The organism is Paenibacillus sp. CAU 1782 (genome assembly GCF_054551715.1).
On record NZ_JBTOLL010000007.1, the window covers coordinates 1 to 57,671 of the forward strand.

Annotated in this window: 50 protein-coding genes and 1 riboswitch; of the genes, 9 read left to right on the forward strand and 41 right to left on the reverse strand. The window is 49.4% G+C overall.

Features of this window, described 5'->3' with window-relative positions; translation table 11 throughout:
- Positions 1 to 338 precede the first annotated feature (338 nt).
- On the reverse strand, positions 339 to 944 hold the full coding sequence (locus ACX93W_RS15935) for a hypothetical protein (protein ID WP_459393361.1): 606 nt from the start codon (positions 942 to 944) through the stop codon (positions 339 to 341).
- A 207-nt stretch (positions 945 to 1,151) separates the two neighbouring features.
- On the opposite strand from ACX93W_RS15935, the gene glsA reads away from it, so the two are divergent.
- On the forward strand, positions 1,152 to 2,108 hold the full coding sequence (glsA, locus tag ACX93W_RS15940) for a glutaminase A (protein ID WP_459393362.1): 957 nt from the start codon (positions 1,152 to 1,154) through the stop codon (positions 2,106 to 2,108).
- Positions 2,109 to 2,116: 8 nt separating this feature from the next.
- On the opposite strand, the gene ACX93W_RS15945 is transcribed toward glsA, so the two are convergent.
- The 3 genes from ACX93W_RS15945 to ACX93W_RS15955 all read right to left on the reverse strand — a co-directional run bounded on the left by ACX93W_RS15945 (position 2,117) and on the right by ACX93W_RS15955 (position 6,800).
- Entirely contained in the window at positions 2,117 to 3,955 is a 1,839-nt protein-coding gene (locus ACX93W_RS15945; RefSeq protein ID WP_459393363.1) for an ABC transporter ATP-binding protein, read from the reverse strand.
- Complete coding sequence (locus ACX93W_RS15950) at positions 3,948 to 5,795, reverse strand: ABC transporter ATP-binding protein (RefSeq protein ID WP_459393364.1); 1,848 nt, start codon at positions 5,793 to 5,795, stop codon at positions 3,948 to 3,950. The genes ACX93W_RS15945 and ACX93W_RS15950 overlap by 8 nt, the downstream gene beginning before the upstream one ends.
- Positions 5,796 to 5,894: 99 nt before the next feature.
- Complete coding sequence (locus ACX93W_RS15955; protein ID WP_459393365.1) at positions 5,895 to 6,800, reverse strand: ArsR/SmtB family transcription factor; 906 nt, start codon at positions 6,798 to 6,800, stop codon at positions 5,895 to 5,897.
- A gap of 210 nt (positions 6,801 to 7,010) precedes the next feature.
- Between ACX93W_RS15955 and ACX93W_RS15960 the strand changes: the two genes are divergently transcribed.
- Both ACX93W_RS15960 and ACX93W_RS15965 read left to right on the forward strand, forming a co-directional pair.
- The gene (locus ACX93W_RS15960; protein WP_459393366.1) at positions 7,011 to 7,934 is read left to right on the forward strand and encodes a GGDEF domain-containing protein; all 924 of its coding nucleotides are present in this window, start codon (positions 7,011 to 7,013) and stop codon (positions 7,932 to 7,934) included.
- Between the two features lie 118 nt (positions 7,935 to 8,052).
- Positions 8,053 to 9,480, forward strand: coding sequence for a SpoVR family protein (locus ACX93W_RS15965; RefSeq protein ID WP_459393367.1), 1,428 nt, complete (start codon positions 8,053 to 8,055; stop codon positions 9,478 to 9,480).
- A gap of 69 nt (positions 9,481 to 9,549) precedes the next feature.
- Here ACX93W_RS15965 and ACX93W_RS15970 read toward each other — a convergent pair whose 3' ends face one another.
- The gene (locus tag ACX93W_RS15970; protein ID WP_459393368.1) at positions 9,550 to 10,398 is read right to left on the reverse strand and encodes a hypothetical protein; all 849 of its coding nucleotides are present in this window, start codon (positions 10,396 to 10,398) and stop codon (positions 9,550 to 9,552) included.
- Between the two features lie 339 nt (positions 10,399 to 10,737).
- On the reverse strand, positions 10,738 to 11,349 hold the full coding sequence (locus ACX93W_RS15975) for a hypothetical protein (protein ID WP_459393369.1): 612 nt from the start codon (positions 11,347 to 11,349) through the stop codon (positions 10,738 to 10,740).
- 379 nt (positions 11,350 to 11,728) lie between these two features.
- Between ACX93W_RS15975 and ACX93W_RS15980 the strand changes: the two genes are divergently transcribed.
- Positions 11,729 to 12,172 (forward strand): WGxxGxxG family protein, encoded by a 444-nt coding sequence (locus tag ACX93W_RS15980; protein ID WP_459393370.1) that lies wholly within the window; start codon positions 11,729 to 11,731, stop codon positions 12,170 to 12,172.
- Between the two features lie 155 nt (positions 12,173 to 12,327).
- Here ACX93W_RS15980 and ACX93W_RS15985 read toward each other — a convergent pair whose 3' ends face one another.
- From ACX93W_RS15985 to ACX93W_RS16005, 5 genes are all read right to left on the reverse strand, one after another.
- The gene (locus ACX93W_RS15985) at positions 12,328 to 12,954 is read right to left on the reverse strand and encodes a YhcN/YlaJ family sporulation lipoprotein (RefSeq protein WP_459393371.1); all 627 of its coding nucleotides are present in this window, start codon (positions 12,952 to 12,954) and stop codon (positions 12,328 to 12,330) included.
- 57 nt (positions 12,955 to 13,011) lie between these two features.
- A complete protein-coding gene (locus ACX93W_RS15990; RefSeq protein WP_459393372.1) occupies positions 13,012 to 13,908 on the reverse strand; it encodes a transglutaminase family protein in 897 nt (298 codons plus the stop codon).
- On the reverse strand, positions 13,905 to 14,897 hold the full coding sequence (locus ACX93W_RS15995; RefSeq protein WP_459393373.1) for an alpha-E domain-containing protein: 993 nt from the start codon (positions 14,895 to 14,897) through the stop codon (positions 13,905 to 13,907). Before ACX93W_RS15995 ends, ACX93W_RS15990 begins: the two co-directional genes overlap by 4 nt.
- 17 nt (positions 14,898 to 14,914) lie before the next feature.
- Entirely contained in the window at positions 14,915 to 16,372 is a 1,458-nt protein-coding gene (locus tag ACX93W_RS16000) for a circularly permuted type 2 ATP-grasp protein (RefSeq protein ID WP_459393374.1), read from the reverse strand.
- A 233-nt stretch (positions 16,373 to 16,605) separates the two neighbouring features.
- A complete protein-coding gene (locus tag ACX93W_RS16005; RefSeq protein WP_459393375.1) occupies positions 16,606 to 18,501 on the reverse strand; it encodes a PrkA family serine protein kinase in 1,896 nt (631 codons plus the stop codon).
- A 406-nt stretch (positions 18,502 to 18,907) separates the two neighbouring features.
- On the opposite strand from ACX93W_RS16005, the gene ACX93W_RS16010 reads away from it, so the two are divergent.
- Positions 18,908 to 19,627: a DUF2161 family putative PD-(D/E)XK-type phosphodiesterase gene (locus tag ACX93W_RS16010; RefSeq protein WP_459393551.1), complete on the forward strand. Its 720-nt coding sequence runs from the start codon at positions 18,908 to 18,910 to the stop codon at positions 19,625 to 19,627.
- Here the strand turns inward: ACX93W_RS16010 and ACX93W_RS16015 are convergent.
- From ACX93W_RS16015 to trmL, 3 genes are all read right to left on the reverse strand, one after another.
- Positions 19,611 to 20,807: an aminotransferase-like domain-containing protein gene (locus ACX93W_RS16015; RefSeq protein ID WP_459393376.1), complete on the reverse strand. Its 1,197-nt coding sequence runs from the start codon at positions 20,805 to 20,807 to the stop codon at positions 19,611 to 19,613. The two genes, ACX93W_RS16010 and ACX93W_RS16015, sit on opposite strands and share 17 nt — an antisense overlap.
- Before the next feature lie 419 nt (positions 20,808 to 21,226).
- Entirely contained in the window at positions 21,227 to 21,475 is a 249-nt protein-coding gene (locus tag ACX93W_RS16020) for an AbrB/MazE/SpoVT family DNA-binding domain-containing protein (RefSeq protein WP_459393377.1), read from the reverse strand.
- Between the two features lie 123 nt (positions 21,476 to 21,598).
- On the reverse strand, positions 21,599 to 22,063 hold the full coding sequence (trmL, locus tag ACX93W_RS16025) for a tRNA (uridine(34)/cytosine(34)/5-carboxymethylaminomethyluridine(34)-2'-O)-methyltransferase TrmL (protein ID WP_459393378.1): 465 nt from the start codon (positions 22,061 to 22,063) through the stop codon (positions 21,599 to 21,601).
- A 91-nt stretch (positions 22,064 to 22,154) separates the two neighbouring features.
- Between trmL and ACX93W_RS16030 the strand changes: the two genes are divergently transcribed.
- Positions 22,155 to 22,880: a response regulator transcription factor gene (locus ACX93W_RS16030; protein ID WP_459393379.1), complete on the forward strand. Its 726-nt coding sequence runs from the start codon at positions 22,155 to 22,157 to the stop codon at positions 22,878 to 22,880.
- A gap of 123 nt (positions 22,881 to 23,003) precedes the next feature.
- Here ACX93W_RS16030 and serC read toward each other — a convergent pair whose 3' ends face one another.
- The 27 genes from serC to metA all read right to left on the reverse strand — a co-directional run bounded on the left by serC (position 23,004) and on the right by metA (position 53,674).
- The gene (gene serC, locus ACX93W_RS16035; RefSeq protein WP_459393380.1) at positions 23,004 to 24,089 is read right to left on the reverse strand and encodes a 3-phosphoserine/phosphohydroxythreonine transaminase; all 1,086 of its coding nucleotides are present in this window, start codon (positions 24,087 to 24,089) and stop codon (positions 23,004 to 23,006) included.
- A gap of 255 nt (positions 24,090 to 24,344) precedes the next feature.
- Complete coding sequence (gene glnA / locus ACX93W_RS16040; protein WP_459393381.1) at positions 24,345 to 25,769, reverse strand: type I glutamate--ammonia ligase; 1,425 nt, start codon at positions 25,767 to 25,769, stop codon at positions 24,345 to 24,347.
- Between the two features lie 360 nt (positions 25,770 to 26,129).
- On the reverse strand, positions 26,130 to 27,191 hold the full coding sequence (gene aroF, locus ACX93W_RS16045; RefSeq protein WP_459393382.1) for a 3-deoxy-7-phosphoheptulonate synthase: 1,062 nt from the start codon (positions 27,189 to 27,191) through the stop codon (positions 26,130 to 26,132).
- 188 nt (positions 27,192 to 27,379) lie between these two features.
- Positions 27,380 to 28,375, reverse strand: coding sequence for a 4-hydroxy-3-methylbut-2-enyl diphosphate reductase (locus tag ACX93W_RS16050; RefSeq protein WP_459393383.1), 996 nt, complete (start codon positions 28,373 to 28,375; stop codon positions 27,380 to 27,382).
- 36 nt (positions 28,376 to 28,411) lie between these two features.
- A complete protein-coding gene (locus ACX93W_RS16055; RefSeq protein WP_459393384.1) occupies positions 28,412 to 29,923 on the reverse strand; it encodes a sensor histidine kinase in 1,512 nt (503 codons plus the stop codon).
- Between the two features lie 2 nt (positions 29,924 to 29,925).
- Positions 29,926 to 30,618: a response regulator transcription factor gene (locus ACX93W_RS16060; RefSeq protein WP_459393385.1), complete on the reverse strand. Its 693-nt coding sequence runs from the start codon at positions 30,616 to 30,618 to the stop codon at positions 29,926 to 29,928.
- 270 nt (positions 30,619 to 30,888) lie between these two features.
- Positions 30,889 to 32,544, reverse strand: a complete 1,656-nt coding sequence (locus ACX93W_RS16065; RefSeq protein WP_459393386.1) for a S1C family serine protease — start codon at positions 32,542 to 32,544, stop codon at positions 30,889 to 30,891.
- Positions 32,545 to 32,783: 239 nt separating this feature from the next.
- The gene (locus ACX93W_RS16070) at positions 32,784 to 33,323 is read right to left on the reverse strand and encodes a YugN-like family protein (RefSeq protein WP_459393387.1); all 540 of its coding nucleotides are present in this window, start codon (positions 33,321 to 33,323) and stop codon (positions 32,784 to 32,786) included.
- 85 nt (positions 33,324 to 33,408) lie between these two features.
- Positions 33,409 to 34,068 (reverse strand): response regulator, encoded by a 660-nt coding sequence (locus tag ACX93W_RS16075; RefSeq protein WP_459393388.1) that lies wholly within the window; start codon positions 34,066 to 34,068, stop codon positions 33,409 to 33,411.
- Positions 34,065 to 35,099 carry a sensor histidine kinase gene (locus ACX93W_RS16080; protein WP_459393389.1) on the reverse strand — a complete coding sequence of 345 codons (1,035 nt, stop codon included), beginning with the start codon at positions 35,097 to 35,099 and terminating at the stop codon, positions 34,065 to 34,067. The genes ACX93W_RS16075 and ACX93W_RS16080 overlap by 4 nt, the downstream gene beginning before the upstream one ends.
- An 8-nt stretch (positions 35,100 to 35,107) precedes the next feature.
- The gene (gene liaF / locus ACX93W_RS16085) at positions 35,108 to 36,181 is read right to left on the reverse strand and encodes a cell wall-active antibiotics response protein LiaF (RefSeq protein ID WP_459393390.1); all 1,074 of its coding nucleotides are present in this window, start codon (positions 36,179 to 36,181) and stop codon (positions 35,108 to 35,110) included.
- 184 nt (positions 36,182 to 36,365) lie between these two features.
- Positions 36,366 to 37,766, reverse strand: coding sequence for a methyl-accepting chemotaxis protein (locus ACX93W_RS16090; RefSeq protein WP_459393391.1), 1,401 nt, complete (start codon positions 37,764 to 37,766; stop codon positions 36,366 to 36,368).
- Positions 37,767 to 37,923: 157 nt separating this feature from the next.
- Entirely contained in the window at positions 37,924 to 38,073 is a 150-nt protein-coding gene (locus tag ACX93W_RS16095; RefSeq protein ID WP_459393392.1) for a hypothetical protein, read from the reverse strand.
- 63 nt (positions 38,074 to 38,136) lie between these two features.
- Complete coding sequence (locus tag ACX93W_RS16100) at positions 38,137 to 38,739, reverse strand: 3D domain-containing protein (protein ID WP_459393393.1); 603 nt, start codon at positions 38,737 to 38,739, stop codon at positions 38,137 to 38,139.
- Positions 38,740 to 38,801: 62 nt separating this feature from the next.
- The gene (gene thrS / locus ACX93W_RS16105) at positions 38,802 to 40,730 is read right to left on the reverse strand and encodes a threonine--tRNA ligase (protein WP_459393394.1); all 1,929 of its coding nucleotides are present in this window, start codon (positions 40,728 to 40,730) and stop codon (positions 38,802 to 38,804) included.
- A gap of 506 nt (positions 40,731 to 41,236) precedes the next feature.
- Positions 41,237 to 41,785, reverse strand: coding sequence for a carboxymuconolactone decarboxylase family protein (locus ACX93W_RS16110; protein WP_459393395.1), 549 nt, complete (start codon positions 41,783 to 41,785; stop codon positions 41,237 to 41,239).
- A gap of 28 nt (positions 41,786 to 41,813) precedes the next feature.
- Complete coding sequence (locus ACX93W_RS16115) at positions 41,814 to 42,602, reverse strand: ABC transporter ATP-binding protein (protein ID WP_459393396.1); 789 nt, start codon at positions 42,600 to 42,602, stop codon at positions 41,814 to 41,816.
- A complete protein-coding gene (locus ACX93W_RS16120) occupies positions 42,577 to 43,419 on the reverse strand; it encodes an ABC transporter ATP-binding protein (RefSeq protein ID WP_459393397.1) in 843 nt (280 codons plus the stop codon). The genes ACX93W_RS16115 and ACX93W_RS16120 overlap by 26 nt, the downstream gene beginning before the upstream one ends.
- Positions 43,420 to 43,448: 29 nt before the next feature.
- Positions 43,449 to 44,459, reverse strand: a complete 1,011-nt coding sequence (locus ACX93W_RS16125; protein ID WP_459393398.1) for a hypothetical protein — start codon at positions 44,457 to 44,459, stop codon at positions 43,449 to 43,451.
- Between the two features lie 16 nt (positions 44,460 to 44,475).
- Positions 44,476 to 45,327 carry an ABC transporter permease gene (locus tag ACX93W_RS16130; RefSeq protein WP_459393399.1) on the reverse strand — a complete coding sequence of 284 codons (852 nt, stop codon included), beginning with the start codon at positions 45,325 to 45,327 and terminating at the stop codon, positions 44,476 to 44,478.
- On the reverse strand, positions 45,328 to 46,245 hold the full coding sequence (locus ACX93W_RS16135; protein ID WP_459393400.1) for an ABC transporter permease: 918 nt from the start codon (positions 46,243 to 46,245) through the stop codon (positions 45,328 to 45,330). It abuts the gene before it with no gap.
- Positions 46,246 to 46,294: 49 nt separating this feature from the next.
- On the reverse strand, positions 46,295 to 47,839 hold the full coding sequence (locus ACX93W_RS16140) for an ABC transporter substrate-binding protein (RefSeq protein WP_459393401.1): 1,545 nt from the start codon (positions 47,837 to 47,839) through the stop codon (positions 46,295 to 46,297).
- A gap of 30 nt (positions 47,840 to 47,869) precedes the next feature.
- Positions 47,870 to 48,862 carry a M14 family metallopeptidase gene (locus tag ACX93W_RS16145; protein ID WP_459393402.1) on the reverse strand — a complete coding sequence of 331 codons (993 nt, stop codon included), beginning with the start codon at positions 48,860 to 48,862 and terminating at the stop codon, positions 47,870 to 47,872.
- 203 nt (positions 48,863 to 49,065) lie between these two features.
- Positions 49,066 to 50,004 (reverse strand): putative sporulation protein YtxC, encoded by a 939-nt coding sequence (locus tag ACX93W_RS16150; protein WP_459393403.1) that lies wholly within the window; start codon positions 50,002 to 50,004, stop codon positions 49,066 to 49,068.
- 196 nt (positions 50,005 to 50,200) lie between these two features.
- Entirely contained in the window at positions 50,201 to 51,337 is a 1,137-nt protein-coding gene (gene mqnC, locus ACX93W_RS16155; RefSeq protein WP_459393404.1) for a cyclic dehypoxanthinyl futalosine synthase, read from the reverse strand.
- 198 nt (positions 51,338 to 51,535) lie between these two features.
- Positions 51,536 to 52,696 (reverse strand): PLP-dependent transferase, encoded by a 1,161-nt coding sequence (locus ACX93W_RS16160; RefSeq protein WP_459393405.1) that lies wholly within the window; start codon positions 52,694 to 52,696, stop codon positions 51,536 to 51,538.
- A 60-nt stretch (positions 52,697 to 52,756) separates the two neighbouring features.
- Entirely contained in the window at positions 52,757 to 53,674 is a 918-nt protein-coding gene (gene metA / locus ACX93W_RS16165; protein WP_459393406.1) for a homoserine O-acetyltransferase MetA, read from the reverse strand.
- A gap of 116 nt (positions 53,675 to 53,790) precedes the next feature.
- Positions 53,791 to 53,895: riboswitch (SAM riboswitch) on the reverse strand.
- Positions 53,896 to 54,527: 632 nt separating this feature from the next.
- Here metA and corA point away from each other — a divergent pair.
- The 3 genes from corA to ACX93W_RS16180 all read left to right on the forward strand — a co-directional run bounded on the left by corA (position 54,528) and on the right by ACX93W_RS16180 (position 57,285).
- The gene (corA, locus tag ACX93W_RS16170) at positions 54,528 to 55,463 is read left to right on the forward strand and encodes a magnesium/cobalt transporter CorA (RefSeq protein WP_459393407.1); all 936 of its coding nucleotides are present in this window, start codon (positions 54,528 to 54,530) and stop codon (positions 55,461 to 55,463) included.
- Positions 55,464 to 55,559: 96 nt separating this feature from the next.
- On the forward strand, positions 55,560 to 56,462 hold the full coding sequence (locus tag ACX93W_RS16175) for a LysR family transcriptional regulator (protein ID WP_459393408.1): 903 nt from the start codon (positions 55,560 to 55,562) through the stop codon (positions 56,460 to 56,462).
- A 13-nt stretch (positions 56,463 to 56,475) separates the two neighbouring features.
- A complete protein-coding gene (locus ACX93W_RS16180) occupies positions 56,476 to 57,285 on the forward strand; it encodes a histidinol-phosphatase (protein WP_459393409.1) in 810 nt (269 codons plus the stop codon).
- Positions 57,286 to 57,671 lie beyond the last annotated feature (386 nt).

Genomic DNA, 57,671 nt, shown 5'->3' on the forward strand with positions numbered 1-57,671 from the left:
CCATAAAAGTGTTTGACTTGCTCATTACGTGTTGCTTTATCCATTTGATCCCTTGAAGCATTGCTGCTTCTCAAGGAGATTAAACAGGGCAGTTTCACTCGTTGTTCAGTTTTCAAAGAACAATTATTTTCACAACGTTTGTTATCCTACCATATTTACCACCAAGGCGCAAGTCCTTTTTTAAAAGAAAGTTTTGAGCCCGGTTTGTTTCAGCGGTTATTTATTGGCCGGAAATAGAATATACCATGGGCGGCAATTGATAGTCAACACTTTTTTTCAAAAAAACTTAAAAAGAATACGCAAACCTTACATTGTGCTCTGAATTAGGGAGTGTCGCCCTAGCTCTTGAATTGCAGCTTGGTTAATGCCCGAACCATGGCAGCTCGGTTTTTGGCAAGCTTCATGTAGGCGGGCAAAAAGTGGCTGGCCGTCTTGAGTGGCGCATCCCCGCCTCTGAGCCGCAAGTCTGCTGAAATATAGGAGATCAAATAATTCAGATGCGGCCGGTTGAGCGCCCATATCGCCTTTCCCCGCACGTAATCGGAGAAATATAGCTCCATGCCGAACAAGGGATCTCGTCCATTCCTGATATCCCGGTAATAGCCTCTATACGCCTCGTTTCGCTGCAGCTCGCACTGATTCAAGCTTCCGCAATGCGGACACTCCACATGGATCTGGCTATGAAAGATTTTCATTTTATCCGTCACTTCTACGTTAAACCAGCGTTGGCACAAGCTGCAGTTTTCTTTGGCGCGATACTGGTAGAGAGGCTTCTCCCCTTCCTTCGCATAACAGCAAAAGCATCTCCATTCCACTTTGTTATCCCCTGCGGTTATGCAGGCATAGCCGCCGCAGCGTGCGCATTTAACATCAACAGGCTCGCCCCGCTTCAATACGGAATAAAAATTGTACCTATAAGGGGGTTCATCAATAAAACGCTTCATAAATTTCCTCCCTATTTCCCGCGCTCCAGGAGATTGATCCGGCATAAACATTTCATATAAAGTATAGGTTATGAACACCATTCAAAGTTAAAGGCCGTTAAAATTGCGAGTTCAAAAAATCCGGTTTTCAGTACCGGGAAGATGGAATGAAGCTAGAAATCAAGGAGCGGACTATTTGAACAACCTCTAAAAGGAGACTACACCGCCATGTCCAATGCCGAAGTGCTCGACCATGAATTTGACCGCCTCCGGGAAAAGCTTCCCGTATGGCTCCAGGAAAACCGGCAATTTTGCCGCGATGGGAAAGTAGCCTCCTATATCCCTGAATTGTCCAAAGCGTCAGGGGATCATCTTGGCGTTCACGTCATAGACGCTTCCGGACGCTCCCTTTCGGCCGGCGACTGCGGCGTGACCTTCACCTTGCAAAGCATTTCCAAGGTGTTTACACTGTTGCTGGCATTAATGGATAGAGGCGAAGAGGCCGTTTTCGACAAAGTGGGGATGGAGCCAACGGGCGATCACTTCAATTCCATGCTCAAGCTTGAGCTTGTACAGCCAAGCATTCCGTTTAACCCCATGATCAATGCGGGAGCGATCGTCATTTCATCCTTGATTAAAGGAAACGGCCCAGAGGAAAAATCAGAGCGCATTCTGCAGTTTTTCCGTTTATTGGCGGGCAACGATAAGCTGGATTACGATCACGACGTTTTTCGCTCCGAAACGGCATCGGCGGATTTAAACCGTTCCATGGCGTATTTCCTGAAGGACAAAGGAGTGCTTGCTTGTCCGGTCGATGAGGTGCTTGAGGTTTATTTCAAACATTGCTCCATTAATGCAACCTGCAGCGACCTGGCCCGCATGGCGCTTGTACTCGCCTCGGGCGGACGTGATCCCATTACAGGCACGGCCATTATCCCTCGGCGTTATGTCCAAATCGCCAAAACCTTTATGGTTACCTGCGGCATGTATAACGCGTCGGGACAGTTTGCGATTCAAGTCGGGCTCCCGGCAAAAAGCGGAGTCGCAGGCGGCATTCTTACCCTTGTGCCGGGAAAATACGGCATTGGAGTACTTGGTCCGGCCCTTAATCCCAAAGGAAACAGCAGCGCAGGCGTCCATCTGCTTGAGACCATGTCCAAAGGAATGGACTGGAGCTTGTTCTAGGAGCCATTTTATTCAGGATCAATATGCCGCCCTTTGACGAGGCTGCTGTAGAAGCCGTCGTTCCTCAGCAGCTCCTCAAGGGTGCCTTGTTCGCTTACGGAACCGTCCTGAAGCACGACAATCCGGTCCGCTTGCGTAATCGTATTAAGGCGATGGGCGATAACAAAGCTTGTCCTTCCTTTCATCAAGCGCTGCAAAGCCTCTTGAATTTTGATTTCGGTAACCGTATCGATACTGCTGGTCGCTTCATCGAGCACAAGAACCGATGGTTCGGCCAAGATCGCTCTGGCAATGGCAAGCAGCTGTTTTTGCCCCTGGCTGATTCCCCCGCCGTCCAGCTTAAGCATCGCATCGTAACCGCCCTTCATCCTGAAGATAAAAGAATGCGCATTAGCCAGCTTTGCAGCTTCAACAACTTCCTCGTCCGTTGCGTCCAGCCTGCCGTACCGGATGTTTTCACGGATCGTGCCTTCGAACAGGAAGGGATCCTGAAGCACAAACGCCATATGGGATCTCAGATTTTCGCGCTTAATCGTGGCTATGTTGGCGTCATCCAGCAGGATTTGGCCGGAATCCGGCTCATAGAAGCGGCACAATAGCTGGATCAGCGTTGTTTTGCCTGCCCCCGTTGGTCCCACAAATGCAATAATTTCCCCGGGCGAAGCTTCAAAGCTGACATTGCGGAGCGTTTGCCTCCCCGCATCGTAGCTAAAGGTCACATCGCAAAACTCTACTTTTCCGACTACATGCCGGATTTCGGTCGATCCCGCTTCATCCTTATCCTCCGCCTCTTCATCCATGATTTGAAAGACGCGTTCAGCCCCTGCCACCGCTGACAGCAGCGTGTTCCATTGGTTGGCGAGATCGTTCAGCGGCCGCGTAAACTGTCTGGAATATTCCGCGAAAATAACGATTGTTCCGACCGTAACAGCAGAGCTGCCATTAAGCACTAACAAGGAACCCGCCCCTGCGATCAACGCAAAGCTAAAGTTGTTCAGGCCGTTCATAAGCTTTGGAATAAAGCCCGAAATCGCCTGCGCCCAAAATCCGGACAGATGTATTCTTTCATTAAAGACGCCAAATTGCGTTTTAACCTCATTTTCCCGGGAAAACGCTTTTATAATGCTTTGGCCGGACAACGTCTCTTCCACAAACCCGTTCAAATCCCCGATGTTCCTCTGCTGCGCCTTAAACATGACGCTTGTCCGGTTTGTAATCCACTTCATGCCAAGAAACATCAACGGCACGACCGCAAACGTGATCAGGGTCAAAAGAGGGCTAAGCAGCAGCATCACAACAACGATGCCAACCAGCAGCAAGGCGCTGGAAAACAGCTGGATCAGCGAGCTGTTCAGCGTTGCGCTCACATTTTCGATATCATTGGTGGCGCGGCTCATCAGCTCTCCTTGCTGGCGCTTGCCAAAAAAAGGAATGGGCAACCGATGAAAGCGGGTGAACAGCTCCGTCCTCATCTGCAGCACGACGCGTTGGGAAACGGCGATCATCCAGATGCTCTGAAACCAGACGGTAAGCGATTGAATGCCGTATACCGCGCCCATGGCAAACAAAAAGATGCCAAACCCGCCTTCTCCCCCGTCGATAAACCGGTCGATCGCCACGCCTGCCAAATACGGACCCAGCAAAGAAAGCCCCGAGCTGATCACGATAAGAATCGCGACCAAACCCAACCGGACCCGATGACGAAGCAAATATCCCCATATCCGCTTAACGGTTCCGCCCATATCCCGAGCTCTGGCCTGGCGTTTTTTATCCCCTTTATTGCTGGTGTCTCCACCAGCTTTGGCGGGAAAGGGATACTTAAATGGCTCCTTAAGCTTCTCAAGCATTCCCCACACCCGCCTTTCCATATTGAGACTCGTAAATTCGCCGGTACAACTGCGAGCTTTGCATCAAATCATGATGGCTTCCGCTAGCCAGAAGCTTCCCGTCATCCATGAGCAAAATCGCGTCGGCATTTGCAGTGGAGCTGATTTTTTGCGTAACCAGAAATATGGTGCATTCCAGCTCTTTAAGCTCGGCTAACAGCGCCGATTCCGTTCTGACATCCAGGGCGCTGGTGCAGTCATCCAGCAAAAGAATAGCGGGTTTTCGAACCAATGCCCTCGCAATGGACAACCGCTGCTTCTGTCCCCCGGACAGGTTGACGCCTTTTTGCCCGATAACGGTGTCGTATTGCAAAGGCAGCTTCATAATCGTTTCATGAATTTGGGCCCGCTTTGCGGCATCCTTGATTTCGTCAAGAGAGGCATTCCTTTTGCCCCAAGCGATATTTTCGGCAACCGTGCCTGAGAACAACATGATCTCTTGCGGCACATACCCGATTTGCCGGCGCAAGGTCTCCAGCCTAATCTCCCGATTGTTTATGCCGTCAACCAACACCTCTCCCTCATCGGTTTCGTAGAGCCGGGGAATCAACCCGAGCAGCGAGGTTTTGCCGGAACCCGTAGAACCCATGATGGCGAAGGTTTCTCCGGCGCGCGCCGCAAAGGTTATATCATGAAGCACATTGACATCGGAATCCGGATAACGGAAACTTGCTTGCCGGAATTCAACGGCTCCCTTCAATGGACGCGATATGCCATTGATATTTTCAGTGCTTACGTTGCTTGCGCCGTCTTCGCTGTTTGCGTAATTGACATCGTCCACTCCGTATGCGCTGTCCGCAATGTTTGCTCTGCCCACTCTTTCTACTTTAACAGCGTTGTCCACATTTGTTGCCGTATCGGCAGAAGCAAGCTCAACCTCCGAAATGCGCTGCGCCGACGCGCGTCCCCGGGAAAACGCCACAACAATCATGGACATCAGAGAAAGCGCGCCGGTCGTCCGGGTAGCGTAATTCACAATTGCCACAATTTCTCCTAACGAAGCCGAACCGGTATCAACCCCCACTTTTCCAAACCACAATACCAAAATGATGCATGTATTCATTACCAGCAAAATGATCGGCATCGTCAGCTCCGTAAACCTCAGGGCAACAATCGTCCGGTCGGTCAACTCGCCGCTTGCTTTATTAAATTTGACGCCTTCATGTCGCATACGGACAAAAACGCGGATAAGGCGCATGCCGATCAAATTTTGCTGGATAACGCCATTCACCCTGTCCAGCTGGCTTTGAACGGCGCTGAACAATGACTCGCCCCGCTTCAATACCCAAGCCAAAAAAATGCAAAGAAAAGGCAAGCCGGCAATAAACCACAGCGCCAGCGACGGGTTGACGAGAAGCGACATGATAACGCTGCCAATAACGAACAGGGGAGCCCGAAGCATAATGCGAAGTCCCATAAACACTGTATTTTGCAGCTGCTGAACGTCATTGGTCAACCGGGTAATTAGTGAGGAAACCTGGAATCGCCCGAATTGGGGGAACGAAAAATCCTGAACCTTGCTATAAAGAGATTGACGTAAATCAAAACCAAAGCTTTGGCTGACATGCGCCGCATAGAAGGAGCTCATAATGCCAACCGCAAATGCGATCAGGGAGCATACCAGCATTAAGCCGCCCCAAAACAGCACCGTGTCGCTTCGGTTGGGAACGATGCCTTCGTCAATCATTTTGGCAATCAAATAAGGCTGAAGCAGCTCGACAAGCAGCTCCAGGAACATAAGCAGGACGGCCACAAAAGCCGCCGCTCGGTATTTGGATAAATACGCGAACACAACCCGCAAGCTAACAGCACCTCCCATTCACCATCTTAAAGCGTGCGTTCAATACCTCATTTTCGCAAAGCAGAACGGCCACTTAAATGAAAGACGGCCTTCCTTATTTTACTCGTAATAGACCTTAAACTTGATATCCTGGCTGTAATTGCCGAAGCCGCTGCCATATAACGTCAGCCCTCCCCTGTGAACCGCATCCGGCTTAACGCCAATCCGGAAGCTCCACAGGTTGCGATCCAGCCCGATATTGCCGATTCCGCAGTCCGAAAGCTTTTGTCCGTCAACAAATGTTCCATCCTCCTGAACCGAAATCTGCTTAAGCAGCCCGTATTGATTAATAAACTCAGGCCACCATTCCGGCGAATAACGGCCCCGCTGTTTACCGTAATCTCCCGGGCTGGTCCAGACGCCAAGCGGCATTCCGTTAAGCTCAAAGCTGATATCGGAAGGCCAATGCTCCCTGAAGCCGGGAGCCTCAGAACCTAGTTCCAGAGTAATCTCCACCATGCGCGGACGTTGTCCCGGCAACAAGTAGTTAGGAAGCCTGTAGTCCAGATAGCCGTGGCCAAACCACAAAATACCGGCATGCATGCGCTGCGGCTCCATAAAATAGCGCGGATCATCAAACTGGCCGATCATTCGCTGAGTTGTCGCTATGCCGCAAGTAGGATGCACCTCGCATTCCGAGTAATGTCCGATCGGAACGAAGGTTTCATGATATTTAAGACTGCTGTCCGTTTTTCTGGGCAGCTGTATTTTGATAGAGTGTTCCGAGAGCGTGCACATTTTGTGAGTGCCTCCGTCCTTGCGGACCATTCTGGTTTCCACCAGTCCGGCCGTCTCAAGCTTGCGGATATGCATGGTCACAATAGCGCTGCTCAGGCCTAACGCGGAGGCGATATCTTTGACATTCATGGACTGCTCCGCCAGAAGCTCCACAATGGATAGCCTTACATCACTGGCCAATGCCTCATACAAAGGCAGCCATTTGCGGTCACTGCCCGCTTCAATCATTCCGTTCATCCTTCCCGCGCTGCGGCTTGATTCCTCTTCATTCTCGCATTGTCTTCATAACTTGGTATTTCTATAGTATTGATGATTGGAAATATAGTCAACAATTCCAGTTTCCCATAACCGAGTGTCTAACCGCGCCGAAAATCGGAATACTAATGCAGCATGACCTGTTTATGTGTGTGAACAACCTCGATTAGGGAGATGATCCTTTTGTATCAAAATATCCGTTCTCCGGAAGAGGCTGCTTCGGCTGTGCTTCAAATCGCAAACGCCTTGGCCGATATCGATTCGCTTGCTGTATGCCGCAGCCAGGAGTCGGGTTATTTTGTCATTGCCGCAGTCAATAACCGGGAAACCTGGCTTGCTCCACACGCCTTTTTGCCTCCATTTCGCGACCGCCTTGAGCCGTGTTTGGCTGCGAACGGCAGAACGGCCGCCGCTGGCTGCATTACGACTGACCGGGTGAATGACAGCGTCTGGCTTGGCACATCTCCTCTTGCCGAATCATTGAAGGACAAGTCCCTTCTATATTTGTCCGCGCTTCCTGGCGAAGGAACCCCCAACTATCCCGGTTTGTGTCTGGTCCATTCCTCGCCGATCGCGCTGAAACCGGAAATCAAGCAGGCTTTAAGCAACATGGCATCGCTGATGGCGTACAACGCCGACCTTGAAGCTGCCAGCTTGACGGATAGCCTAACTGGTCTGTTTAATCGCCGATATCTGTCCTATTTGAAGCAAAATGCCGCCGATCGGCATTACAGCGTATTGTTTGTCGATCTGGACAACTTCAAGGAAATGAATGACCGCTTTGGACATGATGCCGGGGATTCAATCCTGATCCAGGTGGCGGAACGACTGCGCTGCAATGTGCGGAAAAGCGATGTGCCGATTCGATACGGCGGCGATGAGTTCCTGATTTTGTTCCCTCATTTGGACCATGAAGAGACGCTGGTGCTCATTACGAATAAAATAGCGGCGGCAATGGAGGAACCCATCGGTATTGGACATTCTCAGGTTCACGTTGGCATTAGCGCCGGAAGCCGATTTCATACAGGCGGCGCACTCACCTTGGAGGAGCTGATTGCCCAAGCGGACCAGGACATGTATGCCGCAAAGCGCAAACGCAAGAGTTAATCGGAACAGCGCCAAATTGGATTCTCCGCTTCATATACCATCCCACTCGTACATACACATGGGTATGAGACATTATTAATGTCCTATCGGGAACTGGATATCGATCGGAGGAATTGGAATGTCATCCACGGATCTTAAAAAGCTGGAATACGCCATTGCTGAAATTACGGAAATCGCAACCGGTCTCGGCCTTGATTTTTACCCCATGCGTTATGAAATTTGTCCATCCGATATTATCTATACGTTTGGAGCATACGGCATGCCCACGCGCTTCAGTCATTGGAGCTTTGGCAAAACGTTCAATAAGATGAAAATGCAATACGATTTTGGACTGAGCAAAATTTATGAGCTTGTCATCAACTCCGATCCTTGTTATGCCTTCCTGCTCGACAGCAACTCCCTTGTCCAGAACAAGCTGATTGTTGCCCATGTACTTGCCCATTGCGATTTTTTCAAAAACAACGCCCGCTTCTCCAAAACAAACCGGAATATGGTCGAAAGCATGACCGCGACGGCGGAGCGCATTCGTGACTATGAAATGGCGCACGGCACGCTGGTTGTGGAGGAGTTTATCGATGCCGTTCTTGCCGTTCAGGAGCATGTGGACCCCTCCATCGTCAAGCCTTACCGAATGTCAAAGGACGATTATATTACCTCCATGAAAAACCGCTCGCCTGCAAAAACAGAACCCCTCTCAACGCCATATGACGATTTATGGTCGCTGGAGGAACGGGATCAGGCGCAGCAGCCGGAGCCGGCAGTTTCCTTTCCTCCCCGTCCTGAAAAGGACATCATGTGGTTCATCGAAGAATACTCCACGGTTCTGGAGCCTTGGCAGCGCGATATTTTAACGATGCTTCGCGATGAGATGCTCTATTTCTGGGCGCAGATCGAAACCAAAATTATGAATGAAGGCTGGGCCAGCTTTTTTCACCAGCGAATTATGCGGGAGCTCGACCTGACGTCCGGGGAAACAGTAGAATACGCCAAGCTGAATTCCTCTGTCGTTCAGCCTTCGCGCCACTCGCTTAATCCCTATTACCTTGGCCTCAAAATATTCGAAGACATAGAGAAGCGCTGGGATAATCCCAATCAAGAAGAAATTGAGCGATTTGGACGGAAGCCCGGACACGGAAGAGAAAAAATGTTTGAGGTTCGCGAGCATGATGCCGACATTTCCTTTATTCGCAATTATTTAACGAAGGAATTGGTGGAGGAGCTGGATTTGTATGTATTCGAAAAAAAGGGGCCGGAATGGAAAATAACCGATAAAACGTGGGAAAATATCCGGGACCAGCTTGCTTATTCTCGCGTAAACGGAGGGTTTCCTTACCTGGTCGTAAAAGACGGCGACTATTTGCGCAACGGGGACTTATATTTATTTCATCAATTTGAAGGCGTGGAGCTGGATTTGAGGTATGTGGAACGGACGTTGCCTTATGTTTACAAGCTATGGGGGAAAAACGTCTATCTGGAAACGATTGTTGAGGATAAACCATTAGTTTTCGTGTACGACGGGAAAAAGGTTAGCCGGAAGTTTTTGTGAGTGTAAACATCACCCCCACGGACCAATCCAATGGGGGTGTAGTTTTGGCCAAAAATCCAATTTGCCGCTTTAATTGGTGCCAAGATTATTTATTAAATTGATAATTTCCTCATGTGATTTAAAGGGCTTGGAATAAACTACTCGTGGCATGATTAATATTTTATCTTCGTTTTTAATTCTAACAATCGGTTTAATTGAAACAAATTCATTTATCGTTTCGTCATATTGAAATTGAAACTCAAAAGCTTTTGTTTCATTAGCATTTAAGCACCGATCAACAGGATTATCGAAATTATTAAAATCTCTTGATGCAGTAATATCTATATCAACTAAAATAGACAAATTGATGTACATATCTGCAATACAAATATTATTGATGGTTTCATTTTTCATTTCACTCCTATACCAATCAAAAACGCTTCCTTGAACAGAATGTTTGCCTAATGAAATTTCATCATATCTTTTACCGCTATCAATAACATCAACTTTTATTTGACCAATATTATACGTGAACTCATTTTCCGAGTCTTCAATAACAAATTCTGTTAGAGAATGTTCACCTATTGATAAACCACTAATTCTCAGAACATACGTTAATAATGAGTATTCACGTTCGACTTCACTTTCAATTTCGTTTATCAGAGTAACCGGATATTCTATCCCATTTTCACTAACAAATTTATACTTTTCAGCTGTAGAATCTTTTTTTCTTTTTTCATTTTTATTAAATTCGATAAATGACAAGTCAATATTTATTTGCTCGTCAGAGAACATTGCTAAATATGAATCCCACTCAACAAAGAATTTTTGATTGTATTCTTTGCTCTCTACATTCAAACTTTGTTTAGAGCATGATGGGGTAATCATCAGTATTAATACCAGCAATATTAGTAAGCTTTTTATAGTTTTATTGCTCATTCACAACTTCACCCTTAAATATACTTATTTAGGTAAAAATTAATACTTTAAAATTATTTATATTAAAAATTTATATTCCAACTAAATGTACAAGCCATCTTTGAGCGCTGTCTCCAGCTCACCATTAATAGATAACCCAATAAGAGGTTATGCAATATTATGAAGCTTTAATTTACATATTGACATAAGTCCTCTTATCGGATTCAATACCTTAAATAGCAAATCTCATAGAACAGGCTTAAAAGTTAACAGATAAATCAATAATCCAAGATAAATAATTATTGTCGCTTCAAAATAAGGGAGTATTAAAACAATATTAGCTTTTAAATGATAAATTAATTATGTTTCCCAAGAATAAAAATGATACTTATACCATTGTTTCGACCATCCAGTACCATAATCTGTCTTTATTGTTGTAGGTGAAAGCGCCCAGTCAGTTTTAACATTAAATTCTTTAACATGAAACCAATCTTGATATCCAATATGAACGGTTTTATAAGGATTAACATCCGACGAATAAGCAAAAGACTTTTCGGTTGACCATGTAGAGTTATATCCAACTGCAGCATCAATAACATTTTTAGAAAATCCAATATCTACATTCCATCCATTACTAACAACCCTTGTTATTGAGAAGCTTATATTATCCATGGATGATTTTCCATTGTATCCACTTGAAACCTCACCCACATCTGTATATCCATCATAAGTATTAAATATATTAATAACTTCATGAACGTGTGGTGTTAAACTGATATGGAATGGAGTAATTATGTTATCAATGGCTAGTTCATCAAGAATGCCGCCTGGACTTTCTAATACCCCGTTATCTGGAGCAGTACCAGGAGTTGGACGTTCTGTTGAATTACCATATTCAGCATGAGCAAAAACTGTGGAATTCAATGAAAAAATCAGTAATAAACTTAACATTAAAATAGTTGGAAGTTTCAAAAAACGCTAGTGCCTCACAATAAATAACACTAAAAAAAGGAGCTTGGTTGCATTTTCTTAAAAAAATTCCACAAAATTGGGCTCATAACAGAAATCAGTGCTTGCCTATAACCGAGATGAGAAAATGTGGGACAGAGGGGTATTCCGATAGCTGTTAAATCCCGATTTGATCACCGTACTTACCTTTTGTACATGAGCAAGCATGGTCTTCCTCAAACTTACGAGTAGTAATAAATAACGTTCATCTCATACATAAAAAAACTCCCCCACCTGAAAAATCTGGCATGGCTTATGTATAGGATTGCATGCATACGTTGCGGCAACGGGGCCAAACTAAGCCGGAAAGATCATCACACCATGAAAGGGAGTTTGCTGAACCATGAAAAAAGCAGGATTGCTTGCCATTATTATGACTTGCTTTACCTTCGCCATCGCGCTGCCGGCAGCCAGCGCACACAATGGCGTAGACGCATTAACCGCTAATGTTTCGCAAATGGACAATGCGGCTAACTACAACCGCACCTCTACCGATGGCAATATGATGAACAGAGCCGAAAATAACTTGAACCGTGGTATGAACCGAATGGAAAATGGCATGAATCGCGCCATGAACAATGTCGAAAACGGCGTAAATCGTACGTTTGGAACGGACGGCTATGCAGGAACAAACCGTGTCAACACGATGAATAACGGCCGTTACCGCACCAATGCGGCAACGACAACGACTGCGACAACGAATCGGAACTTCAACTGGGGCTGGCTTGGACTTCTGGGCTTGATCGGTCTTGCCGGCATGAGAAGCCGCGACCGCGACCGCGCGTAAATTTCAGTACAGCCAATAAAAGTGCGACAGCTGAGATAAAAAACAACAAATCCTCCAAACCGCCGCCGCGAACGGACGAGTTTGGAGGATTTGTTTGATAGCTGGGCTTTATTTGCAGCTTCTGATTTTTGTTTTTATAATAGTTGAAACTTGTTTTATCGTCTGATCTGGGTTTTCGCAATATCATCAATCAACTCGTTCATTGTTCCGTTTAATGCCGCAATTCGCACACGGTCGCCGGAATCCAATGCTTTATGGTCGCCGCTTTGAATGATTCGGTATAGCTGCGCATCGGCGGTAACATGGTAATTATATTCGCCGTATTGCGAGTGCAATGCGGATATGACTTGCTTTTCAATGATGCGGCGATTTCCGTTTTGTTGAAGCGTAATGCCCACGGCAACATCGGTATCCGTCATCAGCACAACGGCGGATTCAACGGCGGGAACAGCTTCCGCAATAGCAGCTAATTGACTCGGCGTCACTCTGGTTCCTGCATTGCTTCCGTTTTCCATGCCGGTACCCAATGGCTGCTGACGGCCATTTAAACCTGGCTGCCCGTCATTCAAAGCCCTCGGGCTGCCATTATCGCGGTAGGATAACGGGGGGCGGTCTCCTTGGTCATTTAACGCTTCCGGGGAGACATAATGGCTTCGGCGGCCATCCTGCAGTGATTCATAATTGTTTCCATAGTTGTTGCCGGTGTCCCCGCATCCCGCGGTTGCCGCTAGAATTAATCCCAGCATGCTTAAAGAAGCACCCAATTTTATACTCCGTTTCATATTTCTGCACCTCCGTATACGAATTAACATGTACAGAGATGCATATTTTAATACATTTTACTCCTCCAGCTTTCGGACATCAACGACCACGCTTAGCCGCTGTTCTCCCGTCCCCCGATAAACACCTTTAACGGGCACGATATCTTTATAATCCCTGCCATGCCCCAGCTTCACGTAACGCTCGCCGACGGGGTCCGCATTGGTGGGATCGAAGCTGCACCAGCCCAGGGAAGGAACGTATGCCTCCACCCATGCATGGGACGCCTGCTGAAAATCCGCATTGCCCCCCTGCAGGTCGCCGACAAAATGATAGCCGCTCACATATCGCGCCGGAATGCCGACCGATCGGGCTGATGCAATCATCAGATGGGCGAAATCCTGACATACGCCGCGCTGGCGTTGAAACATCTCGGAGGTCGTTGTTTCGACGGTCGTAGCCTCGGGATCATACTGAAACTGCTCCCGGATCAGGCTGCTTAGTCCGCTCAGCCAATCCAGCACGCAGTGGCTTCCCTCGGCGCCCGGAGGCGGCACCTGAATCCCGTTGGCAAAAGCTTTGACCTCCGGGGTTATGAATGTATACTCCGTTTCAAGCAGAAATTCCGCATAGCGATCCCCCGCTTCATCGCTCCTCAGCCATCTCCAGGAGTCCTCCATGGAGCAGCGGTTCAGATATTGGCTTCGCTCCTCCTCGCTGCGAGCCCCTTTGGTCACGACGGTCATGGCCGTTTTGATCGCCAGCCGTTTATGAGGCCCATTGACGGAGAAGGAATGAACCCGATTGCCAAAATAGTCCTCATAGCTAAACAAGGAAGCGTTAGGCTCAATGCTGATGGATTGCTGATAGCAGGATTGGCGCTCATTGGTGCTTGGCGTCAGCCGGATTTCATTGACACTGTCCGTCACGCTGTCCGGATATTCGTATTGCGTGACATGCGTAATGTGCAGCTTCATGCGCTTGCCTCCCCCATGCGAAAAAAGGTTTTGGCAAAAAAAGTGCCCAGCTGCTGAAACGAGTTCAGCAAATGGAGAACAATCGCTCCTTCAGAATCGATTGCCAGATCATCGCGTTCCAGACAGGCCAGATCTGCCCGCATCTTGCCTACCTGCCGCAGGATCCGGTCATGCTCAACCCGGAGAGCGCGATCCTGCAGCTCAATGGAGCGCATATGGTCATCCAGCATATATAGAGCGAATTGAAGCGAACGCGGAAATACGCTGCTGAGCACCACAAATTCCAGAATCGCATGAACGGATAGCCCATCGGCATAATAACGGCGGAAAGCCTGGTAGCCGCTGACCGATTTAAGCACCGCCTGCAAATAGGGATAGGCATCTGCGTTATTCCAGCCTTCGTGAGCCGAGGTCAGCATGGCAGAGCGGATAATGCGAAGGGTGTTTTCGCCGCGTTCCAAATAACGTCCGCATTCAATAAAATGCCATTCATTTTCTCTCGGCATGACGGATTGGCTTAATCCCTGGAACTGTGCGGTCCATTCCTTGATTTTGCCATAGAACAAATGCGGCGATTCCCTCATCATTTCATCCGGCTGCTTCTCCCTCAGCCAAAGGTAAAAGGCGTTGGTTGTATCCCACAGCTCGCTAGGCAATTTTTCGCGAAGCGTCCGAACGTTGGCCCGGGCATGGCTGACGCAAGACACCAGCGAGTTGGCGTTGTCGCGGTCCAGCGTCGTGTAATACAGCACATACTGCTCGGTATAGGCCCCATACGTGTTTTCGTAGGCTTCGCGGCTCCCTAACGCATCCACGATGCGATGCCACTTGGAATAATGCCCTTCCGTATCCCCGTCGGACTGGGATTCAATCAAAGCATCCTGATCCATTTGCATATGATAATGCACGTCGATCAGCCTGGCATGATTTTCAGCGCGCTCCATATATCTTCCAATCCAGAATAAAGCCTCCGCATTCCGATTCAGCATAAGAAACCCTCCCTAATTCATCGGTTAAGCACCCAGGTATCCTTCACTCCGCCGCCCTGCGACGAATTGACGACTAACGAACCCTGCTGCATCGCCACTCGGGTTAAGCCGCCGGGTATAACATGACTTTCATTGCCCATCAGGGCAAATGCTCTCAGATCGATATGTCTTGGAGTCATGGCTCCATCTACCATCACAGGCGCTTGGGAGAGTTTCATGGTGGTTTGGGCAATATAACGGGAGGGCTCGCGCTTGATGGCTTCGGCAAACGCCGCAATTTCCTTGGATGTTGCGCTGGGACCAATGAGCATGCCGTAGCCCCCTGACAGAGAGGTTTCCTTGACAACCAGCTCGCCGAGATGCTCCAGCACGTATTCTCTTTCTTCCTTGCGCGTCAAAATATAAGTTGGCACATTGTGGAGAATCGGCTCTTCCTTCAAATAATACCGGATCATATCCGGCACATAGGCATAAACAGCCTTGTCATCCGCTACGCCCGTTCCGGGGGCATTGGCGATCGCTACATTGCCGGCGCGATATGCATTCATCAAACCAGGCACTCCAAGCAAGGAATCCGGATGGAAGGACAGCGGGTCCAGAAAATGATCGTCGATGCGCCGATAGATTACGTCGACCTGGCGCAAACCGCGCAAATCGCGAAGGTAGATTTTGTGATCCTTATAAACCAGATCGCGTCCTTCTACAAGGTGAATGCCCAGCTGCTGAGCCAAAAAAGTATGCTCGTAATATGCGGAGTTATATGCCCCAGGCGTCAGAAGCACAATAAGCGGGTCGGTTTTTCCGTTAGGCGCAAGACTGCGGAGCGAGCTCAAGAAACAATTCAGGCTGCGGTCAATGCTTTGCACGGAGCTTGCGAGATACAAATCATGAAATAATTCGCTCATCAGCGTTCTGCCCTTGAACAGGTACGAAAATCCGGACGGCGAACGAAGATTGTCCTCCAGCACGAAATACCGTCCCTTCTCATCCCGAATCAAGTCGATGCCGGAAGCGGTAATATAAACCCCGCCGGGCACCTCCAGACCTGCCATTTCCGGACGAAAATAGGTGTTGGAAACAATCATCCGCCTTGGGATTACGCCATCCGTTACGATGCGCCCTTCATGATAGATATCATGGACAAAGGCGTTTAGCGCCTTGATTCTCTGTTTAACCCCCCGGTCAACAAGCTCCCATTCATGCTTTGGAATGACGCGCGGAATAAAATCAAAGGGGATGGTGCGCTCCAGCGGTTCCTTTTGCGATTCGCTGTAGAGCGTAAAGGTAATGCCTTCCTCCAGCATCCGTTGATTAATGGCCTGCTGCCTCATGGCAAGCTCCGCCGGCTTCATCGCTCCGAACAAGCGATGAATAGCTCCATAATGAGGGCGAACGGAGGAGTCTCTGTCGTACATCTCGTCATAAAACGTTTGTGCATCGTAAAATTGAGCTTGCGACTTTTTGGCCGTCGACATGACAACCGCCTCCTTCTTGATGGCTGAAAATACTGATCATCTGTTTTTAGCCTGTCTCTCCCTCAACATCACCTCAAATTATGTCAATTAAACGTCTTAAAACCTAACATTATATACTCAACTATAGTTGATTGTTAGGATTATCATACAGGATTCCAAATTTTGTGTCAACTTATTTGACATGAAAAAAGAGGAGCTCGGCAATCGAGTTCCTCTACTGGATGAAATGTTGGCTACCGGTTAAGCAAGCTGCCCACATACCTTAGAAGCTCATTGGCGCAAACCGGGCAATACAGATGGTCGTCGATCAATCGTTTGGTTACTTCATTAATGCGTTTGAGCTGGTTTTCGTCCGGCGTTTTGGTTGATGTCGTGATTTTTACAATATCCTTAAGATCCGCAAACAGCTTTTTCTCTACCGCTTCCCTTAACCGCTCATGGCTTGTAAAATCGAACTTTTTGTTTTTGCGGGAGTAGGTGGATATCCGAATCAGGATTTCCTCGCGGAATGCTTTTTTGGCGTTTTCCGAAATGCCGATTTGCTCCTCAATGGAACGCATCAATCGCTCGTCGGGGTCCATCTCCTCTCCCGTAAGGGGATCTTTAATTTTGAGCCAGTTGCAATAAGCTTCAATATTGTCGAGGTAATTTTCGAACAGCGTACGCGCGGATTCCTCAAAGGAATACACAAATGCTTTCTGGATTTCTTTTTTGGCGAGCGTATCGTATTCTTTGCGAGCAATCGATATAAAATTCAAGTACCGCTCCCGCTCATCCTTCGTTATAGAAGGATGCTGATCCAATCCGTCCTTGAGCGCCCGCAGAACGTCCAGGGCGTTAATGCACTGCATATCGCCTTTAATAAGCGCGCTGGATATACGGTTGATGACATAACGGGGATCGATGCCCGACATGCCCTCTTCGATATATTCATTTTGCATTTCCTTCAAATCCGCTTCTTTGAAGCCTTCGACCTCTTCGCCATCGTACATCCGCATTTTTTTGACTAAATCCATGCCTTGTTTTTTCGTTTCCTTCAATCTGGTCAAGATGGAGAAAATCGCCGCAGCCTTCAGGGCATGCGGAGCAATATGGATATGCCTCATATCGCTCTGGGAGATCAGCTTGGCGTATATTTTCTCTTCCTCCGACACCTTGAGATTATAAGGGATAGGCATTACGATCATGCGGGATTGCAGAGCCTCATTTTTTTTGTTGCTGATGAAGGCTTTGTACTCCGACTCGTTCGTGTGGGCGATTATGAGCTCATCGGCGCTAATTAACGCAAATCTGCCCGCTTTGAAATTGCCTTCTTGCGTCAGGGATAACAAATTCCACAGAAACTTCTCATCGCATTTGAGCATTTCCTGGAACTCCATCAAGCCCCGGTTCGCTTTATTCAATTCTCCGTCAAACCGGTACGCGCGAGGATCGGATTCCGAGCCGTATTCCGTAATGGTGGAAAAATCGATGCTTCCCGTCAGGTCGGCAATATCCTGCGATTTGGGATCGGAGGGACTGAATGTCCCGATTCCCACCCGGTTATCCTCGGAGATAAACACCCTCTCCACCTGCACGTTTTCGATATTGCCGCCATATTCCGTCGCAAGCCTCATCTGGCATGAAGGGCACAAATTGCCTTCAATGCGAACATCAAGCTCCCTCTGGATTTCCGGTCTCAGCTCATGCGGTATGAGGTGCAGCGGCTCCTCGTGCATCGGGCAGCCTTTAATCGCGTAGATTGCCCCGCGTTCCGTTCTCGAAAATTTCTCAAGCCCTTTTTTGAGCATCGTTACAATCGTAGATTTCCCCCCGCTGACGGGTCCCATCAGTAGCAGAATCCGCTTGCGCACATCCAGCCTCCTGGCCGAGGAATGGAAATACTCCTCCACCAGCTTTTCGACCGCGCGATCCAGACCAAAAATTTCCTGCTCAAAAAATTTGTACGTCTTTCGGCCGTTATTCTCTTCGATACCGTACGACTTCATCATTTCGTATACACGCGAATGCGCAGTCATGGCAGGAGAAGGATCGTTTTTCAACAATTGAATATATTCCTTAAAGCTCCCGCTCCATGCCAACCTTTCACTTTCCGCCTGATATTGCGATATCCGTTTAAAAATATCCATGTCGTGCCTCCTCCCGCATCTTCCGCTTTCCCTGTCTCTGTTTGGAACTTGCACTTTTTAATGAAGTATTAAATACCTATGCTTATTCGAGCCGGAAATTGACCACTATTTTGTTACCCCTGCTATAATAAAAGAGAATGCATATAAGTTGAACAATAGCAACAAGTGACAGGCCAGGGTGTGAATGGTTCTGGAGAAAAGCGTATGCTTACGAAGTGACGTTCTTCCAGAACGTTTCAAGCGTTCGCTTGTGTTCCCGGATTTCACCATTAGCCCCAATCATTCAGGGAAATCTGGGAACAACTGCGATCGTAAGAACTTTTCACACGCCGGCCCCCTTCGCTGATATTCTTTTGTTCAACTTATATAGGAAGGTTCCGGGAAAGGAGAAAGAACGCAATTGGCCGTGGCAAAAGAGGAAGAGCTGTATCCGCCCATCAAGAAGTTTTATGAAGGAATGGGCTTTGAGGTAAAAAGCGAGGTGATGCATTGCGACCTGGTTGCGATTCATCCCCAGCACGGTGAAACAATCATCGTTGAAATGAAAAAAACGTTCAATCTCGCCTTGCTGCTGCAAGGGATTGAACGCATGCGCTTATATGCCAACGTCGTTCTGGCCGTGGAGCGAAACCGCAAAAAAAGCGGCGCGCACAACCAGCGCTTCGGGGATTTGGCGGAGCTCTGCCGGATGCTTGGGCTAGGCCTTATGACTATTACCTTTTACAAAACAAAAGCTCCTGTCATAGACATGTTAGTGCAGCCTGGCGATCCCCCCGTCAGAGGAAAACGACCCAGCAAGCGCAATCGGCTTCTGACGGAATTCCGGGAGCGAAGCGGCGATTACAACGTCGGCGGCAGCACCGGACGCAAGCTTGTTACCGCCTATCGCGAAAAGGCGCTTCGTTGCGCTTACGTGCTACAGCAGAGCGGTCCCAGCGCCCCCAGAGAGATTGCCGCAGCAACCGGCCTCAGCAATAGCGGACAGATGCTGCGGGCGAATTACTACGGCTGGTTCCAAAGGGTAGAACGCGGAAAATACGCCCTGCTGCCGCAGGGCGAGGAAGCACTGAAAGAATATCGCGATGTATTGGGAAATTGGGCCGAAGGCATCAGCTTCGGGCCGTGAACTCTCCGATCGCTTCCGCAAAGCGGGCAACACCTGCAGCAGTGCGTTCTCCCGTGTTATGCGTAAAGTTCAGACGGGCCGTATTGCGTTTGGGGGAAGACGCATAAAACGGGCTTCCCGGCACAAACGCCACGCCCTTCTGAACGGCGCAACGCAGCAGCGCCTCCGCATCCAGTCCCTCCGGCAGCTCCAGCCAGAGAAACATTCCGCCGCGGGCTTTCTGCCATTTAACGCCCGGCAGAGCCGCCTGCTCCAGCAACCGGTGCATCTCCAGCATGCGGCTGCCGTATTCTCTGGAGATGGTTGCAATATGTCCATCCAGATCAAAAAAGCTCAACAGCTGGCTTAATATTTGCTGGTCCAGCATGCTGGAATGCAAATCCGCTGCTTGCTTCGCTTTGGCCGCCATCGCCATAATGCGCTTGTCGCCCATAGCCCAGCCCGTGCGCAGAGCCGGCGCCACAGTTTTGGAGAAGCTGCCCGTATATACAACAATGCTGTCCTGAGCCTTTCCTTCCAGCGAAAACAATGTAGGAATGGATTCCTCCGGATTAAATTTAATGTCTCCGTAAGGATCGTCTTCGATAATCAATACTCCGTATTTACGGCAAATGTCCAGAATAGCCTTGCGGCGCTCCACGCTCCACACTCGTCCGGTAGGATTGCCAAAAGTCATTACCGCGTAAAGCAGCTTGGGCTTATGGCGTTTAATCATTTCTTCCGCATATTCCGGTATCATGCCGTCTTCATCGCTTTCCACCGCCGCCGTCTGAACGCCGTGAAGAGCAAATACCTGGAGGCTCGACAAGTAGGTCGGCATTTCGACCAGCACCGTATCGCCAGGCTCCGTCAGCACGCCCACCAACTGATAAATTGCTTGTTGAGAACCCGTTGTAATAAGCATTTCATCCGGATTTACCGGCATGCCCTTCCTGCCCATCCGTTCGCAGAGCTGCTCCCTCAGAGGCGTGTAGCCTTCTGTCAGGCCATATTGCAAAACGCCGGGACCGGACCGAAAAACGCGATCCGACGCCTCGCGGACGGCGTCTACCGGAAACAGTTCCTCAGCGGGCAGTCCGCCCGCAAATGATATCATATCTTTGCCTTGCGTCAGCTTTAGAATATCTCTAACCGCGGACGATGTAAGCTGTGAAACTCTGGATGAAAATCGGTATTCCATATCGGTTCGCCCTCTCCGTCAAAATGCTGTCTTCTTTCCTCATATCCTATATCATATCAAGGTGTTCGTTACATTTAAAGTTTTCTTTTTCGCCACAATTGGGTATAATGAACATAGTTCATTGGAGGTGTCTAAGGAATGAATTTCTGGATCGTGATGACTGTTTTGGTTTTATTCCTTACCGCGATTTTGACCAGTTCCTATAATGACGACAAAACAAGCGGATTGTAAAACCCTGTTTGAAACAAATGAAGCTTTCCGGTCAGCGATTGCTGGAGCCGGAAAGCTTCATTTTTTTTGTTTCTAAAATTCTGTTCAAAAAGTTCGGTTTTCAGTGCCGGGAAGATGGCTCATATTCGACGTCGATTATGCCGCTAGGCATGTTTCGTAATGGAAGTCGGACTTTTTGAACTGCCATACTAACGCTTCAGGAAGCCCATCTCTCCCATGCACTCGGAGCACACGGAACGTTCCTTGAATTCCTGCACCTCGTTCATAGAGCCGCAGAATACACATTTGGGACGGTACCTTTCAAGAATGATGTGATCACCCTGAACGAATATTTCAACGGGGTCGCCCTCGTTCATCAAATATCGTTTGCGCAAAGATTTGGGAAGCACAATACGTCCAAGCTGGTCTACTTTTCTTACAACACCTGCCGGTTTCATCACATTCACCTCTTTTATGTCTGGATTTGTCAGCAATTGAGAAACCTTGCTTATGAGATAATATACTTTCGACAAGAAATGGACAATTCCTTCCTGTCGAATTAAATTGTAATTTTCACGCAATTACTTTAACCCGGCAAAGGAAACTTGACGGAAAGCCTCATATAGAACAATAGCTGCGGAATTGGACAAGTTAAGCGAACGAACCGCATCAGTCATAGGCATTCGGATACACGTCTGCAGGTTTGCATCGATCAGCTCCTGAGGCAGTCCTTTCGTTTCTTTGCCAAATACAAAAAAATCGCCGTCCTGATACGAAAACTCGGAATACACCTTGCTGGCCCGGGTGCTGGCAAAGAAAAAGCGGCTTTCCGGAAACTGCTCCCGCACCTCGTCGAAGGAGTCATGATAATGGACGTTTACAGCATGCCAATAATCCAGTCCGGCGCGCTTCAGCGTCCGGTCGTCGGTTTGAAAGCCCAGCGGCCTGACCAAATGCAGATGAGTGCCCGTCGCGGCACAGGTTCTTGCGATATTGCCCGTGTTGGCCGGAATTTCCGGCTCCACCAGCACAATGTGAAATGACACGATTTTACACGCCCTTTACGTTCAGTTAATCCAGCGCAAAATATATTTCTTCATAATAAGAAAGTAATGAAGGCGCGAAGGAGAGCAGCTGATGAAAAAAAAGGTACTGGTTGTAGATGACGAACCATCTATCGCCATGTTGATTGAGTTTAACTTAAAGCTTGCCGGTTATGACGTCAGATGCGTAGGCGACGGAGAAGCAGTGTTTGACCAGCTAAAGCCGTTTCGCCCCGACCTGATTGTACTTGATTTGATGCTGCCGAAAATGAACGGCATTCAGGTCTGCCGCACGCTGCGGGATCAGAAAAACGAAGTGCCGATCATCATGCTTACAGCGCTGCAGGACATCAGCGACAAAATTGCGGGACTCGACAACGGAGCGGACGACTACATGACCAAGCCGTTTAGCCCTCAGGAGCTGATCTCCCGGATCGGCGCATTGTTCCGCCGTTTGCAGACCATGCCCGGCACTCAAGAGGACAATGTGTACGATATTGGCGGCATGCAGGTGCTGGAGCAGCAGCGCGAAGTGCTGGTTGAAGGCAATTCCGTGGATTTGACGCCGAAGGAATTTGAACTGCTTCTCTTCCTCTGCAAACACAAAGGAAAAGTGCTCAGCCGGCAGCAACTGCTGCATGGCGTATGGGACTATCACTTTCTCGGCGACACCCGGATCGTGGATGTGCATATCAGCCATCTGCGCGACAAAATCGAGCAAAATGCCCGCACGCCGGAATATATCATGACGGTCCGCAACGTTGGCTACAAGCTTAACGTGCCAGGCCGCAACGAATCTCTGGAGGCCTCCCGCGCATAAAAAAGCGGCCCCTCAATGAATACCGCCCCTTCCCGCTCTATAACAGAGAGGAGGGGCGGTTTTTTTTCATCGTTTTTCCAAACGATGACCATTTAACGGATTAGCTTGCCTTGTCTAGCCGCATTAGCCGTTTTTCTGCTGGAATTCCTTCATGAATTGCGCAAGCGCCTGACAGCTCTCCAATGTTACGGCATTGTAGGTGGAAGCACGCAAGCCGCCAACATCGCGATGGCCCTTCAATCCAACAAAACCTTCCGCTTCGGATTGTTTCACAAACAGCTTCTCCAGCTCTTCGTTCGCCATCCGGAACGTTACGTTCATAATGGAGCGGCTGTCGGTATGGGCACAGCCCTTGTAGAAACCGCCGCTGCCGTCGATTGTGTCATAGATCAGGCCTGTCTTGTCGCGGTTCAGTTGATCCAGTTGGGCGACTCCGCCTTTACCTTTAATCCATTTCAGCACAAGTCCCATCATAAACACGGAGAAGGACGGTGGCGTGTTGTAAAGCGACTTGGCTTTGGCGTGGGTATCGTAACGGAGCATAGCCGGAATGCTCTTAGGGCTGTTTGCAGCCAAATCATCACGGATGATAACAACCGTTACGCCGGAAGGACCCAGATTTTTTTGAGCGCCGGCATAGATCAAGCCGAATTTGCTGATGTCAACCGGACGGGACAAAATATCGCTGGACATATCCGAAACCAGCGGCACGCTGCCCGCATCCGGGAATTCATGGAACTGGGTTCCGCCGATCGTTTCATTGGATGTAACATGAAGATAAGCCGCATTGTCCGGAACAACAATTTCATCAAGGCGCGGCACACGCATAAAGCTGTCGGATGCCGTCGAAGCGGCAACGGCCGTTTCACCAATCAGTTTTGCCTCTTTGATCGCTTTGTCGGCCCATGCACCAGTCTGGACATAAGCGCCGACCTTGCCGGGAGTCAACAGATTCATCGGCAGCATCGCAAATTGCGTGCTGGCGCCGCCTTGAAGCAGCAGCACTTGGTAATTGTCCGGAATCTGGAACAACTCGCGCATCAGGTCTTGCGTCTCGTTATTAACCTGCTCATAAAAAGTGCTTCTATGCGACATTTCCATAATGGACATGCCTGCTCCCTGGTAATCAACAAACTGCTCCTGGGCTTGCTGCAGCACTTCGAGCGGAATAGCTGCGGGTCCTGCATTGAAATTATAAGCTCTGGTCATCGTCCTTCTCTCCCGTCCTTCTATAAAGTGCATGACACCACTGCGTACATGATATCGCTATGATAGCAAGTTTAAGGAGTCGTATCAAGTCAATTTGTCACAAAGAACAGCGAAAGTCGAACAAAATTATATTATAGTTAATAGAATATTCGGATATACATTACTTATGGCAACAGGGCACTAAACCTGACATGGTCGGTACAAATGGAATAAGCGGGCCTTTGCAGGCCCGCTTTGTTTCCATTCAACTGCTTATTAGCAACCGAAGTAGAGGCTGTATTCATGCGGATGAACACGAATGTTAACCGCTTTTGCTTCTTGGCGTTTGAAAGCCACATAGTTATCGATGAAGTCCTGGGAGAATACTCCGCCTTCAGTAAGGAATGCGGAATCCGCTTCAAGAGCGTCAAGCGCTTCGTCCAGAGTGCCTGGAACGCTGCGGATTTCTTTTTTCTCTTCTTCAGGAAGCTCGTAGATGTTTTTGTCGAAAGGACCATAACCCAGAGCAACTGGATCAAGACCTTTCTTGATGCCGTCCAGACCTGCAAGCAGCATAGCTGCAAATGCCAGGTAAGGGTTAGCAGTGGAGTCCGGAGTACGGAACTCGATACGACAGCCTTTAGGCGTCACAGCTGCGATCGGAATACGAACTGCAGCGGAACGGTTGCCTTTGGAGAATACCAGGTTAACTGGTGCTTCGTAGCCAGGAACCAGACGTTTGAAGGAGTTTGTGCTCGGGTTAGTCAAAGCGATCAGAGCAGGCGCGTGGTGCAGGATGCCCGCGATGTAGTTCATAGCCAATGTGCTCAGGTTGGCGTAAGCTTCTTTGTCATAGAACAAAGGAGTATCGCCGTTGAAGATGGAAGAGTGAACGTGCATGCCGCTTCCGTTATCGCCAAACAGCGGTTTTGGCATGAATGTTGCCACTTTGCCCCACTGGCGAGCAACGTTGTGAATGATATATTTGTATTTCAGAAGGTTATCGGCTGTTTTTGTCAACGTGTCGAAGCGGAAGTTGATTTCGCCTTGACCTGCTGTCGCCACCTCATGGTGATGACGTTCAACGCGCAGGCCGGATTCTTGCATCAGACGAACCATTTCGCTGCGGATGTCTTGTTGGGAATCGATTGGAGCAACTGGCACATAACCGCCTTTTACAGGGATTTTGAAGCCCAGGTTGCCGCCTTCTTCCTTGCGAGCCGAATTCCATGCTGCTTCCTCGGAATCAACCGAGAAGAAGGAAGTGTTCATCGAGCTTTCGTAACGAACGTCGTCGAAAATGAAGAACTCGGATTCAGGAGCGAAAAATGCTGCTGTGCCTACGCCGCTAGCTTGCAGGAACTCTTCTGCTTTTTGTGCAATGCTGCGCGGATCGCGGTCATAACGCTGTCCGTCTGGAGTATAGATGTTGCACATGATGTTAATGGTTGGATGGCTAGTGAAAGGGTCTACGAATACCGACTCAGTGTCTGGCATCATAACCATATCGGACTCTTCAATGCCGCGGAAACCGGGAATCGAGGAACCGTCAAAAGCTACGCCGTTAACGAAAGTATCAGCGTCCACCTCTGTAGCAGGCAACGTGATGTGATGAGCGCCACCGGCGAGGCTCACAAAACGGAAATCTACGAACTGAATGTTGTTTTCCTTAATTAGTTCCAAAACCTTTTCAACTGACATCTAAATTTCCTCCATTTCCGAACATTAGCTTGATTTTCGCACTCGAACGTTCAATAATTGCTGAACCATGTCGTTATTATAAAACTCCGCAATGTAGCAGTCAATAGCTATGTCAGGTATTTTTTATTAGAATGTGAGGAATACTTACAAGTTTGACCAATGCCTAATAAAAATAGCCATTTCCCCTGTTTTACGCCCATAATTGGCTAAAATATCTGCGATTATAAAATTCCCTTCCATTTTCCAAAATTCCATGTAAACGTTTTCTGACATGGAATTTTTCGAAAACAACGCATTTAACCGCCAGCCTCGCCTTTTGGGCGAAACTGACGGTTTCATTACACGCTGGATGCCGTGTGATTACTTTTTCCACTCTTTAAAGTACTCTGCCGGTTCCTTCGGCGTATCAAATTGCTTGCCTACCAGCTCTCCAAGCTTCTCCAGATCCTTCAGCAATGCGGCAAATTGGTCCGGGAACAGAGACTGTACGCCGTCGCCCGTCATGGAATTGTCGGGATCTGTATGCATTTCGACAATCAGGCCATTGGCGCCTGCAGCAACGGAAGCCTTTGACATTGGCTCTACCAGCTCGCGGCGTCCCGTGCCATGGCTTGGATCGGAAATAACGGGCAGATGGCTCAGCGATTGCAGCACCGGGATAGCGGAAAGATCTAACGTATTGCGTGTGTAAGTCTCGAACGTTCGGATTCCGCGCTCACACAACATGACATTGGGATTGCCGCCGGCCAGAATGTATTCAGCTGCATTCAGGAACTCGTCATAGGTAGCGCTAAAGCCGCGTTTCAGCAAAACTGGAGTTTGAATCGTTCCCAGCTTGCGCAGCAAATCAAAGTTTTGCATGTTGCGAGTGCCGACTTGAAGAATATCGGCATGTTCTGCGCAAATATCAACGTATTCCGGTGTCATGACTTCAGTGATGGTTAACAGTCCGTGCTTTTTGCCGGCCTCTGCCATCATGACCAAACCTTCTACGCCTACGCCCTGGAAGCTGTATGGACCTGTTCTTGGCTTAAACGCTCCTCCACGCAGGATTTGGCCTCCGGCCGCTTTGACCAGTCTGGCGATTTCATCGATTTGCTCCGGCGTCTCTACGGCGCAAGGGCCGCCCATAATGGCAAGATGCTTGCCGCCGATTTTGACGCCTTTAATATCAATGATGGTATCGTCCGGATGAAAGTCGCGGCTGGCAAGTTTGTAGGACTTGGATATTTTAATAACATTTTCAACGTCTTTCATTTGACGCAAATGCTCTGCCAATGTAGGCGGGGCATTTCCGATAATGCCGATAACCGTTCTGTCGGTGCCTCTGGATACATGCGCCTGCACGCCTGTTTGTTCGATATGTTTGACGATTTCCTGTATTCTTTCGTCGCTGGTATTGTTTTTGGTAATGGCGATCATTCAAAACACTCCTTTATTATGCATGAGCCAGCACTTTGCGGCTTTTATGCGTCTATGCTTTTTAGCTTTTATGCTTTTATTCGCTAAAGTAAATATAACGCATTTTTGGTTCTCCGTCAACATCGGAGAACCAAAAAAATGCGTCGAAATGATGAATAAGATTAAGAGTGGTCTGCTGCCATTAATGATTAGTTAGAGGATGCCGCTTCCTTAGGGCTTTCTTCCTTTGATTTGGAATCCGGCGCTTTGGCCCGCACATTGGGAAGCAGCTTGTTAGGATTAATCGTCCTGACAATTTCCCAGGTGTCGGGATTCCGATAGTCATATTGCTCCAGATAGGCAATAACTTCCTTGGTAATCGGCGTAGGCGTAGACGCGCCTGAAGTGACCGCCACACGTTCCATGCCTTCCAGCCACTCCCGCTTAATTTCGGAAACATCCGCCACGCGATAGGCTTTAACGCCCGCGATTTCCTCCGAAACCTGCGCCAGCCGGTTAGAATTGTTGCTGCGCGGGTCGCCAACCACGATAACGAGCTGTGCTTCCCCGGCTTGCGTCGCCACCGCCTCCTGACGCACCTGGGTCGCCAGGCAAATTTCATTATGAACTTCCGCATGAGGGTATTTCTCCTGCAGTCTCTTCATAATATGGCGGATGTCCCACTGTGACATGGTGGTTTGGTTTGTAATAACAATCCGGTCGGCTTGAACGTCCAAACCGTCAATTTCCTCTTCCTTTTCGATCAGATGGACCAGTCCCGGAGCAACGCCTACGGCACCCTCCGGTTCAGGATGCCCTTTTTTGCCGATATAGATAATTTCAAAACCTTCGGCTGTTTTGGCGCGAATCAGATCATGAGTCCGCGTTACATCGGGGCAAGTAGCGTCCACAACGGTTAACCCTTTGGCCCGGGCAAGCTCGCGAACCTGGGGCGATACGCCGTGGGCGGTAAAAATAACGGTGCCCTCCGTAATTTGCTCCAATATATCCATTCGGTTGGCTCCGTCCAGCGTAATAACGCCTTCTCTCTCAAAAGCCTCCGTCACATGCGCGTTATGAACAATCATGCCCAAAATATAAATAGGTCTCGGCATTTCCAAATCTTTGACGGTTTGCAGCGCCAGCACCATGGCGTCAACCACTCCGTAGCAATAGCCGCGCGGTGATATTTTGACAATCTCCATTTCTTGCACCTGCTTTCCAACGGACCTGCACACACATTAATCCGGTTTGTTTTCGTCCGTTTCTTCCATTATAGTGTAATCCGCCTGAACGGAAAAGTCTAATGGCAGCCAGATGACAAATGCGGAACCAACATTTTCCTGGGTGGTCACCTCAACGGAGCCTCTGTGCTCATCCAGAATCCATTTGGCAATGGACAGGCCCAGGCCCGTGCCTACCGTAACGCCGCGTGATTCATCCGCCCTGTAGAAGCGGTCGAAAATATGAGGAATCTCCTCCGGGTTCATGCCGATGCCGGTATCCTCGATTTTCCAACCGATATGTCTTTCCCTGGAGACGGTGCTCATCTCGACATGGCCACTTGGCGTGTATTTAAATGCATTTTCAATAAATATGAACAACAGCTGCTGCAAATAATCGTGATTGCCATATACGCGAGCTTCCTCCAGCGCCGACAAATCCGATACCCTCCATTCCGCGTTTCGCGGCAGCAGATTCGCACGGCGCACCACTTCCTCCGTCAACGGAAGAAGGCTGATCTGTTCTTTTTCCATCACATAACCCGCGTCCGCGCGCGCCAGCGCCAACAAATCGCCAACTAGCGTGCTCATCCGTTTGGCTTCCGCTGAAATATCGCTCATCGCTTCGTTTGACATCATCCAATGATCGTTGCTGAGCTGCAAGCCGTCTCCGGCTTTGCCCTCATCCCTGGCTTTGCTCCACATTTTCTCCAGGAGATCAATATTGCCCCGAATAGTCGTCAGCGGCGTACGAAGCTCATGGGACGCATCCGAGACAAAACGGCGCTGCATCTTGTAAGCGTCATCCAGTTCATTATAGGCTGTCTCTAGCCGAGACAACATTCCGTTAAGCGTATTGACAAGCAAACCAACTTCGTCCTTGGGCGAACCTACAAACGGAATGCGGACGCTGAGATCAACGCCTCTTTCGATTTGCCTGGTGGAAGCAATTACCCGTTCAATAGGTCTTAGCGCTTGGCGGGCAATCAACATGCCCACGGTAAAAGCGATCAGAACCAGAAGAATGGAGTAAAAAACAAAGGAATTTCGTAGCCCCGCCAAAAAACGGTCTTCATTATAAGTAAGAACGCCGATCTGAAGCAGACCTACCATTTCGTTATTAGGCAAAATGACCGGATTTTGATACGTAATCATTTTATATTTGGAGGAACCTATCGTAATGTTTTGCTCCACAAATCCCCGCTCCGGATTGGAAGCCAGCTCAGGATAAGGGATCAGGATGGACTGCTGGCGCAAATTGGAGGATTGCTTAATAATGCCTTCATGGTAATTAATAAGCTGGATATAGGTATCCTTTTCGGCGATTTGCGTCCGGCGATCCAATTCAAGGTCCAGGTTCGTAAAAATCGTTGCCGTTACCCGAATCTCGTCTGCCTGCTTTTTTATTTGCGTGCGCAATTCATTGTACGTATTCCAATTGACGAACCAATACAGACTAACGCCGAAAACAAGCAGAGTGATGGCCAAAAGGCCGGAATACCATAGAGTAAGGCGCAGCCTTATGGACATGTTTAACCCGCCTCTCCTCTAAGCACATAGCCGGTTCCCCGCACCGTCTGGATAAGCCGCTTCGCCCCGCCTTCCTCCACCTTTTGGCGAAGCATGGCAATATAAACCTCAAGCACGTTGGACTCTCCGCTAAAATCATAGCCCCATATTTTCTCCATGATGGCGTCTCTCGTCAGTACTCTGCGGGGATTCTGCATAAACAGCAGCAGCAAATCGTATTCCTTGGAGGTTAATTCGATTCTGCGTCCCGCTCTTATCGCTTCACGGGCGTCCATATCCAGAACAAGATCATCAAAAAGAAGCTGGCTGCCGGCGTCCTCCAGCTTGTCGCTCTTCCGGCGGAGCAGCGCGCGGGCGCGAGCAAGGAGCTCCTCCAATGCAAATGGCTTGACCAGATAGTCATCGGCGCCGAGATCCAAACCTTTGACCCGGTCAATGACATCGTCTTTGGCCGTCAGCATCAGAATCGGAACGGCGCTTCCGCCTTCCCTGACTCTGCGGCATACTTCCCAACCGTCGATTTGCGGCATCATCACATCCAGAATAAGCAAATCCGGGTCAGCCGTAAGCAGCACTTTCAGGCCTTCTGCCCCATTGGATGCCGTCGTCACCTCGTAACCTTCAAAGGCCAGGCTTCTGCGCAGCATGGATATAATCCGTTCATCATCGTCTACGACCACAATATGAGCTCTCATTCCCCGCTCCCCCTATATCGGAAGAAAAAGCGCAGAGCCTTCTCTGCGCTTTTCCATTTTTCAACACACGACTATAAATTGAACAAAAGAAATATAGCAACGGCCAGAGTGTGAGAGGTTCTGTAGAAGCGAAGCGTTCGCCTTTGTTCCCTGATTTCACCATTAGACAAATCCATTCAGGGAAATCCGGGAACAACAGCGATCGGAAGAACTTCTCACATGACGGCTCGCATTGCTGCATTACATTTGTTTAACTTACATAATTACCGATTATTGTACCCCAAAAACGTTCTTGTCGCCAATTTCGATCTCCAGGTTAATGGCTTCGCCTTTGCGAATGACATTGAACTGGACTTTGTCGCCGACTTTTTTGGACTGGATTTCCGCAATCAACGCGTCTCTTGACGTAAACTTTTTGCCGTCGACGCCGGTAATGACGTCATATTGCTTCAGATCGCCCAGGTAAGCAGGAGAATTGTAGTAGACACCTGTTACCAGAGAACCTTCCGCTTTGTCGAGACCCAACTGCTGTGCATATTCCTCTGTCATATCCATCAGGTTGGCGCCGATAAACGGTGCGGGCTCCTTCGGAATTTCGGTGTTGTTCTTCAGGCTCTCCAACACCTCGTTAATGGTGCTTGTCGGAATAGCAAAGCCGATGCCTTGCGCCTGCGAGCTGACGGCAGTATTGATGCCAACTACTTCGCCTTTTACATTCAGCAGAGGTCCGCCGGAGTTGCCTGGATTGATAGAGGCATCCGTCTGCAGCAAATGCTTGTAGTTCCGTTCACCGTTCGCATCCGAAATGCTGATTGGACGTTCTTTGGCGCTAAGCACGCCAACTGTAATGGTATGGTCAAAGCCGTACGGATTGCCGATTGCAACAACCCAATCGCCGATATTAATATCTTCGGAGCTTCCCAGCGGCAATGTAGGGAACGCGGTATCTCCTTCAACTTTGATAACGGCCAAGTCGAGATCATAGCTATTGCCAAGCAGCTTGGCGGTTAGCGGCTTGTCGTACCCTTGAACCGTTACTCTGATTTCATCGGCATCGCCAACGACGTGCTGATTCGTCAGAATGTAACCGGTAGAATCGAAGAAAAAGCCGGTGCCAACACCTGTTTGTTGCAGCTGTCCTTCATTGCCCGTGCTTGGCGTCCTTGTCGAAGGAGCATCATTGCCGAAGAACTGGCGGAAAAACGGATCGTCGAACAAGCTGCTGCCGCCGCTGCTGCTGCTGGTTTGTGTTTTGGCATACGTTTCGATTTTGACAACAGCCGGACTAGCTGTATCAAACAGCTGCGCGATATTGTCCGGTCGTGCCGCAACGGCTGCCGAAGCGTTTCCTGTCTGCTGAGATACAGTTGATCCCTGAGTGCTCTGACCCGATCCTCCTCCCGTCTCGACGACTCTGCCGGAGGTAAACCAGTTTTGCACATCCGCCGTATACATTAACGCGCCAACAACGAGCACGCCGGCCATAAAAGAAAGAAACACTGATTTAAAGGAGCTGCCGCGCTTTTTCTCCTTCGTTTCCCCCCAGCCCTTGCCCGAAGGCGTAAACGTGCGGGTCGGTTGAATTTGAGACGGCTGTTGCGGATAGCCGGATGGCGGCTGATTGTAACCGCCCGAAGATTGGTTGTAATACGCAGGCTGCTGAACGGGTACCTGCTGAGGCTGCTGCTCGCCGCCCGAAATGGGGCCATAGGAGTAATAATGGGCTTCTTTTGGCTGTTCATTGCGGAAGCCCTCATTGGTAGCCTCATCCGGCTTTCTGCCGTTATCATAGCTGTAACCGTTTGAATAGCCTTTGTTTTCCCCATAGGATTGTTCGTCCGAGCCTGATGTATTATTGTCGGAGCGGTTGGAACCGTCGGACGAAAAGAAATCGTCGTATCCCTTTTTGTTGTTTTGATCGTCCATCTTGCGCTCTCCTCCATTCATGATCTATCATTTGAAGCTTGTTTTTTTGTTAGTTCTATCATGCACACTACACCTTAAAACAAACTTAAAAAATCATGAATTTTAGATAATTTTCAATAAGTGGCATAAGGAAATCGATAAAGGTGCCTTAGTTGAAAAGTTGGTTTATGGCCTCATTTAAACAGAAATAACCGCCATCCCGGAGAATGGCGGTTTGTAATCTATGTTTAACGCGCCCCTTATCGGGCCAATACAGCTTCTAGCTGCCGCACAAGCTCTTCGCCCCGCAAGGCCCATCGGTCTTCAACATCGGCATCGGGATCGACAGGCGACTGAAACTGATCAAACAACGCGCCGGCTACCCGAATCGAAGCTTCGGGATCATTGCCTTCATTATACAAATGCTTAAGCACAAAAGGCTGGCCCAGCGTAATGATTGCGTTATTTTCAGAATATTCGCTGTCGACATTGCCGTCCGTCACTTGAAAAGGAACCCGCAGCCAAACTTTGTTGGCAGAGTCCATCGGCTTGTCAAAAAAGCCGTGGTCATAGTCCCAATTGCCGCCTAGCGTATAGCCAAGTCCTTGCAATTCACCTTGCAGCTCCGTAAACTTTCCCGTGCTGCCTTCTACTGTGGATGATATCGGTCTAACGGGAACCACCTCCAGCGCTTTCTTTGCTGTAACGTAGTATACCCCGCCGATTGGCGGGGTTATGCAGAGCTTGAGGAAAAAAAGCAGTTTGCAAAACGCCGTCAAAGCTGCGTTTTGCATATGCATTTGCGTTTGCGTTTTGAATTTGCATTGCATTTGCATTTGCGTTATGCCAGGTTAGGTTTGATGCCGGGACAATCAAATGGCTTTATCAAGCCCGATTGGCCCATCCCTTGCGATGAGCCAACACTGCAAGCTGAGTCCGATCCTCCAGTTCGCATTTCATCAACAGATTGCTGACATGCGTTTTGACCGTTTTGATGCTGATATGCAGCTCTTCGGCAATTTCCTTATTGGATAACCCGTCGGCAATAAGGAGAAGCACCTCCTTCTCGCGGTCGGTCAAATCCTCGTCCCCGGATTGCGCAGTACGCTGTCTCAGTCCGCGGGTCAAGGCTTGAGAAACATCGGCGGTCATGACAGGCATTCCTTTAAAAGCTCCATTGATCGCATAGATCAATTCTTCGGCGGAGACGGTTTTGAGCACGTAACTGACTGCTCCCGCCTCAATCGCTCCATAAACCTTGTCGTCCTCCAGGAAGCTGGTCAACATAACGATTCGGATACCGGGGTATCTGCTCGTAACGGCTTTAGTGGCTTCAATGCCATCCATAACCGGCATCATCAAATCCATCAAAATAATATCCGGGCGATTCTGCTCCGTACATGATGCCAGGTAGTCAAGCGCTTCGGCGCCATTGCCGGCTTCAGCCATCACTTCCAGCTTAGGCTCCAGCATGAGATAAGTGCGCAGTCCGATTCGGACCATGTCGTGATCGTCAACAATCATGATTTTAATACTTTCGCTCATTGATTTTGCTCTCCCCGGTATATTTTTGGTATGGTTACTTTTATACGGGTTCCGCTCCCGACCTTGCTGATGATATCCGTTGTGCCGCCTAGCTTTTCGGCCCGCTCCTTCATCGTCGACAAACCATAGGAGCCTCGCTTGACGGTATCCGCCTTAAAGCCGGCGCCGTCATCCGACAACATCATGACAACCTGCCGCTCCGTATCCGCCAAAGTCAGCGTGCAGCCTTGCGCTTTGGCATGTTTGACGACATTCGCCATGGCTTCCTGCACGATTAGAAATAACTGGTGCTCCTTGGCTTCGCTCAGTTTTTCGCTCAGGCGCCACTCCAGCACTCCCTGCAAACCGTTTTGGCGGCAGTAGTCGGGAAACCATTTGTCGAGCGCCTCCTGAAGCGACCGTCCCTCCAGCTCCATCGGCCTGAGCTGCGCAATAAAGTTGCGCATCTGCTTTTGCGCCAGATTGGACATTTGAATCAGCTGCTCAAGCACCGAAGCCGCGCGCGAGGCATCCACCTCCTGCAGCTTGGGCAGTGATGACGCACACATATGTATGGCAAAAAGCTGCTGGCTGACCGTATCGTGAAGATCTCGCGCCAGTCGCTTCCGCTCCTCCAATACCGCCGCTTCATTAGAAGCCGATTCCGCAAGCACGCGTTCCTCGCCCATTTTTTGAAGCAGCTTCATTTTCTCTTCCATGCTTTGGGCCAATTCGTTAAACTCTCTGTATACTTGGACAAAGGAATGATGTCCCGTGTCGGTTATGCGAACCTGATAATTGCCGTTAATTCCTTGTTTTAGCGCCAAATACAAGGTATCCAGCCGCCGCCCGTAACGTTGTGCTCCCCAATAGCCAAAAGCCGCGCTAATTAGCACGACGATGGCAAGGGCGCATATGTTGCGTTCCATCGGAGGCAGGTGGGAATCAAGCGTATTCCATAATAAAAAGAGCAATGAAAGCGCAACGGCGGAAGCCAGGGCAAACATGCCAACCAGCTCCCACTTCCCGCTTCGTAAAAATCGAACCATCATGCCTTACATCACCCTACCTTGGTTACTCGCGTATCGCCGATAAACGAGCTGACGACAAGCTTTATTTTTTTGTCCGCCTCCGAATACCTCGGCGTCTGAATGCTGACATTCGCCATCATTCCGCCTTCCTTGCGTCCGAGCACCTTCACATCTCCGATAAACGTATTGGACACAACCAGAATGCCCAGCTCGCAGTCATCCGGCACATAAACCTTCACATCGCCAATGAACGAGGAAATATTGATTTTGGTTTCGCCATACGGAATTTGCGCTTTTGTCAGATCAAGCACGGTGTCGCCGATAAAATGGGAGATGTTAAGAGGCTTCAGCTCCCAATATTCATGTCCCATATGAATATCGCCGATAAAACCGGAGCGGCTTACCACATCGGGATTGCCGGGGTTCCACCATTCCACATGCTCATGCTTTGCCTGTTTTTCGTACTTTTCGTATTTCTCATATTTCTCGTACTTCTCCTGGCTATCCTCGTTTTCATGACCGTTCCACTTGCTCCACTTGTTGTCGTTTTCCGGGTTGCGTTTGGGGTTCTGGTAGCTGCCATATTCCACATGGGGCTGCTCATAGCTGTAATTGCCGCCTTCGCGCGGCTGCTCCTTGGACTCGCTATCGAGCTTGCCGGTCGGATCAGGATGAAGCGGCGGTGCCGGCGGCACGGGACGGTCATCATTATAGGGACGATACGATTTCCATTCATCCTCCTGCGGCGCTTCCCGTTTTTTGGGAGAGGACTTCAAAATCAGCTTAAGCCCGATAAAAATAATGATGACGGGAATGGCGAATCGAACAATCTCCCCTGGCGACAAATCCAAAAAGTCCAAATTTTTCGCCAAAAACACAAGGCCAATCAAAAGCGGTATTAGCCCGCTGGCTCCGGTACCTCCAAAGCCCCTGCCCCCAATGATCTTAAACAGACCGATATATATGAGAATAACGGGCCAGTACGTGCTGGCTAACTCTCCGGCGTCAAATTGTATATAGCCCAGCTGCCGCAGAAGAAACATCACGCCTATTCCAATAATCAAAATTCCGGTAAACATCCGGCCAACCAAACCTGGTTTCATCAACTTCAGCCCCTCATGCCTATGACATTATTCACTAACTACACTTAGTATAGCCATTGTCCCGCTTCCAAGGAAGGGACGGCCGATTGAACTTCATCTCGGTCTCTGGACGGATACGGTTACTTAAACTGGAAATAGACCCGGTATTAAACTAACCGGGTCCCGCGAAGTTCTGCTGCTTATTTTAAAAAGCTCCTTTAGATACGGAAATATCTCCGCCGATAACGCCAATCACATCCCCGTTTCCGTTTCTGACCGGGACGGATATCGTCATGCACAACTGCTTTGTAATCGCCGAAACATAAATGGGAGATTGAAACGTTTCCCCTGCCATCGCCCTTTTCCACCAGTCCCGTCCTTTGGCGTTGAGCAGACCCGCTTCCGGTATCGAGCAAATAAAGGAGCCGTCTTCCCGGTTGGACCAAATCGCTTCAAACTCGGTTTTTGACGCAAGCAGCTCTCTCAGTTTGGCTCCATGGCTGGCTTCATTCAGGGTAAGCAGCGCTTCGTCCCTCGCCGCTTCCTTCAACCATTCCTGCAGAGCTTGAACATTGGAGGTGACGGCTCCCGTAATTTTCCGTGCGCCAACCGCCTCTACCGTCTCGGCAAGCCCGGTGGAAGCACGGCCAAGATTAGCCGATATTCGGCCCAGTTTCGCAATTTGCTCCCGCTGCTGCTCTGTCCGCTTTAACGTTTCATCGACGCTGTGCAGGGTGTCGTTTACGGAATCCACCACGTCCTTCAGCATGGATGACGTTTGCGCCATATGCTTTGTCTGTCGGGAGCTGGCCTGGTTGCTCCGGGTAACCAACTCGTCGACCTCCGATATTCGGGCAAAAATAACGTCCATGCGCTCTTTGTTAAGAGACATTTCCTTAACGCCTTGATCCACGGAGGTTTTTTCCTTTTCCACGGCTTGTACGACATCTTTTACTCCGCTTTCGATCTGCTCCACCATGCCCGTTGAACGTTTCACGGCTTCAGCGCTTTGCTCAGCCAGCTTTTTGATTTGGCCCGCAACTACCGCAAATCCTCTGCCGTATTCCCCGGCATGGGCCGCTTCAATGGAAGCGTTGAGCGCCAGCAGCGAGGTCTGCGACACAATATCATGAATAAGACCGTTAATTTCATGGATATGGGACGTATGCTGAATCAGTTCGTTAATGTGACGCTCCATGGACCGGTTTTGCTCTCTCAGCTCGTTCATCACTTCATCGGTATCTTCAAGGGAACGGCAAACATCCAGCACAACGTCTTTGGTTTCTTTGCTCTTGTCGTTCAGATGAGACGATGCGCCGCTGATTTGCTCCGCTGCTGAAGCCACTTCCTGCAAGGCGGAAAACGCTTCTTGTATTCGGTGCATGGCCGTTTGGCTGGCGTTCCGCAAAATAGCCTCTTGCGCAATCGATCCTTCCGTTATGTCGGTCAAATGTCCAATGCTTTGATCGACCTCATCCACCGCCGCATTCAACTGATCGGAAATGACAACGGATTCATTCAGAAGCCTCGTCATTTGCTCCTGCTCCAAAGCCGAAGACTGCTGTTTTTCCGTCTTTCGTGAAAACCACCGTATTGTTTCTGACATAAAGTGATGCCGCTCCCCTCTTGTTCCTTTATTCACTCTATAAAACGACTGCATTATGTAAAATTTTCCTACATTATATCCCATGTTTCTACAAATGAAAAGAGGAACCAACTGGTTCCTCCTTGTTATGTTGTTTCTAATGTTAAATTAGCTAACTTTATTTTTGGTTTTGATTGTTGCGGTTATTCTGACGCTGCAACGAAGATTGTCGATTTGCAGAGTTTGGATTGTTTTGAACCAATTCCTCGGCAAATTCAGCATTAAGCTGCTTGTTTTGCGGAGCTTTATTGTTTTTGTTCTTAGCCATAATGATCACCTCCCAGCCTATGTGATAGTATGCCGTCGATTGTCCAACTTATGCGGCGGCTTACTACGATTCCAGATAGGACTGGGGAATGGGCTGGCCGGCTTGCACTGCGCCGTTAATGTCGTTCAGCCACGCTTGGGACAGCTTGCCGTTTCCTTTGCGCAGCACCTGTACGCTTACCTTGCGTTTGCCCCATTGCTGATACACTTCCCTGATCGTTTCAAAATAAAGATCGATCCGTTTACCCTTGATCGCCGAGCCGGTATCGGCCACTACCCCGTAGCCATACCCGGGGATATAAAGCAGCGTCCCGATCGGAAACAGCCGGGGATCGGCTGCAATGGTGGATACACGGTCGCGTCTCACCTTAACGCCTGAATAGGTAATGCCGTAACCGGGATGGCCAGGGGATTTCCCCGTTGATTCCACTCCCGCCGTATAACCGGTTGCAACGACCTCCACTGACTCCGGCTCCGCCGCGGGGCTTTTGGCGGCTGCCGGGGCCGCCGCAGCTGCATCGGGCTTTGCGGAGACATCGGGGCCGGCTTCGACTGCCAAAGGCTGCGAACCTGCGGCAGCAATCGGAAAACATGGCGACGTCAGCAATGCCGCCGCCGCGCAAGCGCCTGCCAGCCTGGACAGACATACAAAAAAGCTTGTAACCATCTGGGCTAACTCCTCCTTGAGAGAAATCATGCCCAGATGGCACAAGCTTTATGCGAAGAAAATTATGCTTTGGAGTCGATTTCGCCTTTAAGCAGCGACGCCAGCTCCGCTACCGGCATGGAGCCGATATCGCCTTCTCCGCGTTTGCGGACCGATACGGAACCTGCTTGTTGTTCGTTTTCCCCTACGACGAGCATGTAAGGGATTTTCTCCAGCTGGGCTTCGCGAATTTTGTAGCCAAGCTTTTCGTTGCGCAAGTCGCTTTCCACCCGGATGCCGCCGAACTGCAGCTTCTCTTCCACTTCGCGGGCATAGGCCTCGTAAGCGGTCGAAACGGGGATGACCTTGGCTTGCACCGGCGACAGCCAAAGCGGAAGCGCGCCAGCGAAGTTTTCCAGCAGGTATGCAGTCATGCGCTCCATTGTGCTGATGATGCCCCGGTGAATAACGACCGGACGATGCTTTTTGCCGTCTTCGCCGACATATTCCAGCTCGAAACGTTCAGGCAGAAGAAAATCAAGCTGGGAAGTTCCAAGCGTCTCTTCTTTGCCCAATGCGGTTTTGATCTGAACGTCAAGCTTTGGACCGTAGAAGGCCGCCTCGCCCTCCGCTTCAAAAAACGGAAGATCCAGCTCTTCAACGACCTCGCGCAGCATACGCTGGGACATTTCCCACATTTCATCATTCTGGAAGTACTTCTCTTTATCGTTAGGGTCCCGGTAAGAGAGACGGAAGCGGTATTCTTTGATACCGAAGTCCTCGTAAACCTGGCGGATCAAATTAACGACGCGTGCAAATTCTTCTTTGATTTGGTCCGGACGGCAGAAGATGTGCGCATCATTCAAAGTCATCGCTCTTACGCGATGAAGCCCGGTGAGCGCTCCCGACATTTCGTAACGGTGCATGGTGCCAAGCTCGGCAATACGAACCGGCAGATCGCGGTAGCTGCGCATGTCGCTTTTGTATACCATCATATGATGCGGACAGTTCATCGGACGAAGCACCAATTCTTCATTGTCCATCGCCATCAGCGGGAACATATCCTCGCTGTAGTGCTCCCAGTGTCCCGAAATTTTATATAAGTCAACATTCGCGAGAACCGGAGTATACACGTGCTGGTAGCCAAGACGCTCTTCCAGATCGACGATGTAACGTTCCATCGTTCTGCGAACCTTGGCTCCATGAGGCAGCCAAAGAGGCAAACCTTGACCGACTTCGCGGGAGAATGTAAACATCTTGAGTTCGCGTCCAAGCTTGCGATGATCCCGCTTCTTGGCTTCTTCCAATAAATGCAGATGCTCGTCGAGCTGGGCTTTCTTGAAGAAAGCCGTTCCGTAAATCCGCTGCAGCATTTTGTTTTTGGAATCGCCGCGCCAGTAGGCGCCTGCTACGCTCAGCAGCTTAAAAGCTTTGATTTTTCCAGTCGACGGCAAATGCGGCCCGCGGCAAAGATCAAAAAACTCGCCTTGGTCGTAAAGCGTAATGACGGAATCCTCCGGCAAATCGCGAATCAGCTCCAGCTTGAGATGGTCGTTGATTTCGGTGAAGATCGCTACCGCTTCGTCGCGGCTCACTTCGCGGCGGCGGATTTCCAGATTTTCGCCGGCGATTTTGTTCATTTCTTTTTCGATGGCGGCCAGATCATCCGGAGTTAGCGAATGCTCCATGTCGATGTCATAGTAGAAGCCGTCCTCGATAACGGGACCGATTCCCAGCTTTACATCCTTGTAAATTCTCTTCAGCGCCTGCGCCAGCAGATGCGCAGTGCTGTGACGGTACACCTCAAGCCCGTCCGGGCTGCTGTCCGTTACGATTTCGATAGCCGCATCGTTTTGGATCGGTGCATAGACGTCAACCACCTTGCCGTCGATTTTGCCCGCCAGCGCGTTTTTGCGAAGGCCCGGGCTGATCGAGCCGGCCACTTCCTCAATTGTTGTTCCCGCCGGATATTCTCTTACCGCTCCATCCGGCAGCGTGATGTTGATGCTCATGTTGCCACATCCTCCTTGACCATGTATTCAAGCAGTCATGACGGGACGCAGCGCACAAAAAAAAGCGCGCGTCCCGCAAAGGGACGAGCGCTTGTTGTCTCGTGGTTCCACCCTACTTCGACTGACCGGTTAGGTTTTGCCGCATGCGGCAATGTCTTAACCATGCAGTCCTTGTAAACTCTTATAACGGAGAGATCCGGTGCGGCTTACAGCGAAGGAGCTTGCTGGCGTCATTCCTTGCCGCATGATGGCTTGAAAAACCGCCATATGCCCAAGGGCTCGCCCTCCCGGTTCAACCGCACAGCTACAAAAGGGGTACATTCATCACCGTCATGCAAGGAACTTTCAGCCTGGTTTCCTCTCTCTGATGCAAGCGTCTTGACGAATACATGTCTTTTGTCATTGCTGTTGCTTGGATATGTCGATAATTATAGAACGGCAGCTTCCATTCGTCAAGAGAATCATATTCCCCACGGAGGCGGCATTCCTATCATCATTAACAATCATTAACCCTTAGCCGGCAAAATATTCTTATCAAACTCGACCTCAAACAGATATTCATCCAAATCAACCTTCAAGGCGGAGTTGAACAAATTGGAAGCAATCATTTTGCAGCCAACCGCCGTAATGAGAACGATTTCTTCCGAGCTGAACAGCTCTTTCAGCTTGTCGTAAACCGACTGGTCAATGGCATTGGGGTTGTTGACCAATCCCCGGCCATAGTCGATCAGCACCTTTTCGATTTCCGTAAACTCAAACTCGTCAAAGCTGATGTTCAAGTCCCTAAGCAGCTTCGCGTGGTAAGTGGAACAAACCAAACATTCGTTTTCCGTCGAAATGGCATAACAATAAAAATAAATCGCCCGGCTGCCGATAATGGTCTGCAATTCATTGCGCACCGGATAAAATTCCATCGCGTGAAACGACGGCATGGAATACAGCAGCGTCTTGACCATGTTTGTGACGCGGGCGCCGGTTTTGGCGCGTTCATCCACAAACGCTTTTGCTTCCGTTGACATTTCTTCATAGGATAAAGCGGGAACAATACTGCTCATCTTGTCATTACTCCTCTATGTTGTATTTTTAGTCCAGTTCAAAATTCGGAATGTCGATTACAGGGATAGACCCGATAAGCGCTTGCGTATAGGGATGCTGTGGAGAATGAAAAATCTCCTTAGTCTCTCCCGACTCGACAACTTCGCCGTTTTTCATCACGATAACCCGATGCGAAACGCTGTAAATGACCTCCAGGCCATGCGCGATAAACAAATAAGACAACCCTTTACGCTGCTGCAGGCTTTTCAGCAAATCCAAGATTTGAGCCTGAATCGTCATATCCAACGCCGATGTTGGTTCATCGCAAACGATGATTGACGGTTCCGCCGCAAGCGCCCGCGCGATACCTACCCTTTGGCATTGCCCGCCGGACAGCTCCTTCGGGTAGCGGTGCTTGAAGGCCGATGGCAAGCCAACGTCCTCCAGCAATCCATCAATCACCTTGTCAAGCTGCTGCCCTTTGTAATCAAAATACAGCTTTAAGGGCTCCGCCAGGCTTGATCTGATGGTAAGCCGGGGATTCAGCGAGGAAACCGGGTCTTGAAAAATATATTGAATCCGCTGTTTGTCCTCTCGGCTGCGAGCGGCATTGCCAAGCTGTTTGCCCGCAAGCGTTACCGTCCCCGAGGTACTTGCCAGCATACCCGCTACCATCTTCGCAACCGTTGTTTTGCCGCTGCCGGATTCGCCAACGATACCCAGCGTTTCCCCCTCGCGAAGAGTAAAGGACACATCTTTAACGGCCGCAAAATCAGGTCCGGATTTAGTGCGGTACCGCTTATTTAGATTGTTAATTTCCAACAGGTTTTGGTTCATCTTCTCCCCCTCTTACGTAAATGCGCGGCATGCTGTTCAGCAGCTGCTTTGTGTAAGAATGCTGCGGTTGAAGGAAAATGTCCTGCTTTAGCCCTTCTTCAACAATTTGTCCCTGACGCATTACCAATATTCGGTCCGCGACCATATGAACGACGCCAAGATCATGCGTAATAAAAAGCACCGTCATCGCATATTGCTCTTTTAGCTTAAGGATCAATTTAATGATCTGCGCCTGAACGGTCACATCAAGCGCCGTTGTTGGCTCGTCGGCAAGCAGCAGCTGGGGACGGGAGGACAATGCCATTGCAATCATGACGCGTTGCCTCATCCCGCCCGACAACTGAAACGGATATTGCTTGACAACTTCATCCACATTGCGAATTTCAACTTGCCTAAGAAGCTCTTTTGCTTCCTCCGCCAACGCCTTCCTGCTTAGCTTTGACGGACTGTGCAGAGCAATCAGCTCTGTCATCTGCTTGCCAATCGTATAAACGGGATTCAGCGCGCTTAAGGCATCCTGGAATACCATCGCAATTCGCTTGCCGCGGATGCTCCTCATTTCCTTTTCGCCCAGCTTCAATAAATCTTTGCCGTCAAACCAAATGTGGCCGCCGGTGTATTGGGCGGTGTTCTTCGGCAGAAGTCCCATAATGGATTTGGCGGCTACGCTTTTGCCGCTTCCGGATTCGCCGACCAGACAGAGCACCTCTCCTTCCCGAATGTGGAAGTTCAGGCCGTCAAAAATAGTCGTATACTGATTTCGTTTCGCAAATCGCACTCCTAGCTGCTGTACCTGTACGAGTGCTTTTTCCGTCATTGCGATCTCTCCTTATGTTTGAACACCCACTATAGCGCAAAGCGTTGAATAGAGCTTGCGGCTTCATCCCTTAACTGGTTCAATGCGGCATTCGCCAGCACAAGGTCAAATATGGGCAGCCCAAAGGCATTAAACATCGTTTTTTTACCGGCAAGGCCGCTGCACTGCTTCCGGCCTAGGAGCAATGTCTCCAGAAGCGAGACACGATCGGCGATAGCAGGAATTTTTCGTGCCGTCCCGAATAACGATTGGCTGCTGGAAGGAACGCCCGCCTCATAATCATCGCATATAATTTCGTCAAAGCTCTTGACCGCTTCTTCGTCGATATCCCGCATCCCGATATGCACATAGAGATGGCCCGGGACAAAATGGGAAGCATGCAGGTACGGCACCGCCGCAGAAGTTGCGCCTACCACAATTTCGGCAAAATCCAATTTGTCCGGCAGCTTTTGATGAAGCTGAACTGCAATGCCATTTTTATCCCATAAACCGCCAAAATCATTCCGCAATTTCTCCGCATGCGCAAACGTTCTGCTCCACAAATGCACGGTTTTCAACTTGGGCAAAGCCGCCACGAGGCTTTTTAACTGGTGCTTCGCCTGAAAGCCCGAGCCGCAAAGCAGCAGCGAGGAAGCCTCGCCGTTGCTTAATGCGCCGACGGCTGCCCCAGATACCGCTCCCGTGCGCAAACCGCTGATCAATTCGCCTTCCAGCAATGCGATCGGCGTGCCGGTTAATAAATCATTGAGCAAAATGACCGGCTGCGTATAGGGCAAATGGGCTTGCTGGCGCGGCACATGGGAGGTCCATTTGATTCCGGCAATACGCTCTTCGGCCAGATACGCGGGCAAGGAGTAAAAAGAGCCATCTTCTCTCGCGCCAACCGACATTGCGACTTCTTGCGCCGCCACCGCTCCGCCAGCTGCCTTTTGCCTGAAGGCTCCTTCGATAAGGCGCCGGGCGACTGTTGGATCTGTAATGTCGCATTGCTTGATTTGTTCCCTTGAAACGAGGTACATGATGTCCTCACCATCTTTCATGTAGCCTTATTTTATTTTATTTCATTTCAGACTTGTCTCTAAGCCAATCGCTGAATACATTAATGGCCAAAATAACGAGGGCTATGGCTAGTCCCGGGATGGTGGAGAGCCACCACGCCGTTCCGATGTAGCTTCTGCCGTCATTGATCATGCCGCCCCAAGTTGGCGTGGATACTTCAATGCCAAGACCCAGGAAGCTTAAAGCCGCCGCAAGCAGGATCATATACGACATTTGCAATGAAGCCTGCGTCGCGATTGTAAACATGGTGTTGGGAAGAATATGGCGGAACATGATTACCGGCCCGGGCACGCCCATCGCTTTAGCCGCCTCTACATACTCTCTTTCCTTCAAGGAAAGCACCTGGCTTCGCACCACCCTGGCAAATGTAACCCATCCCGTCACGGCAAGCACCAGAACAATATTGAACAAACCTGAGCCCAACACCGCGACCATAACAATTGCGAGCAGCATGCTCGGAATCGACATTTGAATATCGGCCAGCCGCATAAGAATCGCATCTGTTTTGCCGCCATAATAACCGGCAATGATGCCGATCAAGCTGCCCAAAACGCCGGAAATTCCTACAGCGGCAATGCTGATCCAGAGGGACAGCCTTCCGCCATGCAGCAGCCTGCTCAGAACATCCCGTCCCAGCTGATCCGTGCCGAGCACGCTTACTCCCCCATCGTCGCTATAGGAGCTCATGGGTGGAATCAGGATGTCGTCCAGTGACTGCCTGTAGGGATCAAATGGCGTAAACAATGGAGCAAACATCGTAAAGACGAATATCACAATAAGTACCGATAGGCTCGCCACGCCCTTTATATTGCCGCGAAGCAAAGCTGCTGTCTTGTTTCCTCTATTCATTTATTGCACCTTAATTCTGGGATCAATCCAATAATAGATTAAATCCGTAATAAATGTAATCGTAATATAAATGATGCTGATCACGAGAACGCTCGCTTGTACAAGCGGAAAATCGCGGTTGCTGACCGCTTGTACAATCAATTGGCCAACCCCTGGCCATGAAAAAATGGTTTCCGTCACAACAGCTCCCGCTATCATCACGCCAAATTCCAAACTGATGACCGTAATAACGGGCAACATCGCGTTTTTTAAACCCCACTTGAAAATTCGCTGCCATTTGGAGAAACCTTGCGCTTGACTTGTGACCATATACCCTTGATCCAACACCTCAATCAGCGTCGCCCGCATCGTGCGGGCGATCGGCGCGATAGGATACGCGGCTAATGTCAATGCGGGCAAAATGATGGATTGCAGTCCAAAATTGCCCGAGGTCGGAAGCCATTGCAGATTTACAGCAAATACCATGATGAGGACAATGCCGATCCAGAATACGGGCAATGACTGCATGAGAAAGATCCATGCGTTGATCGTATAATCAAAAACACTGTTTTTGAAATAAGCCGATAATATGCCGGCAAGCAGCCCAACCGCTACTGCAATAATAATTGCAGTAACGGCCAGGTCAACTGTGGCGGGCATGCGTTCAAGCACAAGCTTCAGCGCGGATTCCTTATAATAAAGCGAATCTCCGATATTGCCCGTCACCAGATTTTTCAAATAATCCAGATATTGCAGCCAAACCGGCTGGTTGAATCCAAGGCTTTCCCGCAACGCCGCCACCTGATCTTCGCTTGCCTCCGGCGGCAGCATAAGACGCGCAGGATCGCCGGACAAACGAATGATAAAGAATACAATCGTTGCCGTTCCCAAAACAGCCAGCAAGGATTGGCCCAGACGTTTCCACAAATAGCGGCTCAAGATCGCACACTCCTATTGCTTCTATTGTCACGTTTAACGCGATAACGCATTATTTTGCCGAGATTGTCGAGACTGGAATGGAACCGTCAACACGGCCGTTCCAATCCAAGCTGTTGGATACTCCGTAATATTGGTTTTCTTGATACAGGAAAATACGCGGAGCGTCTTTCAGCACTTCAGCTTGAATTTCTTCATAAAGCTGCTTGCGGCGAGCTTCATCCGTAATGGATCTCGCTTCATCCAGCTTTGCGTCAACATCCGCATTGGCATAAGTCGAGTAAGACTCGCCCGAACGCAAAATCGCGTAAATCGCCGCATCCGCATCCAATGTATTCGTGCTGCTCCAGCCTAATACGTACATGTCGGATTGCTTGCCGGAAGGAACCAATGTGCGGTAAACCGAGCTTTCGACATTGTTCACTTTAATGGTAACGCCGACAGCTTTCAGTTGCTCCGCTATGACCTGAGCGACATCGGTATTTTTGATATACCAGCTAACGGTATCCAGCGTAGCCGTAAATCCGTCTGGATATCCCGCTTCCGCCAGCAGAGCCTTCGCTTTTTCCGGATCGTAATCATAGCCGTCAAATTCCCCGGCATAACCAAAATCCTTTGGACCAATCAAGCTGTTTGTTTGCACGGCCGCGCCTTGAAGCACTTTCTCTACAATCGACTTAACATCAATGGCATAATTAAGGGCTTGTCTTACTTTTGGATCATCAAAAGGTTTAACATCCGTCTTGAAGCCAACATATACCGTGTTGCCCGCCCGTTCAACCGTAGACAGGCGCGCAGCGGAAGAGCTCGAAATTTTGTCGCGATCCTCTGGCGATACCGCCGTTACAATGTCCACCTCTCCGTTAAGCAGAGCGCTTACGCGAGTCGAAGCTTCCGGAATCGAACGGAAGGTCACCTTTTTTACGTCAGGCTCTCCATTCCAGTAATCTGCGTTTGCTTCCAGAACCAAGTTGCTTCCTTTTTCCCAGCTTACAAATTTATATGGACCGGTGCCGATCGGCTTCTGGGCGAAGCCTTCCTGGCCAACCTCCTCCACATATTTCGGCGGCACAATTTCAGTCGGGTAACGATTAAAACGTGTCGGAATCAGCGGGTCCGGCTTATTGGTAATGACGTGAACCGTATATTCGTCTACAGCCTTTACTTCCTTGATTGTAGATACATAACTCGCCGTTGGCGCATTATTGTCAGGATTTAGAACGCGATCCAGCGAAAACTTTACCGCATCCGCATTAAACTTTTCGCCATTCGTAAACGAAACATCCTCTCTCAGCTTGAACTCCCAGGTCGTATCGTCAATCGGGCTCCAGCTGGTTGCAAGGCCCGGTATGAGCTTCTCGCTGGCATCGCGTTTAACCAATGTATCGAAAATATTATCGACTACCTGCGCGTTTTCCGTCAGAAATCCCGGGTCTAAGCCATTGACATCAAATGCCCGCGCAATTGTAATTTCCAGCTTTTTATCAGAACCGGCGTTGCTGCCGCTCCCATTGTCGTTCGGTTTGCTGGTTGTCGAGCAGCCTGCTGCAATAACCGCAATGATTGCCAGCAAGATAAGAATCGTCTTCTTCTTCATGTTGTTCAGCCTCCAAGTATGTTCTTATTCTCATCTTCCAAGCATAATAGCGTAACCGCCGCGTTGGACGGTTGATGCGGCATGGATGGAAAGTATGATACCTTCATCAATCGGGCAGAGCATTGGCCTCTCTGTCAAAGCCGGGTAAGTCAAAACATTTAGCAAAACCTCGTCGCGGATAACGATATCTCCTACGGATCGCTTGAAGGTTTGCACCCCGTCGCAATCAAAGCGAAGCTCTACAACCCCCGTTATCTCCCGCTGCAAGTGATTTACGGCCCGAATTTCGACTTTTTCAGGTTGAAAAGTGTACATCTGAAGCTGCTCCAGTATGATTCGCAAGGAAGCAAGATGAACGCCAGCTCCGTCTTCACTCCAGCTGATGCCCCCTCCGCTTTCTAACAGCACCGCTGGTATGCCTGTCCGGCAAACTTCGTTAATTAGCATTCCCTTAGTTCCTCCATTACAACGGAACACAGCGGTTAACGGGACAGCCTGGATGTTTTTTACGGCGTGCTTGTAAGCCTCTGCATGATCGTCCGCCACCATTGCAAACGAGCATACATCCAGCTTCGCCCCGCCGCCATGAAGATCAATCAAAAAATTTGCAAAGCGCTTTATCTTTTTCGCGAGCCATCCACCGTACCGGTATGAAAAAGTATTCCCGGCATCCTTGCCAAACACACGATTAAGATTGATTCCATCAAGGGGAGATGCATTTGTTCCCGCAAGCATCGCAGAAGGATTGGCGACCGGACAAAGGATGATATTGCCTCTCAGCTTTTCCGGGGATAACTCCCCAAGCAGCCGCGAGCAAGCAATAATGCCATCATGCTCATCGCCATGCAAGGCGGCCTGAATCCAAATCGTCCCGCCATCTTGTCCACCCTTTATCAGAAAAAAGACAATGGCTTGATCCTCAAACTGCTCTTCAACTCGGGTGACAGATGATGCCGGACTGCAATTCATCGCTTCTTCCAGTGATAAACCCGTTATATCCGTTGCTGCATGGACTGGAAACATAAGCTTCTCCTTGTTGTTAAAATTAAATAATAGTATTTCGGTTGGAATTATAAGCTTTGATTCATCCTATCAAAAGGTTTTGCATATTGTCAATGTAACAATTTGGCTTTCTTGCCATTGCAAAAATGAAAAAAAGAGCCCTTTCGCAAGCAAAGATTCATCATCTTCGCTTACCATTCAAGGCCCTTTTGCAAAAATTTTATTCAACGCAGCACATCAAGACTTTCAGTACAGGAAGGGCACTTGACGCATAACTTGACTCTGCCTTCAAATATCGTCTGCAACGTCCGAATGACATTAAGTTCGGGCTGACGCGTATGAATCGTAATTTGCCCGGGAGCGACGGATATTAGCGTGCTTACCACCATGTCCTCCATATTCATTTCCGTTTCCAGCATTTCAGCCACAATCCTGTCAGGCGAAGGTTTTGCGTCGATAGGCTGAAAGCCGCTGTCGTACATGGCGAATTCCTGCCCGCCTTTGTGCAATACATGCACATGGGCAACTTTTTCATCCTGCATCTGCACAAAATATTTGAGCAAGGAAATAAACTCCTGATACTGTTTATCCATAGCGTATTCGTCCATGGCATATTCCACGATTTCGGCCAATTCGTTGCGATAAGCAGACAGGCGGAATGTAGCAAAGCCCTCTAAATTCAGAGTTATTCCCTCATGCAAATAATCTTTGATTTCCTGAAACACTTTTTCTTTCCTTCGAGCGCGATCCGCTTCCTTGAATTTGCTTCCCAGGCCATCCCATTCACGCCCCAGCAATAATTCGTTGCAGTAGTCCAATATTCGCCGATCTTCCCCTTGCCGGGTACCGGGATATTTACGGGTGATGATGGAACGAAGCATTTTGCTCTCCATATCTGCTACAATAAATTCGGCAATAGCGGCCGCAGCGGACTGGAATATAGCCGGCCCATGGGTTCTTAGATGAAACTGCTCCAAAATGGCCCTGCAGCTGACCCTAAATCCTTCACTGTTTTCAAAATAAACCGGCAATTCGCGTTTTTGGTTGCTCCGCGAACCAGCCGTTTTATGTAAATCGGCTAATAAGTGCTCCTTCAGCAGTACACCTAGCTTATCCGCGCTGCCTACACTCTCGTCCGGCAAGATAATACTGAATAGTTCCACTGCGCTCGCCCCTTTCCTTCCGTTACAGTATATGGCCCTCAAGCACCGTATATACGGCCTCTCCCGAAGGGAAGCATTGGCATGTCCAAATGTTGCGGAACAAGAGGACATAACAAAAAAGCCCAAAGCTCCCCTCATGTAAAGAGGGCGCTTCAGGCTTTGGATTTTGAGCTATAGATTTTAAGTTCGGCATCCTTTAGTTTTGCATAATAAAATCCTGTTCGGCTTTATCCGCTTCGTTGAACATTTTCAAAATATTGTATTTCGTATCGCGTTGAGCCGGGATTTTGCCAGCTTCGCGAATCAATCGAAGAATTAGTTCGATATTGACTTTATGCGTTGTTCCCGCCGCGGATACCACGTTTTCTTCAATCATCGTGGAACCGAAGTCATTGCAGCCATAGGAAAGCGATAACTTGCCCATTTCGGGACCCATCGTAACCCAGGAGGACTGGAAGTTTTTAATATTATCAAGCATAATGCGGCTTACCGCTACAATCCGCAAATATTCTTCCGGCTTCTGCTTTTCCAGCTTCAGCCTGGTGTTGTCAGGCTGGAACGGCCAGGAGATAAATGCCAAAAAGCCCGGCGTCGGGTAACCTTGCGTCAACACTCGGTCTTGCTCCTCGCGGATTCTCAGCATATGAAGCGCACGTTCTTCAATCGTCTCTCCGAGGCCGTATACCATTGTAGCCGTCGTATTCATGCCGTGGCGATGAGCGGAGTTCATAACATCCATCCAATCGCTCCATGGCCCTTTCGCGCGGCTGATTCTGCGGCGCGTCCGGTCATCCAATATTTCGGCTCCGCCGCCCGGCAATGAATCAAGGCCGGCTTCATGCAGCTGGGAGATGACCTCATCCAGCGTCAAACCATCGGAAACAACCTTCATCTTCTGAATTTCCGCAGGAGAGAAGGAGTGCATTGTAATTTCCGGGAATTTCGCTTTGATCTTTTTAAGCAGATCGGTGTAATACGTAAACGGCAAATTGGGATTGGTCCCGCCTTGCATCAAAATTTCCGTGCCGCCCACATCTATCGTTTCCTGAATTTTATTTAAAATGACCTCGTCATCCAGCACGTAGCCTTCCTTGGAGCCCGGTGCGCGATAAAAGGCGCAGAAGCGGCAATACACATCACATACATTGGTGTAGTTCACATTTCGGCCAACGACAAAAGTTGTGATCGGCTCAGGATGCCATTTCTTCATGATTTGATTGGCCGTGTGCCCCATCTTTTCGATTTCGTCGGATACAAGCAGCTCCATGCCTTCCTCAAGCCCGAGTCGCTCTCCACGCAAAGCCTTGTCCAGAATTGCATCAATTGCGCTCATTCGCAGGATCTCCCTCCATTCTTGAAATGATCAATTCGTCAAATAATCATATCTATCCTATCATACAACGATCTATCGCGCCATCTATCGCCACGGAACCATTATGTCCATTTAAGGAAAACTTTTGGCCGGCTCACGTTTAGAGCACGGAGCAAGGTGACGCAAAACGGCCGATTTGTCATCGGCCGTTCAAGGGTTCTACGATTGTTCAATCTCCAGTCTGGCCTCTTCTATCGCTTGCTCCAGATCGGCGATCAGATCGTCTACATGTTCGATCCCTACGGAGAAGCGCAGCAGGCGGTCGTCTACGCCGATCGCTTTGCGGATTTCCTCCGGAATGTCGGCATGGGTCTGAACCGCCGGATAAGTCATCAGAGATTCCACGCCGCCAAGGCTTTCCGCAAATGCGATCAGCTTGATATGGCGCAGGATCGGCTCCACATAACGGGCATCCTTCAGCCGGAACGAAAAAATACCCGTATTGCCGGAGGATTGGCGATTTTGGATATCATGGCCAGGGTGATGCTTCAAGGCCGGGTAATAAACATCCTCCACGGCGGGATGCTCCAGCAGCCAGTTTGCCAGCGTCGTCGCATTGTATTCATGACGCTCCATCCGCAGAGCCAGCGTCTTCATGCCTCTCATGAGCAGCCACGAATCCTGCGGCCCCAATACCGCGCCGATGGAATTGTGCAGAAAAGCCAGCTTGGCCGACAATTCTTCGCCTTTGGAAACTATCAGGCCCGCCAATACATCATTGTGGCCGCCCAGATATTTGGTAGCGCTGTGAATGACGATATCCGCGCCGAGCTCAAGCGGACGCTGAAGAAACGGCGTCAGCAATGTGTTGTCCACGATAACGAGCAAACCGCGGGATTTTGCCCAAGCGCTCACTCGCTCCAGATCGGTAATCATCATCAGAGGATTGGTTGGCGTTTCGACCAAAATCGCTTTTGTGCTAGGCGTCACCAGCTCCGACATGCCGTCGATATCGTTGGTGTCCACGTAGGATGCCGTAATGCCAAAACGCGACATAATCTGCTCCAGCAGCCGGTATGTGCCACCGTACAGGTCAAGCGATACAATGAGATGATCGCCTTGGCTGAAATAAGCAAAGATTGTTTGCAGCGCCGCCATTCCGGAGCTGCACGCAAAAGCCGCGTCGCCGGATTCCAGTTCAGCCGCCGCCTCTTCCAAAACGGAACGGGTCGGATTTTTGGTGCGCGTATAGTCAAAGCCCGTGCTTTGTCCCAATTTGGGATGGCGAAATGCTGTTGCGTTGTAGATTGGAAAACTGACGGCTCCCGTAACCGGCTCCTTCTGCGAACCGATTTGTGCCAGATGACTTTCAATTTTCATCGTTAATTAGCAACTCCTTCAAGTAAGTTCATATGGATGCCGGTACAAATCTTGCCGGTTTCAAATGCCCGCGCCAAGTTCGTAAGGCGTTTGCTGATAAACATAGTAATTGAGCCAGTTGGAAAACAGCAGGTTTGCGTGCGCTCTCCACGTGGAGAGCGGCATACAGGAAGGATCGTTGCCGGGATAGTAGTTAAGCGGCAGCGCAATGTCCATTCCTTTGGCCACGTCGCGGTCATATTCCGCTTTCAGCGAGCCGGGATCGTATTCCGAATGTCCCGTGACAAAAATGCGTTTCCCATCCTTTGAAGCTACAATATATATGCCGGAATCCGCCGACTGCGACAAAATCTCAAGCTCCGATACCTTCTCAATATCTTCGCTGCGCACTTCGGTATGTCTGGACTGCGGTACGTAAAACAGCTCGTCGAATCCACGCAGCAGTTGCACGTTTTGCTTCTCTACCGTATGAGGAAACACCCCGAACATTTTTTCATCCAGATTGTATTTCGGAATGCCGTAATGATGGTAAAGCCCCGCTTGGGATGCCCAGCAAATATGGAACGTCGAGGTGACATGGCGTTTGGTCCACTCCATAATCTCCTTTAGTTCTTCCCAATAATTAACCTCCTCGAACGGCAAATGCTCAACGGGCGCTCCCGTAATAATCATGCCGTCGAAGTAACGGTGGGCGATTTCATCAAACGTTTTGTAAAACGACTCCAGATGCTCCGCAGACGTGTTTTTGGATGTATGCGTCCGGGGATGGAGCAGCACGACCTCAACCTGCAGCGGCGTATTGCCGATCAGGCGGAGCAGCTGCGTCTCCGTCGTCTCCTTGGTCGGCATCAAATTCAGTATGGCGATTCGAAGCGGACGAATATCCTGATGATAAGCGACGCTTTCATCCATAACAAAAATATTTTCGTGATTCAGTATTTCCTTTGCCGGCAAATGATCCGGTACTTTAATGGGCATTCTGACTCCTCCTATGCGCGTGATGCGGCCAAATGGCCTGACCCATCAGACTGCAATAAAAAAGACCCCTTCTGCGTGAGAAAAGGTCGTCTGCTCGGAAAAGAAGCCGTCCGCCTCTCTCATCTCTCAGAAACGTTGTCGTTTCCGCAAGAATTAGCACCGTGCTTACGCCGGTTGCCGGGCTTCATCGGGCTAGTCCCTCCGCCTGCTCTTGATAAGAAAGTAGTCTATTCAATTAATGCAATCTTAATTTATTTACACTTTAATGCATTCTGCCATTCCCGTCAAGAACCTGTTTTGCATACACTGCTAATAGTGCGAATTCAAAAAGCTCGCTTTTCATTTCGGCTGAATTTCATATTCGACGTTGATTATGCCGCCAGGCATGCTTCGTAATGGGACGTGGACTTTTTGAACAACCTCTAAAAAGGTTGTTCCCGGCCATTTTCAATGCTTGAATGTTACAGCGGACCGGGAGTATACTAGGGCATGTATGCAAACACCGCAGGGAGCGAAGTGAGTGTTCAAAAAGTTCGATTTACAGTATCGGGAAGTGAACTATTTATTCGACGCTGACTATGCCGCCAGGCATGATTCGTAATGGAAAGCGGACTTTTGAACAACATCTTAAAGACAAAAAGGAGTGGGACGCAGGATTATGGAAGGTGATCGAGGTAGCTCGGACAACTGTGATACGGCATTGCCGCCAGCCCTCGCCGGATGGCGAAACATAACCCTCAGCTCCCTTGTTTGTCGCCGCTTATCCGGCAGATTCCCAAGGCTCCTCTGACGGGCTTGATTTCGCCTCTGCAGACTGGCGGTTTCCTGCATGAAGCGAGAGGAGAAACTGCATATGAAAATCAGACATGTAATCAACGGCAATTTTGAGGTGCTGGAGGAGATCGATAAAACGATTATCCCCCCAGCCGAAGGCTTTTACTGGATCGACGCCGACGTAGAGGATCTGGCCGTGCTGCAGCCGCTGTTCGGCATGCACGATCTGGCGGTGGAGGACTGTCTTCAGGAAGAAGAGCAGCGCCCAAAAATCGAGCTTTACGAGCAGCATTATTTTATCGTAATCAACAGCATTCGTTTCGACGACGAGGAAATTTTCCTCCGTGCCCTCAACATCTTTCTGGGCCGTCATTTCATTATTACGGTCACTCGGCAAAAAATTAGCGAGCTGCGCACGCTGAAACCCATTCTGTGGGAGCAGGAAGTTTGCCGTCCCGACCAGTTTCTCTATCATCTTGTCGACTTAGTCGTCGACAATTACTTCCTGGTAGGCGACCGGATCGACATGCGGATCGAAGCGCTTGAGGAGGATATCCTCATGCATACGAAAAAATCCCATCTGAACGAAATCATCGGTTTGCGCGCTGAAATCCTGTGGGTTAAAAAAGCGCTTGGCCCTCAACGCGAGCTTATTTTTACATTAAATAAAAAAGAGCTTCGTCTCATCGACGACCAGCTCCAGAAATATTTTGGCGACGTTTATGAAAATACGCTTAAAATCGCGGAGTCCTTCGAAACCTACCGGGATTTGATGGGCAACTTGCGAGAGGCGTATCAGTCCAGCCTGTCCAGCAGAGCAAACGAAATCATGCGCGTTTTTACCGCTATTACAACCATTTTCATGCCTTTGACCTTTATCACAGGCATCTACGGCATGAACTTTGACATTATACCCGGCCTTCATTACCGCTATGGCGCGTATGTGCTTCTTGGCATCATGGCGATACTCGGTTTCAGCATGTTTGTCATCTTCCGCAAAAAGGAATGGCTCTAAAGCCTTTCCTTTTTTTTTGCTGCCACTTGACGGGAGAGCTATAATAAGAATAAGGACTGGCGACATTCTGCAAGTCGGAAGGAGGTATAACCGAATATGAATATCAGCCAGTTGGAAACGTTGCTGACCATCTCCAAAACGATGAGCTTTCGCAAAGCTGGCGAATTGCTGAACCTGACCCAGCCGGCCGTATCGGCCCAGATCAAAAGCCTGGAGGACGAATTCAAATCCGTCCTGATCAACCGCAACCAGCCCGTCACTCTGACGGATCACGGACAAGTGTTTCTGGAGCATGCGGAGCGCATACTCGGCATCGTGGAAGAGCTCAAGCAGCGGCTGGACGATCTGAATCAGACGCCTCAAGGCCATATCGTGCTTGGAACGACCACATCCATTGCAATCCAGATTTTGCCCAGAGTGCTTTCCTATTTTCAGGATCAGTATCCGCAGATAAAAACAACCATACATACCATGCCCTCTTCGCAAGTTATGGCATGCGTGGAGAACGGAACTGTCGATGTCGGCATCACCTACCTGACCGAAAAAAATCCTAACATTTCCTCTTCCGTCCTATATTACGACACCTTCGAGCTTGTTGTGTCGCCCGAACATCCCATGAGCCGTCTAACCCATACAACTGTAGACAAGCTAAGGGATATACCCATGATTATGCTTGCGCCGGACACGCTTGGAAGACGGTTTGTAGACGGCATTTTCCGAAAATATAATGTTCAGCCCAATATCGTTATGGAGTTGTCGAGCAGCGAAGAAGTGAAACGAATGGTTGAGATTGATCTTGGCGCCGCAATTGTATCCAAGCTGTCGATACCTACGGAGCTAAAATTGGGCACGCTAAGAATCATCAAGGTGCATGAACTGGAGGCAAGCCATCCCGTAGGGGTTGTCTATCGGTCGGGACGTTATCTCAATACCGCGATGCAGCAGTTCCTCAGCGATTTGAGAGGCATGCCGGAGCACCAATTTATAAGCAGCGAGTAGGAGCGTGAGTACAATGAAATTTGATTTACATACTCATCATTTCAGATGTGGACATGCCGACGGCAGCATCGAGGATTATATACTCGCAGGCCTAGACCACGGCCTGCAGGTCATCGGCATATCGGACCACTCCCCTTATTTCGCCCACGAGGAGGATCACCCCTCCCCCGGCATCGCCATGGCGCGGAGCGAATTCGCCAATTACGTAGCTGAAGTACTGCGGCTCAAGGAAAAATACAGCGGCAAAATCGAGGTGCTGCTTGGCGTCGAATCGGATTATTTTCCCGACAAGGCCGAGGTTTACCGCGCCGCCTACGAAGGCGTGCCGTTTGACTACATCATCGGCTCTGTGCATCAGGTGAGCGGAGTCAGCATTTTCAACCGAAACCGGTGGAAAAACCTGCACGAAAGCAAACACGTCGACGAGAAAAAAAGCTATTACGATCTCATAGCCCGCTCCGCAAAAAGCGGCATGTTCGACATTCTCGGCCATATCGACGCCATGAAGGGATATTACCCTGCTTTTTCGGATATTCATGCGCCAGAGGCCATTGACGACGCGTTGCGTGTCATTGCCGAAAGCAACGTTTCCATCGAAATCAACACCTCCGGCAGCACCAAATACGTAGGCGGGTGGTATCCGTCCGATGCCATTCTGGAGCGTGCCCATCACTTCGGTGTAAAAGTCACCTTCGGCTCCGATGCCCATCTCCCTTCCAGAGTCGGGGACGAATGGGAGCTTGTCGCCAAACGCTTGAAGGAAATCGGTTTTAAGGATTGGGTATTCTACCGCCAGCGCAAACCCGTTGTTGTTCCTCTATGACACATCATCGGGAGTCGGAGCAGTACTATGATTTGTCCTCTAAAATGCTGCTTTCATAGCCATATCAGAAAGTTGGAGAGGGATTTGCTCGTTTCCGCTCCAACTTTTTGTGCCCGACTTGCTGATGGTCAGCACGGACATGAAAGCTGCAAACCTCTTATCGACCCATTAACTCCAATGACCTATTAACTCCATTGACTACATTAAATGGAATGACGCCGCTACCTCCATTATACAGCGCACTTTATGCCGGGCAGCGATTTAGAGAAGCACATATCACTAATCGCTAACGGTCAAATCTGTCCATTAGCCGCTAACCGTTACAGCCAGCCTCCACATTCAGGTCAACAGCTCTATCCCGTAACGTTAGCAACTGAATTGAAGCT

Excerpts from the sequence above, each read along its gene's own strand:
- ACX93W_RS16110 (WP_459393395.1), bottom strand. The coding sequence starts at position 41,785 with ATGAGCAGTATTGTTCCCGCTTTATCCTATGAAGAAATGTCAACGGAA.
- thrS (WP_459393394.1), bottom strand. The coding sequence starts at position 40,730 with ATGAGCATCAACATCACGCTGCCGGATGGAGCGGTAAGAGAATATCCG.
- ACX93W_RS16080 (WP_459393389.1), bottom strand. The coding sequence starts at position 35,099 with ATGATGGTTCGATTTTTACGAAGCGGGAAGTGGGAGCTGGTTGGCATG.
- ACX93W_RS15970 (WP_459393368.1), bottom strand. The coding sequence starts at position 10,398 with ATGAGCAATAAAACTATAAAAAGCTTACTAATATTGCTGGTATTAATA.
- ACX93W_RS16100 (WP_459393393.1), bottom strand. The coding sequence starts at position 38,739 with ATGGTTACAAGCTTTTTTGTATGTCTGTCCAGGCTGGCAGGCGCTTGC.
- corA (WP_459393407.1), top strand. The coding sequence starts at position 54,528 with ATGAAAATCAGACATGTAATCAACGGCAATTTTGAGGTGCTGGAGGAG.
- serC (WP_459393380.1), bottom strand. The coding sequence starts at position 24,089 with ATGACCAGAGCTTATAATTTCAATGCAGGACCCGCAGCTATTCCGCTC.
- ACX93W_RS16095 (WP_459393392.1), bottom strand. The coding sequence starts at position 38,073 with ATGGCTAAGAACAAAAACAATAAAGCTCCGCAAAACAAGCAGCTTAAT.
- ACX93W_RS16075 (WP_459393388.1), bottom strand. The coding sequence starts at position 34,068 with ATGAGCGAAAGTATTAAAATCATGATTGTTGACGATCACGACATGGTC.
- ACX93W_RS16020 (WP_459393377.1), bottom strand. The coding sequence starts at position 21,475 with ATGAAACCGGCAGGTGTTGTAAGAAAAGTAGACCAGCTTGGACGTATT.
- ACX93W_RS16120 (WP_459393397.1), bottom strand. The coding sequence starts at position 43,419 with ATGACGGAAAAAGCACTCGTACAGGTACAGCAGCTAGGAGTGCGATTT.
- ACX93W_RS16180 (WP_459393409.1), top strand. The coding sequence starts at position 56,476 with ATGAAATTTGATTTACATACTCATCATTTCAGATGTGGACATGCCGAC.
- glsA (WP_459393362.1), top strand. The coding sequence starts at position 1,152 with ATGTCCAATGCCGAAGTGCTCGACCATGAATTTGACCGCCTCCGGGAA.
- aroF (WP_459393382.1), bottom strand. The coding sequence starts at position 27,191 with ATGATCGCCATTACCAAAAACAATACCAGCGACGAAAGAATACAGGAA.
- ACX93W_RS16125 (WP_459393398.1), bottom strand. The coding sequence starts at position 44,459 with ATGAAAGATGGTGAGGACATCATGTACCTCGTTTCAAGGGAACAAATC.
- ACX93W_RS16065 (WP_459393386.1), bottom strand. The coding sequence starts at position 32,544 with ATGGACGATCAAAACAACAAAAAGGGATACGACGATTTCTTTTCGTCC.
- ACX93W_RS16175 (WP_459393408.1), top strand. The coding sequence starts at position 55,560 with ATGAATATCAGCCAGTTGGAAACGTTGCTGACCATCTCCAAAACGATG.
- ACX93W_RS16115 (WP_459393396.1), bottom strand. The coding sequence starts at position 42,602 with ATGAACCAAAACCTGTTGGAAATTAACAATCTAAATAAGCGGTACCGC.
- ACX93W_RS15990 (WP_459393372.1), bottom strand. The coding sequence starts at position 13,908 with ATGAAGCTGCACATTACGCATGTCACGCAATACGAATATCCGGACAGC.
- ACX93W_RS16005 (WP_459393375.1), bottom strand. The coding sequence starts at position 18,501 with ATGGATATTTTTAAACGGATATCGCAATATCAGGCGGAAAGTGAAAGG.
- ACX93W_RS16140 (WP_459393401.1), bottom strand. The coding sequence starts at position 47,839 with ATGAAGAAGAAGACGATTCTTATCTTGCTGGCAATCATTGCGGTTATT.
- ACX93W_RS15935 (WP_459393361.1), bottom strand. The coding sequence starts at position 944 with ATGAAGCGTTTTATTGATGAACCCCCTTATAGGTACAATTTTTATTCC.
- ACX93W_RS16160 (WP_459393405.1), bottom strand. The coding sequence starts at position 52,696 with ATGAAAATTGAAAGTCATCTGGCACAAATCGGTTCGCAGAAGGAGCCG.
- ACX93W_RS16030 (WP_459393379.1), top strand. The coding sequence starts at position 22,155 with ATGAAAAAAAAGGTACTGGTTGTAGATGACGAACCATCTATCGCCATG.
- ACX93W_RS16055 (WP_459393384.1), bottom strand. The coding sequence starts at position 29,923 with ATGTCCATAAGGCTGCGCCTTACTCTATGGTATTCCGGCCTTTTGGCC.
- ACX93W_RS15980 (WP_459393370.1), top strand. The coding sequence starts at position 11,729 with ATGAAAAAAGCAGGATTGCTTGCCATTATTATGACTTGCTTTACCTTC.
- ACX93W_RS16060 (WP_459393385.1), bottom strand. The coding sequence starts at position 30,618 with ATGAGAGCTCATATTGTGGTCGTAGACGATGATGAACGGATTATATCC.
- ACX93W_RS16015 (WP_459393376.1), bottom strand. The coding sequence starts at position 20,807 with ATGGAATACCGATTTTCATCCAGAGTTTCACAGCTTACATCGTCCGCG.
- liaF (WP_459393390.1), bottom strand. The coding sequence starts at position 36,181 with ATGAAACCAGGTTTGGTTGGCCGGATGTTTACCGGAATTTTGATTATT.
- ACX93W_RS15965 (WP_459393367.1), top strand. The coding sequence starts at position 8,053 with ATGTCATCCACGGATCTTAAAAAGCTGGAATACGCCATTGCTGAAATT.
- mqnC (WP_459393404.1), bottom strand. The coding sequence starts at position 51,337 with ATGAGCGCAATTGATGCAATTCTGGACAAGGCTTTGCGTGGAGAGCGA.
- ACX93W_RS15985 (WP_459393371.1), bottom strand. The coding sequence starts at position 12,954 with ATGAAACGGAGTATAAAATTGGGTGCTTCTTTAAGCATGCTGGGATTA.
- ACX93W_RS16145 (WP_459393402.1), bottom strand. The coding sequence starts at position 48,862 with ATGTTTCCAGTCCATGCAGCAACGGATATAACGGGTTTATCACTGGAA.
- ACX93W_RS16090 (WP_459393391.1), bottom strand. The coding sequence starts at position 37,766 with ATGTCAGAAACAATACGGTGGTTTTCACGAAAGACGGAAAAACAGCAG.
- ACX93W_RS16130 (WP_459393399.1), bottom strand. The coding sequence starts at position 45,327 with ATGAATAGAGGAAACAAGACAGCAGCTTTGCTTCGCGGCAATATAAAG.
- ACX93W_RS16070 (WP_459393387.1), bottom strand. The coding sequence starts at position 33,323 with ATGCATATGCAAAACGCAGCTTTGACGGCGTTTTGCAAACTGCTTTTT.
- ACX93W_RS15995 (WP_459393373.1), bottom strand. The coding sequence starts at position 14,897 with ATGCTGAATCGGAATGCGGAGGCTTTATTCTGGATTGGAAGATATATG.
- metA (WP_459393406.1), bottom strand. The coding sequence starts at position 53,674 with ATGCCCATTAAAGTACCGGATCATTTGCCGGCAAAGGAAATACTGAAT.
- ACX93W_RS16000 (WP_459393374.1), bottom strand. The coding sequence starts at position 16,372 with ATGTCGACGGCCAAAAAGTCGCAAGCTCAATTTTACGATGCACAAACG.
- ACX93W_RS15955 (WP_459393365.1), bottom strand. The coding sequence starts at position 6,800 with ATGATTGAAGCGGGCAGTGACCGCAAATGGCTGCCTTTGTATGAGGCA.
- ACX93W_RS16050 (WP_459393383.1), bottom strand. The coding sequence starts at position 28,375 with ATGGAGATTGTCAAAATATCACCGCGCGGCTATTGCTACGGAGTGGTT.
- glnA (WP_459393381.1), bottom strand. The coding sequence starts at position 25,769 with ATGTCAGTTGAAAAGGTTTTGGAACTAATTAAGGAAAACAACATTCAG.
- ACX93W_RS15945 (WP_459393363.1), bottom strand. The coding sequence starts at position 3,955 with ATGCTTGAGAAGCTTAAGGAGCCATTTAAGTATCCCTTTCCCGCCAAA.